General features: G+C 43.7%; 44 protein-coding genes (1 of these 44 running past the window's edge). 17 read left to right on the forward strand and 27 right to left on the reverse strand.

The features are described 5' to 3' along the window. On the forward strand, nucleotides 1-196 hold a 196-nt coding region (locus tag B3R91_RS13200; RefSeq protein WP_286798112.1), incomplete at its 5' end, for a transposase. Between the two features lie 150 nt (nucleotides 197-346). On the opposite strand, the gene B3R91_RS13205 is transcribed toward B3R91_RS13200, so the two are convergent. Beyond that, nucleotides 347-1,849 (reverse strand): coniferyl aldehyde dehydrogenase, encoded by a 1,503-nt coding sequence (locus B3R91_RS13205; RefSeq protein ID WP_193030609.1) that lies wholly within the window; start codon nucleotides 1,847-1,849, stop codon nucleotides 347-349. Nucleotides 1,850-2,241: 392 nt separating this feature from the next. On the opposite strand from B3R91_RS13205, the gene B3R91_RS13210 reads away from it, so the two are divergent. The 4 genes from B3R91_RS13210 to B3R91_RS13225 all read left to right on the forward strand — a co-directional run bounded on the left by B3R91_RS13210 (nucleotide 2,242) and on the right by B3R91_RS13225 (nucleotide 6,525). Continuing rightward, nucleotides 2,242-3,099, forward strand: coding sequence for a lipoyl protein ligase domain-containing protein (locus B3R91_RS13210; RefSeq protein ID WP_286798114.1), 858 nt, complete (start codon nucleotides 2,242-2,244; stop codon nucleotides 3,097-3,099). Between the two features lie 195 nt (nucleotides 3,100-3,294). Continuing rightward, complete coding sequence (locus B3R91_RS13215) at nucleotides 3,295-3,825, forward strand: inorganic diphosphatase (protein ID WP_286798116.1); 531 nt, start codon at nucleotides 3,295-3,297, stop codon at nucleotides 3,823-3,825. A 177-nt stretch (nucleotides 3,826-4,002) separates the two neighbouring features. Further along, the gene (locus B3R91_RS13220; protein ID WP_286798118.1) at nucleotides 4,003-4,467 is read left to right on the forward strand and encodes a hypothetical protein; all 465 of its coding nucleotides are present in this window, start codon (nucleotides 4,003-4,005) and stop codon (nucleotides 4,465-4,467) included. A gap of 330 nt (nucleotides 4,468-4,797) precedes the next feature. Further along, nucleotides 4,798-6,525, forward strand: coding sequence for a hypothetical protein (locus B3R91_RS13225; protein WP_198333423.1), 1,728 nt, complete (start codon nucleotides 4,798-4,800; stop codon nucleotides 6,523-6,525). Nucleotides 6,526-6,870: 345 nt separating this feature from the next. On the opposite strand, the gene B3R91_RS13230 is transcribed toward B3R91_RS13225, so the two are convergent. From B3R91_RS13230 to B3R91_RS13250, 5 genes are all read right to left on the reverse strand, one after another. Then, entirely contained in the window at nucleotides 6,871-7,758 is an 888-nt protein-coding gene (locus B3R91_RS13230; protein ID WP_286798121.1) for an SDR family NAD(P)-dependent oxidoreductase, read from the reverse strand. A gap of 164 nt (nucleotides 7,759-7,922) precedes the next feature. Next, complete coding sequence (dusB, locus tag B3R91_RS13235; RefSeq protein ID WP_191691848.1) at nucleotides 7,923-8,960, reverse strand: tRNA dihydrouridine synthase DusB; 1,038 nt, start codon at nucleotides 8,958-8,960, stop codon at nucleotides 7,923-7,925. Nucleotides 8,961-9,070: 110 nt separating this feature from the next. Continuing rightward, nucleotides 9,071-11,110 (reverse strand): BCCT family transporter, encoded by a 2,040-nt coding sequence (locus tag B3R91_RS13240; RefSeq protein WP_286798124.1) that lies wholly within the window; start codon nucleotides 11,108-11,110, stop codon nucleotides 9,071-9,073. A gap of 247 nt (nucleotides 11,111-11,357) precedes the next feature. Beyond that, the gene (locus B3R91_RS13245; protein ID WP_286798126.1) at nucleotides 11,358-13,403 is read right to left on the reverse strand and encodes a BCCT family transporter; all 2,046 of its coding nucleotides are present in this window, start codon (nucleotides 13,401-13,403) and stop codon (nucleotides 11,358-11,360) included. Between the two features lie 298 nt (nucleotides 13,404-13,701). Beyond that, nucleotides 13,702-14,139, reverse strand: a complete 438-nt coding sequence (locus B3R91_RS13250; protein WP_144297606.1) for an HIT family protein — start codon at nucleotides 14,137-14,139, stop codon at nucleotides 13,702-13,704. Nucleotides 14,140-14,386: 247 nt separating this feature from the next. Here B3R91_RS13250 and B3R91_RS13255 point away from each other — a divergent pair, with 247 nt between their 5' ends. The 3 genes from B3R91_RS13255 (at nucleotide 14,387) to B3R91_RS13265 (ending at nucleotide 18,720) form a co-directional block, all read left to right on the forward strand. Continuing rightward, nucleotides 14,387-15,163, forward strand: a complete 777-nt coding sequence (locus B3R91_RS13255) for a hypothetical protein (RefSeq protein WP_286798129.1) — start codon at nucleotides 14,387-14,389, stop codon at nucleotides 15,161-15,163. Between the two features lie 179 nt (nucleotides 15,164-15,342). Then, nucleotides 15,343-17,253 carry a dihydroxy-acid dehydratase gene (ilvD, locus tag B3R91_RS13260; protein WP_286798131.1) on the forward strand — a complete coding sequence of 637 codons (1,911 nt, stop codon included), beginning with the start codon at nucleotides 15,343-15,345 and terminating at the stop codon, nucleotides 17,251-17,253. Nucleotides 17,254-17,466: 213 nt separating this feature from the next. Further along, on the forward strand, nucleotides 17,467-18,720 hold the full coding sequence (locus B3R91_RS13265) for a cation:proton antiporter (protein ID WP_144297603.1): 1,254 nt from the start codon (nucleotides 17,467-17,469) through the stop codon (nucleotides 18,718-18,720). A gap of 132 nt (nucleotides 18,721-18,852) precedes the next feature. Here B3R91_RS13265 and B3R91_RS13270 read toward each other — a convergent pair whose 3' ends face one another. The 4 genes from B3R91_RS13270 to B3R91_RS13285 all read right to left on the reverse strand — a co-directional run bounded on the left by B3R91_RS13270 (nucleotide 18,853) and on the right by B3R91_RS13285 (nucleotide 23,665). Next, complete coding sequence (locus tag B3R91_RS13270) at nucleotides 18,853-20,271, reverse strand: serine hydrolase domain-containing protein (RefSeq protein WP_286798134.1); 1,419 nt, start codon at nucleotides 20,269-20,271, stop codon at nucleotides 18,853-18,855. Nucleotides 20,272-20,439: 168 nt separating this feature from the next. Beyond that, complete coding sequence (locus B3R91_RS13275) at nucleotides 20,440-20,967, reverse strand: beta-lactamase hydrolase domain-containing protein (protein WP_286798136.1); 528 nt, start codon at nucleotides 20,965-20,967, stop codon at nucleotides 20,440-20,442. A 48-nt stretch (nucleotides 20,968-21,015) separates the two neighbouring features. After that, entirely contained in the window at nucleotides 21,016-21,930 is a 915-nt protein-coding gene (locus tag B3R91_RS13280) for a MaoC family dehydratase (RefSeq protein ID WP_286798138.1), read from the reverse strand. A gap of 334 nt (nucleotides 21,931-22,264) precedes the next feature. Then, nucleotides 22,265-23,665, reverse strand: a complete 1,401-nt coding sequence (locus B3R91_RS13285) for a 3-oxoacyl-ACP reductase (protein ID WP_286798139.1) — start codon at nucleotides 23,663-23,665, stop codon at nucleotides 22,265-22,267. A 473-nt stretch (nucleotides 23,666-24,138) separates the two neighbouring features. On the opposite strand from B3R91_RS13285, the gene B3R91_RS13290 reads away from it, so the two are divergent. Then, nucleotides 24,139-25,848 (forward strand): acetyl-CoA C-acetyltransferase, encoded by a 1,710-nt coding sequence (locus B3R91_RS13290; RefSeq protein ID WP_349681549.1) that lies wholly within the window; start codon nucleotides 24,139-24,141, stop codon nucleotides 25,846-25,848. Nucleotides 25,849-26,075: 227 nt separating this feature from the next. Next, nucleotides 26,076-27,089 (forward strand): polyphosphate kinase 2, encoded by a 1,014-nt coding sequence (ppk2, locus tag B3R91_RS13295; RefSeq protein ID WP_286798141.1) that lies wholly within the window; start codon nucleotides 26,076-26,078, stop codon nucleotides 27,087-27,089. 272 nt (nucleotides 27,090-27,361) lie between these two features. Here ppk2 and B3R91_RS13300 read toward each other — a convergent pair whose 3' ends face one another. From B3R91_RS13300 to rsmG, 10 genes are all read right to left on the reverse strand, one after another. After that, nucleotides 27,362-27,709, reverse strand: coding sequence for a PilZ domain-containing protein (locus tag B3R91_RS13300; protein WP_286798143.1), 348 nt, complete (start codon nucleotides 27,707-27,709; stop codon nucleotides 27,362-27,364). A gap of 42 nt (nucleotides 27,710-27,751) precedes the next feature. Beyond that, nucleotides 27,752-28,870, reverse strand: coding sequence for a DNA polymerase III subunit delta' (locus tag B3R91_RS13305; RefSeq protein ID WP_286798144.1), 1,119 nt, complete (start codon nucleotides 28,868-28,870; stop codon nucleotides 27,752-27,754). A gap of 132 nt (nucleotides 28,871-29,002) precedes the next feature. After that, the gene (gene kdsB, locus B3R91_RS13310) at nucleotides 29,003-29,845 is read right to left on the reverse strand and encodes a 3-deoxy-manno-octulosonate cytidylyltransferase (RefSeq protein WP_286798145.1); all 843 of its coding nucleotides are present in this window, start codon (nucleotides 29,843-29,845) and stop codon (nucleotides 29,003-29,005) included. A 21-nt stretch (nucleotides 29,846-29,866) separates the two neighbouring features. Continuing rightward, a complete protein-coding gene (gene lpxK / locus B3R91_RS13315) occupies nucleotides 29,867-30,985 on the reverse strand; it encodes a tetraacyldisaccharide 4'-kinase (protein ID WP_286798146.1) in 1,119 nt (372 codons plus the stop codon). Nucleotides 30,986-31,074: 89 nt separating this feature from the next. After that, nucleotides 31,075-32,862: a lipid A export permease/ATP-binding protein MsbA gene (gene msbA, locus B3R91_RS13320; protein ID WP_286798148.1), complete on the reverse strand. Its 1,788-nt coding sequence runs from the start codon at nucleotides 32,860-32,862 to the stop codon at nucleotides 31,075-31,077. Between the two features lie 143 nt (nucleotides 32,863-33,005). Beyond that, nucleotides 33,006-33,449: an ExbD/TolR family protein gene (locus tag B3R91_RS13325; protein ID WP_286798149.1), complete on the reverse strand. Its 444-nt coding sequence runs from the start codon at nucleotides 33,447-33,449 to the stop codon at nucleotides 33,006-33,008. Nucleotides 33,450-33,507: 58 nt separating this feature from the next. Next, nucleotides 33,508-34,239 (reverse strand): MotA/TolQ/ExbB proton channel family protein, encoded by a 732-nt coding sequence (locus B3R91_RS13330; protein ID WP_286798150.1) that lies wholly within the window; start codon nucleotides 34,237-34,239, stop codon nucleotides 33,508-33,510. A gap of 80 nt (nucleotides 34,240-34,319) precedes the next feature. Further along, nucleotides 34,320-35,441: a ParB/RepB/Spo0J family partition protein gene (locus B3R91_RS13335; RefSeq protein ID WP_286798151.1), complete on the reverse strand. Its 1,122-nt coding sequence runs from the start codon at nucleotides 35,439-35,441 to the stop codon at nucleotides 34,320-34,322. A gap of 103 nt (nucleotides 35,442-35,544) precedes the next feature. After that, the gene (locus B3R91_RS13340) at nucleotides 35,545-36,330 is read right to left on the reverse strand and encodes a ParA family protein (RefSeq protein WP_286798152.1); all 786 of its coding nucleotides are present in this window, start codon (nucleotides 36,328-36,330) and stop codon (nucleotides 35,545-35,547) included. Nucleotides 36,331-36,510: 180 nt separating this feature from the next. Beyond that, nucleotides 36,511-37,227 carry a 16S rRNA (guanine(527)-N(7))-methyltransferase RsmG gene (gene rsmG / locus B3R91_RS13345; RefSeq protein WP_286798153.1) on the reverse strand — a complete coding sequence of 239 codons (717 nt, stop codon included), beginning with the start codon at nucleotides 37,225-37,227 and terminating at the stop codon, nucleotides 36,511-36,513. A 372-nt stretch (nucleotides 37,228-37,599) separates the two neighbouring features. Between rsmG and B3R91_RS13350 the strand changes: the two genes are divergently transcribed. From B3R91_RS13350 to B3R91_RS13360, 3 genes are all read left to right on the forward strand, one after another. Then, on the forward strand, nucleotides 37,600-40,431 hold the full coding sequence (locus B3R91_RS13350; protein ID WP_286798154.1) for an ATP-binding protein: 2,832 nt from the start codon (nucleotides 37,600-37,602) through the stop codon (nucleotides 40,429-40,431). A 118-nt stretch (nucleotides 40,432-40,549) separates the two neighbouring features. Further along, on the forward strand, nucleotides 40,550-41,716 hold the full coding sequence (locus tag B3R91_RS13355) for a helix-turn-helix transcriptional regulator (RefSeq protein ID WP_286798155.1): 1,167 nt from the start codon (nucleotides 40,550-40,552) through the stop codon (nucleotides 41,714-41,716). Between the two features lie 135 nt (nucleotides 41,717-41,851). Next, nucleotides 41,852-42,517 carry a TerD family protein gene (locus tag B3R91_RS13360; RefSeq protein WP_286798156.1) on the forward strand — a complete coding sequence of 222 codons (666 nt, stop codon included), beginning with the start codon at nucleotides 41,852-41,854 and terminating at the stop codon, nucleotides 42,515-42,517. A 130-nt stretch (nucleotides 42,518-42,647) separates the two neighbouring features. Here the strand turns inward: B3R91_RS13360 and B3R91_RS13365 are convergent, their stop codons facing one another. Then, a complete protein-coding gene (locus B3R91_RS13365) occupies nucleotides 42,648-43,628 on the reverse strand; it encodes an ion transporter (RefSeq protein ID WP_286798158.1) in 981 nt (326 codons plus the stop codon). Nucleotides 43,629-44,301: 673 nt separating this feature from the next. On the opposite strand from B3R91_RS13365, the gene B3R91_RS13370 reads away from it, so the two are divergent. After that, nucleotides 44,302-44,955: an OmpW/AlkL family protein gene (locus tag B3R91_RS13370; RefSeq protein ID WP_286798159.1), complete on the forward strand. Its 654-nt coding sequence runs from the start codon at nucleotides 44,302-44,304 to the stop codon at nucleotides 44,953-44,955. A gap of 155 nt (nucleotides 44,956-45,110) precedes the next feature. Here the strand turns inward: B3R91_RS13370 and B3R91_RS13375 are convergent, their stop codons facing one another. After that, entirely contained in the window at nucleotides 45,111-46,880 is a 1,770-nt protein-coding gene (locus B3R91_RS13375; RefSeq protein WP_286798160.1) for a 2-oxo acid dehydrogenase subunit E2, read from the reverse strand. 39 nt (nucleotides 46,881-46,919) lie between these two features. Further along, nucleotides 46,920-49,733, reverse strand: a complete 2,814-nt coding sequence (gene aceE, locus B3R91_RS13380; RefSeq protein ID WP_191692513.1) for a pyruvate dehydrogenase (acetyl-transferring), homodimeric type — start codon at nucleotides 49,731-49,733, stop codon at nucleotides 46,920-46,922. Between the two features lie 796 nt (nucleotides 49,734-50,529). Here aceE and B3R91_RS13385 point away from each other — a divergent pair. Together B3R91_RS13385 and B3R91_RS13390 are read left to right on the forward strand one after the other, a co-directional pair. Then, on the forward strand, nucleotides 50,530-50,901 hold the full coding sequence (locus B3R91_RS13385; RefSeq protein WP_223808581.1) for a hypothetical protein: 372 nt from the start codon (nucleotides 50,530-50,532) through the stop codon (nucleotides 50,899-50,901). A 41-nt stretch (nucleotides 50,902-50,942) separates the two neighbouring features. Further along, nucleotides 50,943-51,737, forward strand: a complete 795-nt coding sequence (locus B3R91_RS13390; protein WP_286798162.1) for a hypothetical protein — start codon at nucleotides 50,943-50,945, stop codon at nucleotides 51,735-51,737. A gap of 111 nt (nucleotides 51,738-51,848) precedes the next feature. On the opposite strand, the gene B3R91_RS13395 is transcribed toward B3R91_RS13390, so the two are convergent. The 4 genes from B3R91_RS13395 to glpK form a co-directional block, all read right to left on the reverse strand. Further along, nucleotides 51,849-52,541: a TetR/AcrR family transcriptional regulator gene (locus B3R91_RS13395; RefSeq protein WP_286798184.1), complete on the reverse strand. Its 693-nt coding sequence runs from the start codon at nucleotides 52,539-52,541 to the stop codon at nucleotides 51,849-51,851. Nucleotides 52,542-52,754: 213 nt separating this feature from the next. Further along, a complete protein-coding gene (locus B3R91_RS13400; RefSeq protein WP_286798164.1) occupies nucleotides 52,755-53,783 on the reverse strand; it encodes an endonuclease/exonuclease/phosphatase family protein in 1,029 nt (342 codons plus the stop codon). A gap of 427 nt (nucleotides 53,784-54,210) precedes the next feature. Continuing rightward, nucleotides 54,211-54,681 (reverse strand): hypothetical protein, encoded by a 471-nt coding sequence (locus B3R91_RS13405; protein ID WP_286798185.1) that lies wholly within the window; start codon nucleotides 54,679-54,681, stop codon nucleotides 54,211-54,213. A gap of 539 nt (nucleotides 54,682-55,220) precedes the next feature. Continuing rightward, entirely contained in the window at nucleotides 55,221-56,813 is a 1,593-nt protein-coding gene (gene glpK, locus B3R91_RS13410) for a glycerol kinase GlpK (RefSeq protein ID WP_286798165.1), read from the reverse strand. A gap of 324 nt (nucleotides 56,814-57,137) precedes the next feature. Between glpK and B3R91_RS13415 the strand changes: the two genes are divergently transcribed. After that, nucleotides 57,138-57,671, forward strand: partial view of a TolC family protein gene (locus tag B3R91_RS13415; RefSeq protein ID WP_286798166.1) — the 5' portion only. It continues 1,218 nt past the right edge of the window; 534 of the gene's 1,752 nt are visible here — the first part of the coding sequence; it begins with the start codon at nucleotides 57,138-57,140; its stop codon lies off the right edge, out of view.

The raw sequence follows: 57,671 nt of genomic DNA on the forward strand, positions 1-57,671 counted from the left end.
ACTACTCAATCATCGCTCTTTGGTTGAAACGGTGTTTGGAGAGCTTAAAAACTTGTGCCAAATCGAACACTCACGCCATCGTAGTGTCACGGGTTTTATTACAAACTTGCTGTCAGGTTTGATTGCTTATTGCTGGTTTCCCTATAAACCCACCATCAAAAACATGCCTCAGCAGAGGCAGGTAGCAACATTGTAAATAGTATGAATGAGTTACAATGTGGCTTATCCCGAACTGGGGTTACTTATTTTGAATGTTCTGAAGGTAATGGATTAACTTTTAGATAAAAAATAGCACCTACCTGAGTAGATGCTATTTTTTATAACGCTACTTATTTAGAGCGTATTGTTATTTTAAAAACAGTGCCATGGCTTTTTTAAATACACCACCATACGGCGGCAATAAAATATTAAGACCATTGAGCTTCGATTGTATGAATACCGGCTTCATATGACTAAGACGCTCAAAACCCGCTTTGCCGTGATAAGCGCCCGTACCTGAGTGCCCAACCCCGCCGAACGGCAAGTCATGCTGCGCCACATGCATAATGACTTCATTGATACACAGACCGCCTGACACCGTATTGTTACGCACCTGATCTATCTCGCTGCTGTTGTCACCAAAGACATAAAGTGCCAACGGGCGTGGACGCTCATTGATAAAATCAATAGCATCATCGAGAGTGTCATAGTGCATCAAGGGCAAAATCGGCGCAAAAATCTCGTTTTGCATCAGCTCACTATCAGGCGCAGGCTCTTTGACAATCACTGGCGGCATCAGGCGGCTGTCGTGATCAGCATCTGCATCCGTCAACTGATGGATATGGTCATCTTCTAGATCATCGAGATAGCCTTTGACGCGTTTAAACTGCTCGCCGTTGATGATGTGCGAGTAATCAGGATTGTCTGCAATATTGGGATAATGCTTTTCCATCCACTCTTTTGCCAGACGGGTAAACTCCTCATGATATTGACGTTGAACCAATACATAATCAGGCGCAATACAGGTTTGACCCGCATTAAGCGTTTTACCCATCATCACGCGATTAACAGCGTTTTCTAAATTAGCACCTTCTAAAACGACAACCGGCGACTTACCACCCAGCTCAAGGGTGACTGGCGTTAAGTTCGGTGCCGCCGCCGCCATGACTTTTTTGCCGACCGCAGTCGAGCCGGTATACAATAAATGGTCAAAAGGCAGTTTACTAAAGGCTTCGGCAATCTCAACTTCGCCAATCACCACAGAAACCATATCCGGTGAAAAATAACGCGAAATAGTCTCAGCAAAGGTTTGAGCAAATTGCGGTGCCGCCTCGCTCATCTTAATCATAATGCGATTGCCCGCTACCAGCGCATCAATCATCGGTCCGACTGCTAAAAATAGCGGGTAATTCCAAGGCACCATAATACCGACCACGCCAAGCGGCTGCGGCTGAATCTCATTATGAGCTGGCATATAAAGCGCTGAAATCGATACCCGCTGCGGCTTCATCCATTTTTTACCATTCTTTTTTGCATGGCTAATACCGGTAAAGCTTGGAAATAGCTCAGCAAACTGTGTTTCGGACTCACTGCGATAGCCAAAATCGGCACTAATCGCTTTGGCAAGTAGCGCTTGGTTGTCGCTTAGCATCACCTCTAAATTATCGAGTTGATTTTCACGCGTGGTCCAATCATTGATAGGCTGCGTGCGGCTCAGCTTTTGTAAGCGCGCAAATTGCGCTTGCATATCAGCGACCGTTTTAATGATACTAAGAGACTCATCTGCATTATGAGCATGATTTGGTTTTTGAGTTTGATTGGTTGGCGTAGGCTCATTTTGAGAGGGTGTATTTTGATTACTATCAGTCATTTGTCTTCCTTGTTATGAGCGTTAGAGTCAGTACGCTATTATCGATTTAGGACTCTGAATCTATGGTCGTTAAAATAAGCAGTCTCTAAAGTACGAAAAGCGCCTGAGATTCCATTCAATGCTGCTAAACAGTATTTTATTCAATGCCGTTTAATGTAGCGCATTGTCCAATCAATGAACAGCACCTTTGATTGACTACTGGGTTTGTATGAAATACGTGTCAGGCAAGGGTTATATTGCCGCAATTTAACCGTATTTTTAACGCAGCTCGGACAATTAATTCATACATTAAACAGCAAAATTTAGATTTGGGCACAAAAGCTAAAACTGCTACACTAAATATCAATAAGAAGCCCCTTTTTTAATAACAAAACCATAAGACAATCACTCTCATGCAAAATACCGCGCAACCACTCAATGATATGCTGGTCAGCAAATCACTCTCAGCTGCTGATTACGTCCCTACCCTTGATGCTATGCTATCGCGTACGTTAGCACGTATCGCGCTCAAAAAAGAGCAAGGTCTACGCACGCCTGACGAGCTTTGGATTGTCGATCACAATGATGTCTATACGCTTGGACAAGCCGGTAAAGAAGAGCATATCTTGCAACGTACCAATACGCCGATTATCAAGACCGACCGCGGAGGTCAGGTGACATGGCACGGGCATGGACAGTTGGTTATCTATTGGTTGTTTGATCTGGACAGTCTGGGCTGGAGTGTGCGCAACATGGTATCGCACGCCGAGCAAGCGATTGAAGATGTGGTCAATGACTGCCTAAAAAGCCACGCGTCTAATAGCAGTCTTATCAGCGCCCATGCCCGCCGCGATGCGCCCGGGGTTTATTTATATAGCCATCTGAATACTGCCAGCAATGACAAGGCTCAACCAGTCACTGAGCTTCCGATTGATGACGCCATTATGCTGGGTAAAATCGCTTCACTTGGCTTTAAAATCAAGCATGGTTTTAGTTATCATGGGGTCGCGATTAATTTAGATTGTGATTTATCGGCCTTTAATGCCATTAACCCTTGCGGCTATGCGGGCATGCAAATGTTACGACTGGCTGACTTTGCCGCCATGGATAAGCAAGCGCAGGATAAACAACTGGCAGCGCAGGCAGCAGAGCAATCTATGCCAGCAATGACCAACTGTTTAAGCTATGAACAAGTGACGCAAAAACTTATCTCTAATATTGCCAAGCGTCATGCTGGACATATCCAATTACGTGCCCTCGCTCCTAAATAGTTTTTAATTACTGTTTTTGCATAATCCTTTTTTGCATAATATCGTGCACGCTTAGACTTAAGCATTGTGAGAAAATTTGAGTCAAACTTGTTATAATCGCAGGCGCACAAATTGGGCGCAGCAAAAACCTTAGCGCGCCAACATCTAACCCTTTATCATTGAAGCATTCACAACAAAAGCACCTTGGAGCAATTTATGGCAGATTTTAATAAAATTTTGGACGCAGGCGACGTCGATGGTGGCATCATTAATGTGGTCGTAGAAATCCCAACTGGTAGCAGCCATAAAATTGAGTGGAACCGCGAATTGGGGGTATTTGAGCTTGACCGTGTTGACCCACAGATTTTCGCCAAACCTTGTAACTACGGTTTTATCCCGCAAACCCTTGATGAAGATGGCGATGAGTTAGATGCGCTTATCATCACAGAACAGCCTTTGCCTACTGGCATTTTCTTAAAAGCGAAAGTTATCGGCGTGATGAAATTCGTTGATGATGGCGAAGTCGATGACAAAATCGTCGTCGTACCTGCTGACGACCGTGATACAGGCAATGCTTACAACAGCCTAGAAGACTTACCAAAGCAGCTGATCAACCAATTACAATTCCATTTTAGCCACTATAAAGACCTTAAAAAAGCCGGTACAACGGTGGTCGAATCTTGGGGTGACGTTGCAGAAGCTAAAGAAGTCATCAAAGAGTCTATCCAACGCTGGAAAGACCTATAAATTATCCTAGATAATTTAAACAAGCGTTTATGGCAATTTTTTATTAAAATTCGCTAAGCGCTATGAAAATACCGCAGACATGATAATGGTTGCGGTATTTTTTTGCTTGAATTTTGCGGGGATAAAATGGTTATAATACCCTCACCTACCTAGTATCTCACCCAAATAAGGACTGTCATGTTCGACTCTGATTCAGGCTCAACGCCCGCCAATAAAAAACTGCCAAAAGCTGTGATGATGATGGTCGAAAAAGGCAATTTGGTGCAGGCAATTAAAACCTTGTCCGCTGATGAAAATATCAGTATGGATGCCGCTAAATCTCGCATAGATGCTTACGAGCTTGCGCTAAAGAACAAGCAGCAGCAAACTCTCACGACTATCGCCAATAAACAAGGTATCCCAAGCCAAGCTTTTAGCTTTGATAGAGAACAAGTGCAAGAAGAGCCTGAGCAATTGATTAGAAGTAAAGTCAAAAGCACGCCCTCTGAGCAAGGCTTCCAAAGTCTACAAGACGGCGTTGACAGCCAGCTTAATGATTTGGGCTATAAAAAACCGCTCATCCCTTATTGGGCAAAGCGGCTATTGGTCATTGCTATCGTTATGGCAGGATTGTTTTGGATAATGTGGCGAATTTTTGGCTAGTCTATTATAAGCGGTTCCATTATAGCAGTCTGTTTTAAGTGGTCTGTTAATAGGTTTTAAGGGTGAAATTGCTGGTTCCGCTAGGGTATACGATATAGAACTAGGCTATAGATAGCTTGGTCTATATTTTTATTTTTTCCAGCTTGCGTGTTGTTATCATATTAACTTAAGTTTGCTTTTCCGTTACTAGTTTACAACTGTACCTTTGTTTTGAGTGCACTATTATACTTTGCATTTTTTGGAATATTGTCGCAATTCATCCTATTAAAGCTTTTTAGTTAACCTGTTTTTGACTTTTATAAGATGAATTTTATTAGGGGTGGAGTATTCGTGAATATAAGTGATCTTTCTGAGTATCAACTTTATAAATTGAAATCAATAGACCCTAGTCTAACTCCTAATTGGCGAGAGGTTATTTATAGCATCCTCCCTGACTTAGATAGCGAGAGCCAAAACAGCCTGTATTTAAAGATATTAAAACCTCGAGGTATTTCTCTTGATGCCAACGGTAGATTGAAACATCGTCGCCCTGCCACTCTACAAGAGACTGTAGGAGATATTCAAAGTACTCATAACGGTTTATTATCTGTAGCAGATGATATGTTCAAAATCATTAATTCACGTTCTCAGTACTATGATGCTGTACAGCTTGCTGATGAAATTGAAGCGATTTTTGGTTATTTAGATAATTTAAATACAAGAGGATTACTCTACGAACAAAAAAATCGTAATAGAATAAAAATAGCTTTCTTATATGATCTAGCATATTGGATAGATACCGTTGAACTCAAAATCTCTCCTGGTCTTCGTAAACTTGACTCCGATATGGTCAAAGCATATTTAAAAGAGGTTTTTATTAAGCAGAAAGTACAAGACCAAGACTTTCGAAAGTGGGATTCATCAGACACAGATTTCCAGAAATTTACTTATATACCTGCTTTCATTAGAGATGAAGGTGAAGGTAGGAATTTTTTTGTCGTAGAAGGTTTGAAATATTGGTTTGTGATTGGAAGTACAGATGAGGTGGGTAAAAATCCCTACTCTTTTCGACGATTCCTTCACGAAGATAGTAGTGGTAATGGAGTTAATGAATATATTTATCTGACCCATATTGTTATCAAAAAATATAATATGAGTGATTTAAAATACCTATCTGATTGCTCACTATGGATGAGTCGATTTTATACCCTTGACCTAGGAGCACCTGATACGCTTCTAGACTTTATCAATGAAATTCGTAGCCTAGAAAAGAGTTATTTAAAACCCTTACTAAAAGAACGGTTAGAGCAAGTGGGGGGCACTACAGAAGTCATTATAAAAGAGCGTATGATCACTTATGAAAAACAAGCTTCTGTGTTAATACTTCAGAAACTACCTAGAATTCAAAATATCCTTAATAGTAGAGAGGATCAAGACTACCTCATTTACCATTTAGATAAATTAATTCAAGAAATGATAGAAAGTATGCATGATTTCAGATTACAGCCTTTAGTCATGCATTCTCCTAGTAGCGATATTCTACTAGCTAAATTAATGGCTTTAAGAGTTCTACTCAAGAAATCGCATGACTTTATTTTTTCTCAAGAGTTAAGTATCGAAGAGCGTTCAGAAGCTATGGGAGACCCACTTCACAAACTCCAACAAGAACTACAGGATGCCAAAGAGTTTATAAAAGAAGCTGAACAGCTAGAAAGTGAGCTTGATAATTACTATGAAATTAAAGAGAAAGGAAGCTTTTGGAAAAAAGTTGCGTTAGGGAGAAAACCTAGATATACACTAGAGGAAATCAATAAAGAAAAGCTGAATCTTAAGAAAGAGGTTTTTATATCAATCGTCCGCATGGCCAAGAATCAAAAAAGAGGCATGGTATATATTGAATTTGAATGTGATGAAATTATAAACAAAGAGTACAGACATTATGCCCTAGCAGATGGAGAACTAGGCGTCACTCGTCTGCCGAGAGTACTTCGTCTACCTGAAGACAAGCGTAAATTCGATATTGACTATATAGCGCAAACAGTAAACCAAAATATTTTCGAAGCTAATCAACTATGGTAAACAATAGTATGTAAGAGCCTCTAGTAGCCTTTTCTGAGACCATCTCATAGTGTAACTGCTTATTCTCCTGTTAGTGGATTATAAGCAGTTACACAGAGTTTGGGAAAGTCTCTTCTGTACACCATGAAGTACATTGTGACTATTCCAGTGTTTTAAGACGTTGATACCATTAGCCTGAAGCCAAAGATTCGAGTCCTCACTAGGGAACCATTGTTGCTCCCATAACGGGCGTTATGGTAAATAAACCTCGCCGCCTACCAATTCATATAAATTACGAATAACTTCAAGACATTAAAAAAGAGATACCGTAGCATCTCTTTTTTTAAATTCATCAGACATGTTATCTTAGTGATGCTCACCCGGTAAAATTCTAGCAAAGGCACGCTGAGCAAGGTTTGGTTTTTTATTGCTAGTCAATCCAGCACGGGTGCTTGGGAAAATACGGTAACCCATCGATTGAATACCAACGTTAATGGCTGGTGCTAATGAATAAGTCGCCGACGCAAATTTGCCCATGTTACTGGCAATACTGTTTGGTTTATGGACAATCGCTTTGGCGACCATCATCGCCGCTTCATCAGGCATCAGCGCAGGCATGTAGCGGTATAACTTAGTAGGCTCAATCATCGGTGTACGAACTAGGGGCATAAATATATTAGTGATTGTAATATTGTCACCTTTGACTTCGGCAGCTAGGCAACGGCTAAAAGCATCAAGTGCTGATTTTGATGCAACATAAGCGGCAAATCGCGGACTGTTCGCCAATACGCCAATCGATGAGATGTTAACGATTTGTCCAGTTTGGCGTTCGATCATGGTCGGCAAAAATCCAAGCACTATTTTAACGGCGCCAAAGTAATTGATATCCATGGTACGCTCAAAATCATGGAAACGATCTATAGACTCGTGCACCGAGCGACGAATTGAGCGACCCGCGTTATTGACCAAGACGTCTACATGACCGAAATCTGCCAAAATTTGCGCGCTAACTTTTTCTATATCATCCATATTGGTCAGATCACAAGGGTAATAAGTAGCCTTACCACCAAACTCCTCGATACTGTCTTTAACAGCCTTTAATTTGTCTTCGGTACGCGCCAACAAGATAACATGCGCGCCGCATTCACTGAGCAGATAGGCTGTACGCTCGCCGATACCGCTGGATGCTCCTGTGATAATCACGTTTTTGTCTTTAACCGCTTTTCTGATTGCTTTTTTTGAAGGGTTAGCCATAAAAAATCCTTTTAAAATTAGACTTTCGTTAATATTTGTCTAAATCATAGCAAAGAAATATAGAATAAAGGGAATAAATCAGCAATAAAAACATTTTAACTCGTCGGATACTTTTATTTACTGAATTGTTGAACAATTTATGCTCGGCAGTTGACTTTCACTACCTATTGATGAGTATGTAAAAAGTCTTCGACCACGCGAAACTGTCCAGCGGTGCTCTCCTCGCCATACATAGCTTGGCGAAAGGCGTTGGAATTGGGAATGCCGGTGGTATACCACGCAATATGCTTGCGAGCAATACGGCAACCTGAGTATTCGCCATAAAACCCATATAGCTCCTGTAAATGCGCTAGGACAATCTCTTTTATCTCGCTGACACTTGGCGCGTCAAGGCGTGCGCCAGTCCGCAAGAAATGTTCGATATCGCGAAATATCCACGGCTGCCCTTGCGCGGCGCGTCCAATCATTACCGCATCACATCCTGTCAGCTCATAGACACGCTGCGCTTTTTGGGCACTATCAATATCGCCATTAGCAATCACAGGAATATTAATGCTTTCTTTGACTTCGCGAATCAGCTCATAACGCGCTTCCCCAGTATACATATCCTCACGCGTTCGACCATGAATGGCAATCGCAGCAATACCCGCCTGCTCTGCTCGCTTGGCCACGCGCAAAATATTTTCGCGGCCATTTTCAAACCCCAAACGCGTTTTTAAAGTCACAGGCGCATCAACGGCTCCTACCGCCGCATCCAGTAAGCGCGCGACCAAATCTTCGTCTTGTAAGAGCGCAGATCCTGCCAACTTACGGCACACTTTTTTGGCAGGACAGCCCATGTTGATATCAATAATCTGCGCGCCATTATCAATCTGATAGCGCGCCGCTTCTGCCAGTTTATCCGGTTCTGCGCCGGCAATTTGTGCCGAAATCGGTGCAATCTCATTATCAAAATTGGCACGATAGAGCGATTTTTTGCGCGCATAAAGCGCGGTATCAGCGATAATCATTTCACTCACCGCGTGACCCGCGCCAAAGGATTTGCACAGTCTACGAAACGGATTGTCGGTCACGCCAGCCATCGGGGCGACCATCAGACGGTTTTCAATCGTCAAGCCACCAATGACCAATGGTTGTAATAAGGGATGATCATTATTAGCTTCTGCTGATGCTTGATCGGACTCTATATTATTTATAAGCATAAAAAACGGCTTGATTCGTAGTGTAAACAAGCCGTTATTCTAAGGGTTCGTGCGCATATTGCAAGTTATTCAACAAATCATTTATTCAGCGCTCGTTAGTGGCAAGACGATTATTTATCAAATACACTGCCCTGCTCCAAGGTAATATCATCATCGTGAGCTTGCATTCGCCACGGTAAGATATCGGGCGAAACATTGATGAAGTGTAAATATTTTTCGAATTGATCAATGATATCGTTAATCACCGATTCTGGTTGATAACCATACAAATCATAAGTTTGACCGCCGCGGCGTAGATACACTTCCGCGCGATAATGATGTTCTTGTGGCAGTTTACTCGCCATCTCTTCCGTATAATAATCTGGCACTTCATGCTCTGATAAACGCACTTCGTACCAAAACTCGACGTTATCGCCGCCCCTGAGCTCAAATACCACGCGGTCATTGACTTCATCAAAATTCACCTCAGGCAACCAACCCGTTTCGGCAAACTTTTCGGCAACCTCATGCATCGACGATAAAACCGTTCCTTTAATATAACCCAAAACTTTATCGCGCGTTGGTTGCTGGGTCATATAGTCAATGCGGTCACGCCAAGCATCTAGTTTCAACAGATGTGGCGGCAGGTGATTGTCACTGGCCAGGCTTTGATTGCGATGACCTTCGATACGCAGCGCTCGCCACATGCCAAACATCGCAATCAAAATAATAATCGTAAAGGGCAAGGCGCTAACAATTGCCGCTGTTTGCAGCGCTTGCAGGCCACCTGCTAAGAGCAGCGCAGAGGCAACAACGCCAAGTATCAATACCCAAAACGTACGCTGCCATGCCGGCGTATCGCTACGACCGCCCGCTGCGAGCGAGTCAATCACCAATGAACCTGAATCGGATGAGGTGATAAAAAAGGTAATGATAAGTACTACAGCAAGTGCTGACACCACTTGGGTAAACGGTAGATTTTCGAGTAGCTTAAATAAAGCAATCGCTTGGTTATTTTGCACTTCAGTAATCAGCGATTCATAGCCTTGAATCATAATCATATTTAGTGCTGTATCACCAAACACCGCAAACCAAAAGAAAGTAAAGATGGTAGGTACTAGCATCACGCCAACGATAAACTCGCGAATGGTACGACCACGACTAATTTTGGCAATAAAAATACCGACGAAAGGCGACCAAGAAATCGTCCACGCAAAAATAAATAGCGTCCAACTGGTAATCCAATCGCCTTGCTGATACGCCTGCAGACTAAAGGTACGCTCGACAATATTACCTAGATAACTACCCGTGTTTTCCATAAAGGCGTTGAGAATAAATATCGTCGGCCCTACCGCAAATACAAACAGCATCAGCGCCGTTGCCAGTATCATGTTTAAGATAGATAAGCGTTTGACTCCTTTATCCATACCTGCAAGCACTGATATCAAGGCCAACCCCGTAATCAAGACAATGGCGATTACTTGCACGGTTGTATTGACTGGAATGCTTGGTAATAGGTAATGGAGTCCCGTATTTATTTGCGACACTGAAATGCCAAGACTGGTGGCCAAACCAAATAAAGTACCTAAAATGGCGAACACATCAACCGCATGACCAATAGGTCCATGTATTTTTTCACCGATGATGGGATACAGCGTCGAGCGCATGGATAGTGGCAAACCGTGACGAAAAGCAAAATACGCTAGCGTCAAGGCCACGACGCCATTAATTGCCCAAATATGGAAACCCCAATGGAAGTAAGCAATCTGCATGGCTTCTTTTGCCGCAGCTATAGTTTGTGGCTCTGATAGCGGCGGCGAGGCAAAATGCGTCACTGGCTCCGCTACCCCATAAAATAGCAAAGCAATCCCGTACCCTGCCGAAAACAACATCGCAAACCATTCAATAAAATTGTACTGTGCCTCACCATGGTCAGGCCCTAGTTTGATACTGCCATAAGGCGAAAATGCGAGCACTACCACAAACATCAAAAACAGCGCGGTTGCTAGCATATAAAACCAGCCGAATGTCTCGGTGGTAAACTCTAGTACTTGGACAAACAAACCACTCGCCAGCTGTGGGTTGACCGATGTCCCCACTACCAGCAATAACATGACAATGGCCGTCGGTATAAATACTGGCATCAAAATAGTAGAGCGAGGTTTACTCATAAAAAATTCTCAAAAAATCTTAAATTTGGGTATGCGTCTAATATTGTTATATAACGCCCAGTTATTCAAATAAATTTTAAATCACTGAGCCAATAGTTACATTACCTAATAATGATAAAAAATATTGCTTTATTCATTAACATTGCTTTTTTATTAATATTGCTTTGTCTATTAATATTGAAAAACATCGCTATTTAACGAAAAAAGACAGCTGCTTAGCTGCCTTTTTTATCACACGAATACACATTTACTTATCAAACACACTGCCTTGCTCCAGCGTGATGTCATCATCATGTTGCTGCATACGCCATGGCAAGATATTTGGCGAAACATTGACAAAGTGTAGATACTTTTCAAATTGATCGATAATATCATTAATCACCGATTCAGACTGATAGCCATATAAATCATAGGTCTGACCACCGCGGCGCAGATAGACTTCGGCACGGTGATGATGCTCTTGTGGTAATTCATTGGCCATGTCTTCGGTATAATAATCAGGCACCTCGTGCTCTGACAAGCGCACTTCGTACCAGAATTCCACATTATCCCCGCGTCTTAGTTCTAGTACGGCGCGATTATTAATCTCATCATAATTGACCTCAGGTAACCAGCCGGTTTCGGCAAATTTCTCTGCCACCTCTTGCATCGACGATAGCACTGTACCTTTAATATAACCCAGCACTTTATCGCGCGTTGGCTGATTGGTCATATAATCAATACGGTCACGCCAAGCGTCTAGTTTCAATAAATGTGGCGGTAAATGATTGTCGTTGGCCAAACTCTCGTTACGATGGCCTTCGATACGCAGCGCTCGCCACATACCAAAGGTCGAGATCAAAATAATCACTGCAAACGGCAAGGCACTGACGATAGCGGCAGTTTGTAATGCACTCAAACCACCTGCGATAAGTAGCACCGCCGCGACAGCACCCTCAGTGACAACCCAAAACGTACGCTGCCACCAAGGCGTATCGCTACGTCCACCCGCCGCGAGCGAGTCAATCACCAATGAGCCTGAATCTGACGAAGTCACAAAAAAGGTGATAATCAATAGCACGGTCAATGACGAGACAATCTGAGTAAATGGTAGTTGCTCTAAAAGCTTAAATAACGCAATGGCTTGGTTGTTTTGTACCTCGCTAATCAGTGCCTCATAACCATCGACCATAATCATGTGTAGCGCAGTATCACCGAATACCGAGAACCAGAAAAAGGTAAACAACGTTGGCACCAGCATTACACCAAGAACAAACTCACGAATGGTACGTCCACGACTAATCTTGGCGATAAATAGCCCAACAAAAGGCGCCCAAGCAATGGTCCATGCAAAAATAAACAGCGTCCAGCTACCGATCCAATCGCTCGATTGATAGGCTTGTAAACTAAAGGTACGCTCGACAATATTGCCTAGATAGCTGCCCGTGTTTTCCATAAAGGCATTTAGAATAAATACTGAAGGCCCAACAATAAACACAAATAGCATCAAAGCAGTGGCGAGCACCATATTTAAGATAGATAGGCGCTTTACCCCTTTGTCCATACCTGCTAGTACAGAAACGAGTGCCGCCGCCGTCACCAAGGCAATGATAATCACTTGCACCGTGGTACTGACTGGCACCGTATTTGGCAACAGATAATTTAAACCTGCATTAATTTGCGCGACTGACAATCCCAAACTGGTGGCGATACCGAACATAGTACCGACGATCGCAAACACATCGACGGTATGCCCAATGGGGCCATGGATTTTGTCACCGATTAGTGGATAGAGCGTTGAGCGCACGGACAATGGCAGACCATGCCGAAACGAGAAGTACGCTAGTGACAAGCCAACCACACCATAAATCGCCCAAATATGAAAACCCCAGTGGAAATAAGCAATTTGCATCGCCTCTTTTGCCGCCGCAATAGTCTGCGGCGTAGAGAGTGGTGGACTGGCAAAATGTAATACTGGCTCGGCGACACCATAAAACAACAAGGCAATGCCATACCCAGCTGAAAATAGCATGGCAAACCATTCAAGGAACTTATACTCAGCCTCGGCATGGTCAGGGCCCAACTTAATACTGCCATACGGTGAAAATGCTAAGGCGATAATAAACATCAAGAATATGGCAACTGCCAACATATAAAACCAGCCGAACGTATCGGTGGTAAATGCCAATACCTTACTAAACAACTCACCAGCTGCCTCAGGATTAATGGCTGTACCAATCACCAATAACAACATAATGGTGGCGGCGGGCACAAAGACGGGTAACAAAATAGTGGAGCGAGGTAATTTACTCATAAAAAGTGATGTCCTCAAAAAATAACAATCAATAAGAAAGCTAAATACAACAAGAAAAGGTAGCACTGCCTACTTTATGAATTTGTACGAATAAAGGCAGTAGATGGTTCGGCTCTTATCAAACCGCTTATAAAGCAAATATAATTTTTATCACACTCTCTGCAAAAACCCTAGGCAAGTGCCGAACTCGTAACACTATTTTAACGTTTGTTACATGACTATTACTCAGCAATAAAAAAGGCAACTTGTTAGCTGCCTTTTTTTTAATGGTTGTATTATTAATAGTTAATTTAAGATATTAAGCATCAATAGCCTCGGCTAACTGCTTGGCCATTTCCGCAAGCTCACCTTGATCTGCTTGCGTGACCGCATGGCGGCCTAGCTCGTGGATGCTAGATGGAATCAGATGGACATGATAATGAAAGACGGTTTGCCCTGCTTGCGCGCCATTTAACTGCATTTGAATAATACCCTCACGCTCGAATACTTGGCGCTGCGCTTGTATGACTTTTTTGGACGTCATTAACACCGCTGCGGCGTATTCTGGCTCAAGATCGGCCAAATCAACGGCTTTTTGCTTAGGAATCACCAGTACATGACCCTTTGCTTGCGGCATGATATCCATAAAGGCCAGGGTTTTGTCATCCTCGAACACTTTATGATAAGGAATATCACCGTTTAACATTTTGGCAAAGATATTATTATCATCATATTTGGTTTGATTATCTTGACTCATTTTTATTCCTTAATTGGTGGTCATTAATTATTTATCATTACGTGGTTATCAGTACTAAAGGGTAAATAGCTTAGCAAATATAGTGGACGAAATTTGGATTGAGTACAAGTGGCTGATACATTCACTAGCCACTTTCAATTTTACTGAGTTTTGCTACCAACAATTCTATAAGTGATACGATTAATTTATTGGCGAGCCGTGCGCTTTAAATGTTATATTAATCCTCTATTTTAATCACCTCAGGTTTATGGATTTGACTGCCTTGCCAACCCAATTACCCCAATCATCAAACACTACTGACGCTCATAGCGACCACGCTTATGACACTATGAGAAATCATACTGCGGTTAATGAAACGCTTGAAGATAGCGCACCGTCAACCTTGTCAAGCATTGAGCCAAACGCCATTATTTTAGCTGAAGCATTGACTGATAAAACGATCAGTTGGCGCATCCATAATTGTAAAATCAGCAAAAAAATCATGACGCAGGGTATGCCACTGCCCTTTTTGTATCATTACGACAGTTTAGATGACAGCATTAAACAGACTTATCCATTAACACCTGCTCTACTTGCCCAGTTTAATACCCCCATGACAGCTAACGAGGCGGCGAAACTTATCGGTATTGATAAGGCGCTGATCACCAGCCCTTGGCATGTCAAAGTGATTGGCTCATTGGTGGTGTTTAGCGAAGCGCTGCAATTGGCCGTACGCCTGCATTGGACCAATACTGGTAAAGACACCCAGCAAATTTATACTAAAGACGAAGCCGATGCGCTTACTGCTGCTTTTAAAGAGTGGCAGTTTTTTGGTCGTATTGATGTGCTTTATAAAAATACTAAGCAAACACTTATCAGTATTGATGAGCAAGCCGAAAACGATAAACAGCTACTGACTATTGCTGCCAGTCCTGACTATCAATTCTTGCCAGCGCCTCACGCCTTAGTCGTCATCGCCAAACTTGAAACCGATAAAGCCGATTTGCCTTGGTTTGAGAGCGCTATTTTAGAGCGCCTCGTTTAAATATTGACCCTCAAGTCTTTATGATTATTGGTTAATGATTTTCAGTTATCCATATCTAATGGTATGGTAACGCCTTAGTATTATTCACTAGTACTCACATGGCATAAAAAGCACACTATCCGTATGACAGCGGATGCTGCAGACGTTTATAAATCTCGCTTATTTGTAAGGAATATCACATGGATTATCGCTCGAAAACTTCTACTGGCGGTCGTAATATGGCAGGTGCTCGTGCCCTATGGCGTGCGACGGGTATGACGGATGGCGACTTTGGCAAACCAATTATCGCCATTGCCAACTCCTTTACCCAGTTTGTCCCCGGTCACGTGCATCTAAAAGACTTGGGGCAACTGGTGGCGCGTGAGATTGAAAAAGCGGGCGGCGTGGCAAAAGAGTTTAATACCATTGCGGTCGATGACGGTATTGCCATGGGTCATAGTGGCATGTTGTATTCATTACCAAGCCGTGATTTGATTGCGGACTCGGTTGAGTATATGGTCAACGCCCACTGCGCCGACGCCCTAGTCTGTATTTCTAACTGCGATAAAATCACCCCTGGTATGCTGATGGCAGCCATGCGCCTCAATATCCCTGTTGTTTTCGTCTCTGGCGGCCCGATGGAAGCGGGCAAGGTCATCGCTAGTACTGTCGCTCATAGCCATAATAATGATGGCGGTAGCGACGTCCATACCACTGACAGTAAAGGCAATGCCATTCGTAAGCTTGATTTGGTCGATGCCATGATGGACGCCGCCGACGATAATATCAGCGATGAAGATGTCTTAGCGATTGAAAGCTCGGCTTGCCCAACTTGTGGCTCATGCTCTGGAATGTTTACCGCCAACTCAATGAACTGCTTGACCGAAGCATTAGGCTTATCATTGCCGGGTAATGGCTCGCTATTGGCCACGCATTCGTTACGCCGCGAGTTGTTTTTAGAAGCGGGTCGCACGATTGTATCATTGGCCAAGCGCCGTTATGAGCAAGATGATGATTCGGTATTACCGCGCTCTATCGCTACCAAAGCCGCTTTTGAAAATGCGATGAGCTTAGATATTGCGATGGGTGGCTCGACCAATACTATCTTGCATCTACTTGCCGCCGCCAATGAAGCGGAAGTTGATTTTAAAATGCATGATATTGACCGTCTAAGTCGTAGTGTCCCTTGTCTATCGAAAGTCGCTCCCGCCTCACAAAAATATCATATGGAAGATGTCCACCGTGCTGGTGGTGTGATGGCGTTACTTGCCGAGCTTGACCGTGCCAGTTTACTGACTACCGATATCCCAACCATTCATAGCGCAAGCATGAGAGATGCTATCGATAAATGGGATATCATGAATCCTGATAATACTGAGGCACGTGCGCGCTATATTGCCGCTCCTGGTGGCGTCCGTACCACGCAGGCCTTCTCGCAATCAAAAGAGTGGCCAAACCTTGACGTCAATCGTGAGTCGGGCTGTATTCGTAGTGCTCAGCATGCCTATTCAACCGATGGCGGCTTAGCAGTACTATACGGCAATATTGCTGAGCGCGGCTGCGTGGTTAAAACCGCAGGCGTCGATGAAAGCATCTTAGTCTTCACAGGGCGCGCGCGTATCTTTGAATCACAAGACGCTGCCGTAGCCGCCGTGCTTGATGACCAAATTGTCGCCGGCGATGTGGTCATCATTCGCTATGAAGGGCCAAAAGGTGGGCCTGGTATGCAAGAAATGCTGTATCCAACGACTTACCTAAAGTCTAAAGGCTTGGGCAAAGAGTGTGCGCTGTTAACTGACGGTCGTTTCTCTGGTGGTACTTCAGGCTTATCCATTGGTCATGCCAGCCCAGAAGCAGCTGAATGCGGCGCGATTGGTTTAGTACAAGAAGGTGATACCATTCACATTGATATCCCGAACCGTACCATCAATATGCAAGTCAGCGATGCCGAGCTTGCTGCGCGCCGCGAAGAGATGGAAGCGCGTGGACGTAACGCATGGAAGCCTGTAAGCCGTGAGCGTCACGTCTCGCCTGCGCTGCGTGCTTATGCAGCTATGACTACCAGTGCCGATACCGGTGCCGTCCGTGATGTGAGCCAAGTTGAGCGTTAAATAAACCTGTAAACGCAATGATTTATCACTAACCTTATAGAATTACCCAAAGCCTGCACCATGCAGGCTTTTTTTTCACCAAAAAACAACGCTACCGCCGTTCTGATAACGTTTTTTTGCGGTATTAAAAGGGTTTTACCGTCATTATTAATAGCAATTAAACCTCTTGTAACTTTATCTTTTTAAAACCAAAAAATAGCGTGCACCAAACTTATGATTGAAAACTATAATTTATTCTTATTGGTCTGCGGTATTGCCTTTTTATTCGGGGCACTGTTTCCTATTCTTTTTAAACGTACGCCCATCTCGCTGCCCATGCTGCAAGTAAGCTTTGGTTTACTCATGGGCTATTGGTGGACCAGTTTATCTTTTTTAAATCCGATGGATAACGGTTTAATTATCGAAAAACTGACCGAAATCGTGGTATTGGTTTCGCTGGTTGGTGCAGGTATCAAGATAGATACTGAGCTGTCGTGGCACTTATGGCGCCCGACTGTGCGCTTACTACTTATCACCATGCCGATTGGTATTTTTGTAATGGCAGCATTGGGCTATTATGCTTTTGGTTTGACATTAGGCGCGGCCATCTTGCTCGGTGCCGTACTGGCTCCGACCGACCCTGTGCTCGCCTCTAGCATCCAAGTCGGACCGCCCAATACTGGCGGCGAGGATACACCGCGCTTTACCTTGACCTCAGAGGCAGGGTTAAATGATGGCTTAGCGTTCCCGTTTGTCTATCTGGCGATTAAGGTCGCGGAAGCTTATAGCGGCGGGCAGCAGTTCACAGGTGAAATGCTGTGGCAATGGTTTACGACTGATGTGCTGTGGAAAATTGGCGCAGGTTTGGTGGTCGGGATTGTGGTTGGTAAATTACTAGCAAAATTGGTCTTTTCAAAATACAGCCACAATACCACCATCTCTCAAGGCTATGTCGTCATAGCTCTCACCTTGCTGGCCTATGGTTTGGCAGAATATGTGCACAGCTATGGGTTTATTGCAGTATTTGTCGCCGCCTTTGCTTTTCGGCGCTCGGAGCGTGAACACAGTTATCACCAAAAGCTGCACGATTTTGCTGAGCAGTCAGAAGGCTTACTGATGTCCTTAGTTCTTGTGGTTTTTGGCATGTTTTTAGGTCAAGGACTGCAAGCTGGCGTTGAGCTGACATGGCGCGTCTATATCGTCAGCTTTACCTTTTTATTATTGATTCGACCGATTGGCGGATTGATTGCTCTATCAGGATTAAAGCTGCCCTATACTGAAAAGTATGCCATTTCTGCGCTCGGTATACGCGGTATTGGCACCTTATATTATCTGTCTTACGCCCTCAATCAAGGCTTCTTTGATGAAGTAGACGCTGTTAAACTTTGGATAGTCTGCTCAATTGTCATTTTGGCGTCTATCTTTATCCATGGTTTGATTTCCCCAAGGTTGCTTAAGCTCACGCCTAATAAGCCCCGCCATGGATAGCCATAGATAATTTCGGAGCCTACCTCAATACTTTTGCTAGTTATAGTGTTACTACTTATTCTTTAAACATCTATACTTCTGTTTTTTATACTGGCAACAAGAATATTGAGGTAAGTTCAAGAGTCACGTCTACTAGATTCCAGCGTCAATCAAATCTAATACCGCTTCCGTCAGCGCAAACTGGCGGACATCATTGAGCATTGTTACATCAAAATTATGGATAAAGGTAAACGACAATTGCCGCGCAGGATCACACCACGCAACCGAACCGTTATAACCCATGTGCCCAAAACCTTGCGCGCTCATATTAGAAGCTTCACTTTGACAAATGCTAAACCTGCGATGATAGCCCAAGCGCCAGTTCATTTTCGCCGGCATTACCGCGTCCATGCCAGTGGTTTGCGGGGTTGAAAGCTGCTTAAATGTTGCGTCGTCAATTAATGTCTGCCCCTGCCATGTACCGCCATTGGCTAGCATGGCATAAATAGTTGCTAATGCTTGCGCTGATGCCACGCCGTTGGCAGCGGGAATGATGGCTTGTAGCGTCCGTTTATCGTAATAATCGATAGGTTGTTTATTAGCCAACACAAGAGCCGATTTATAGTTTTTTAGATTAAGCTGGCTGTTATTGAAGTATAAACGGTTAATTTTTGCTGTATCCAAATTAGGCAGCTCATCTGCCATTGCGCTTTCATTTTCGCTTGCTTGATTGGTTAGCGCTCTTTTTTGCCAACAAGTATAGCTTGGTAGGCTTGAATAAATACGCAAAGTATTTTCAGAATCCGCTCTTAACACGGGTTTGCTGCGGCGAGGTCGCGCTTGCGACAGCTCCTGATTGCTTATTTGCTGGGCTGCGTATTCGTCTGTTTGGAAATATTTAACCAAATGAGCCACTTCATCTACTTTATCGTCTGGCACCCCAAAATAACAGCTGTCTGCAATTCCTAGCGGCTCAGTCAAATAGTGACGCAATGCGTTAGCTAATGACATATGGGTAACGGCTTCTATCACGCCGCCCAGTACCCAGCCATAAACCAAGGCGCTATAAGCGCTCTCATATAAGGCGCTGTCTTCAGGCGCCGTTACTGGCATAGCAGCAACCTTTTCTAGCATGAGCTGCCAATCGAGCACTGTGTCGTTATCGACATCGATACTTTGAATCGAGAATAAATTGCCCTGATGCGACATGACGCTACGCAAAGTAATCTGCCCTTTTCCTTGCGCGGCAAAAGCAGGCCAATAATCCGCAATCGCTCGGTCATAATCAAGCATATGCTCGGAGACCAACACATGCACCAATGTCGCCAACACCCCTTTCCCTGTTGAAAAATTCAGCGATAGGGTATCGGGGCTCCATGATAAATCTGCGCGCGCTAGCCCGACACTGGCTTGAGCAATACATTGCCCCGCTTGATAAACAACTAAAGCCCCGCCCGCTGGTGCGTCATCAAGCTGTAAATCTGTTAGCAATTGTTGTAATTTTTGTTGAATAATAGGATTAGTAGACGTATTGACATTTTGATTATTAGCTTTCTCATTATTATTTTTCATTCTTCACTCGCTTTATTTATAAAAACATTTTTTATAGTCAAAAAATTCATTAGCTAATTAATCACGAAATTTGCTCATAAAAAAGGCAACCTATTGGTCGCCTTTTTGTTGTATATCGCTCATATGTAGCGTGTACAGTTTGCCATACATGGTTAGTATGCCATGAGTCTAGCGTGGAACCAATAAACGATTATGAACCTCTTCTTCTAGCTTCGTCAAACCATGACTGCGCCCGCGCTCCATTGCCGTATCCATTTTGCGTCCACGTAACCAGCCCGCACGCAATGCTACCGCTGCACCAGCGCGATTACCAGAACCACAGTGCAAGACGGTTTTTTTGCCATGGTACTGACGCAAGATGTTATCAAACGCCAATATATTTAACTGTTTTAAATCGTTAGCCCCGCTGATAGGCAGCTGCTCGTAATACATACCAGCGCGCTCTACCGCCGCGCGCTCATCGAAATTTAGCTCATCATCTGGCTGCAAGTTAAGCACCAACTCAACGCCAGCCGCCGCTAAAGTAGCGACCTTTTCGTCGTCGAGGGCGCCGCACACGATGGTGTTGTCATCAGGGCGAAAATACGGCTCAAACATATTTTCCAAATCGATACCGTTATCTTTAGCAGTAGCTTCATCTATGGTAGCTGAGTTATCGGGCGCAGCTACGCTTGTTGCATTGTCATGTAAAGTCATAATGAATAATTGGTTAATAAAATATAAAGGTTAAAAATATGGCGCAATCTATTGATTTTCGCTTTGCAGTTTAATCACACCAGCAAGATGCGGCTTGTCATTTTTAGCGCTAAACAAGCCAAATTCGCAAGTATCGGTTGGGCTCTTTAACTGCGCTATCGGCTCAGCGATCAGCTCTACTTCAGCTGGCAAAAAGATAGGCAGCTTAAATGATACATTGACCGTGCAAGCATCTGGTAGCTCATCCACCAGCGCTAGACATTTAGCTTTTGACCACATGCCGTGGGCGATGGCTTTTGGAAAACCAAATGCGCGTGCCGATAATGGATGGAGATGGATGAGGTTAAAATCCCCTGAAACAAACGCATAACGACGGCCGATATCTTCTGGTACTTCAAAGATACTGTGCACGCCTTCTTCATTCACCAAAGGCTTAACGGTCACTGGACGCGGCGTGCTTTTTTTATCTTTGCTACCTGATTTTTTTCCACGTGACAAATAAGTAGAAGTGCCTTCCCAAATTACCTCGTCGTCTGACTTAACGGTGGTGACAAAATCAAACTGCTGGCCTTGCGCATGGTCGCGTAGATTATCAAACTTCACCGCCATCGCTACCGTTTCACGCTCACCGATAGGACGATACTGCGTCACGCTATTATCCACATGCACCAAACCTAGCATAGCAAAGGGAAATGGCTCTTTGACCATCATATTCATTTGTAACGTCTGTGATAAAACAGAAAAATAGGTAATCGGTATTTTGCCATTGTCGGCGAAACCACAAATCTTACGATAATCGTCAAGATTATTTTGGTCGATGTGTAAATTGTCTACATAATAGGTCGCTTGTGGTAACTGATCGCGGCTTACCTTGTCGTTATTACCGATAGGTAATAGACTCTTGACGATATTGGCGTAGGTGGTATGCGCTTTTGGCAACGCATCATAATGTTTGTCTGACATAATAAATCCTAAATGGGGTTGAGCTAACTGAGGCTGGAGCAAATTATCTGGCTACTTGTAAACAGTGAAGCATTCGTTTGTCGGCTTATTTGTTTACTGGTTGGTTTACTGGTTCATTTACTGGCACATGCTTTTATTCATACCTGTTTTTATCATAAAAAAGCCACCCTCGGGCAGCTTTATTACAATTTATCAGCAATTTTTCGTAAGCATATGTGAGGTCAATTTAACAATCTTGTCCATTTTACCTACTTAATACAGGCTTGCTCGATATCTTTTAGTCATTTATCGAGCAGTATTCTGCCTCTATTTTACTGGCTATGCATCCAACAAGCTATGCACCCAACAAGCTTTGACCACAAACACGTACGATATTGCCATTTAGACCACCAGAAGCTGGCGACGCAAGCCATGCAATGGTTTCAGCCACATCGATTGGTAAACCGCCTTGGCTCATTGAGTTCATACGGCGACCGGCTTCACGAATGGCAAACGGAATGGCTTCTGTCATTTGCGTTTCGATAAACCCTGGCGCTACAGCGTTGATAGTCATGCCTTTAGAACCGTCGTCTAATTGCTTAGCAGTCGCATTTACCAAACCGATGACGCCCGCTTTAGAAGTAGCATAGTTACTTTGACCTAGATTACCAGCGATACCTGAGATAGATGAAACGCAGACGATACGTGCATGGTCTTTTAGTACATCATTATCTAGCAAGTAGCGGTTTAGCTTGGCAATACTGCCCAAGTTGATGTTGATAACCATGTCCCACTTTTTCTCATCCATTTTTGCCAGTGTCTTGTCACGGGTCACGCCAGCATTATGAATAACGGCATCTAAACCGCCACGCTTTTGCGCCGCTTCTGCGATTTCTTTGCCCGCATCTTCACTGGTGATATCGACGGTTAATACTGAACCACTGATTTCGCTGGCGACTTTTTGTAAGTCCGCTTGCTGCTGCGGTACATCAAGACAGATAACATGAGCGCCTTCGCGTGCCAACACACGAGCGATGGCTTCACCGATACCGCGACTTGCGCCAGTGACCAGCATAGTTTTACCGCCTAAAGGCTGCGTCCAATCGACATCAACGTTGGCGCCATTGGTCACACGTACCACTTGTCCTGACACATAAGCTGAGCGCGCTGAGGCAAAGAAGCGTAACGTTGAGTCTAGGTTCTTTTCAGCGCCTTCTGCCACGTAGATAAGCTGGGCGGTGATACCGCGCTTAAACTCTTTACCAACAGATTTCACAAAACCTTCAAGCGAGCGCTGTGCCAATGCCGCTTCAATATCGCTCAAATCTTCTGGTGGACGACCGATAACGATAACACGACCTGATTTTTCGACGCGGCGCGCTACTGCATGAAAGAACTCATACACTTGTTTGAGCTCATCAGCATTACTGATATTGCTGGCATCAAACAATAAAACTTTAAACTTGTCATCGCCGCCGGTATTGGCTTTGGCTTTCACGCCTGCATCAGCCAGTGCGTCTTTTACCGCATCACGGCTATTAACAAATACATCAGCATGCAAATCTGACAAAATACGGGCAACTGATTCGCTGATGGCAGTATTGTCGCCATCAGCACGGCCAACCAATACACTACCACGTACTGACGGCTGTCCACTATCAAAACGATCCAACTCGACTGGCATCGGCAAGCCTAGATTTTTTGCCACTTTTCGGCCAATAGAAGACTGCACAAAATCACCATAACGGTCTGACATAATATAATCCTATAATTGATGAAAAAAATTATTAATATGAGTAAACAGGTTAAAAACTGCTGTAACTATACACTTCCATGCAAAACAAGTCCAAAAGCTGCGCCTGTCTATCATAATCTGTAGACAAGCCAGTATACAAGATAGCAACTTTTTCTCGCCTTAAAAACACCCCACTTATGTTAAAATATAACGTATAAGTTATGGCAAATGCATTTATAGATAACAATATATTATCAAAAGCGCCGTTATGCAATGTTATTCGTCAATACTAACCAGTATAATCAGTAGCGTTTGATAATTAGCATTGAAGGCATGAGCTTAAAATTAGCGTCACATCGTTTGCTAAAGAGATACAGTAAGCGCGTAAAAAGCGCCTTATGCTAACCTTCTCTGCCGTGTACTATGTTTTTCTCTTTTATTTTTATTTTGTTTTTCCCTTTTATCTTCTACCCATATTTTTTAAGGATAATATTATGAGTACTAAAAACAATCACCCTGATAGCCCTGTTGTTGAAACGACCGTCGTAAAAGCCGGTGATAGCCAAAATACCGAAACAGCGACTGACGCAGCAACTGAAGACGCCAAGCAGCCAAACGTTTTTGACACAATGGCAAACTCAAAAACCGCTGAGCCAAAAAAAGCGGACGATAAAAAGTCTGATACAAAAGCAGCGGATACGAAAACAGACAGCTCTAATAAAGATAATTCTAAGAAAGACGAGTCTAAAAAAGATGAGTCTAAAAAGGAGAGCACCGCTGAAAAAAGCTCAAAAGACAGCAAAACTACTAACGCTACTAAAGATGATAGTGCGACTAAAGATGCCAATAAAAAGACTGACACAGCTAGTAAAAAAACAACCGCTACAACCGCTAAAGAATCGAGTAAAGCTGGCCTGAGCTCGGGTCAACATCGCGTCGCTATCCTAGGCGGCAACCGTATTCCGTTTGCGCGCTCAAACGGTGCTTACTCTGATGACAGCAATACTGACATGCTAACCGCCGCGTTAGATGGCTTGGTCGAGCGTTTTAACTTACAAGATGAAAAAGTCGGTGAAGTCGTTGCTGGTGCGGTGATGAAATTGAGCCGTGATATCAACTTGACGCGTGAAGCGACACTAAGCACCGCCTTAAACCCACATACGCCAACGTATGATATCTCACAAGCTTGCGGTACTGGCTTACAAGCAACCTTTGCTTCTGCCAATAAAATCGCCCTTGGTATTATTGATTCGGCGATTACTGGCGGTGTGGATACCACCTCTGACGCCCCTATCGCTGTTGGTGATGGCTTACGTAAAGTGCTAATCAAATTGGGCGCGGCTAAAGACAACAAACAACGTCTAAAAGCGCTAATGGGTTTAAATCCTAAAGATTTGATCGACTCACCACAAAATGGCGAGCCGCGTACGGGTTTATCCATGGGTGACCATCAAGCGATTACCACCCTTGAGTGGAACATCAGCCGTGAAGATCAGGATGAGCTTGCCTTTAACAGCCATAAAAATCTAGCACGCGCGTATGACGAAGGTTTTTTTGACGACCTAATCACGCCATACAAAGGTTTGACGCGCGATAACAACTTGCGCCCAGATACGACGTTAGACAAGCTTGCTAAACTCAAACCCGTGTTTGGTAAAAAGAACGCCAACCCAACCATGACAGCCGCTAACTCGACGCCGCTAACCGATGGCGCCTCTTGTGTGCTATTGGCCAATGACGAATGGGCAAAAGAGCGTGGTCTTAAACCACTAGCATACATCGTTCATCAAGAAACAGCTGCTGTTGATTTTATCGGTAAATCTGGCGATAAAGAAGGTTTACTCATGGCGCCAGCTTATGCGGTACCGCGTATGCTTGAGCGCGCTGGTTTAACGCTGCAAGATTTTGACTTCTATGAAATCCATGAAGCGTTTGCCTCACAAGTGTTATCAACGCTAGCAGCTTGGGAGGATGAGAAGTTCTGTCAAGAGCGTTTGGGTCTTGATGCGCCACTAGGCTCTATCGATCGTAGCAAGCTAAACGTCAATGGCTCATCACTTGCCGCAGGTCATCCATTTGCCGCAACCGGTGGTCGTATCCTAGCCACTGCTGCCAAATTGTTAGACCAAAAAGGTTCAGGTCGCGCGCTTATCTCAATCTGCGCCGCTGGCGGTCAAGGCGTAACCTGTATTCTAGAGAAATAATTTATTAGTTAAGTTAATTAGCCAATAAATAGCATTCAATGTTAATGCTCCCTTTAATCTGATGATTAGAGGGAGTTTTTTGTTTTGGTTGAAAAAAACATTAAAAAGACTGCAACAAGTAAACACGGTGTACTCATAGCGTTATTGTAAATATGCTAGAGTAATAAACCACATATAGCGCTATCATAATGAATAATAACCATAAAAATATTGCTTAGGAGCTTATTATGAGCAAAGATTCCTCATCGATCGACCGACAAACCTTAAATGCCTCAAAGCGGCAAGCGCGGTCAGCACTCGAACAAGACAGCTTTATTACTCGTATGGATAAAGAAGTGTTTGGCGATGAGCTACGACGCAAAATGCATCAAGATTTGATCGACAGCTATGACGAAGAGCTGGAAAATGAGATAGACGATTACGTGCGCGACTTTCGTTTTGATGGCCGCGCGATGAGTGAGCAAGAAAAGCTCGATCGGCGTACTTATTTTGAAGAATTACTGCGACTACAACGAGAGCTTATCAAACTACAAGATTGGGTGGTCGAATACGGCGAGCGCATTGTGGTGATATTTGAAGGGCGTGATTCTGCGGGTAAAGGTGGTGCTATCAAGCGTATTACCCAGCGCTTAAACCCGCGTGTTTGCCGCGTTGCTGCGCTACCCGCACCAACCGAACGCGAACAGTCGCAGTGGTATTTCCAGCGTTATGTAGCGCACTTGCCCGCCGCTGGCGAGATTGTCTTGTTTGATCGCAGCTGGTACAACCGTGTGGGCGTTGAACGCGTCATGGGGTTTTGTACCGATGCCCAGTACGAAGAGTTTTTCCAATCAGTACCTGAATTTGAGCGTATGCTGGTACGCTCAGGTATTCGCTTGGTCAAATACTGGTTTTCGATTACCGATGACGAGCAGCATTCACGCTTTATGAGCCGGATTCATGACCCACTTAAGCAGTGGAAGCTGTCAGCGATGGACTTACAATCACGTCGGCGCTGGGAGGATTATACCAAAGCCAAAGAGACCATGTTTGAGCGCACCCATATCCCTGAAGCGCCGTGGTGGGTGGTCGAAGGCAATAATAAAAAACGCGCACGGCTAAACTGTATCGCTCATTTACTTGAGCAAATCCCCTATAAAGAAGTACCGCGCGATGAGATTGAGTTGCCCGAACGCAAGCGCGATGATGAGTATTACCGCGAGCCAATTCCCGATGATATGTACGTGCCACCGCGCTATTAGCCAAATGTATGCCTGTATAATCAAAATATTCTAAAAACGCGACGGTATTGCTGATATTAATTTTTTGTAGCCTCTGTCTGCGCAGGCACAGCAAGCAAGAAAAACTGATATCAGCAGTGCGTGATGTATCGTTATTACTTTTCACTCACTATATCATTCAATAAAATACGGCGCATAAAAAAGCAGCCTTATCAATATAGAAGGCTGCTTTTTTCATTTTTTCGCTAAATGTATTATGCTAATAGCAAATACATTTCAAGCTCTGCAAAATACTACATCGTATAAGTCGACTGCAAGCTATCAAGCTTACCGGCCAATAAGCGCTCGATCTCGTTTTTGATTCTTAACCCAGCGACATCAGTGCCTATTTGTACCGCAAAACCTGCTGGGCGGCCGCTTTGACTTTTTGAATTGATCCAAACCACTTTACCATTCATCGGTAAGCGTTCGCTAGAATTGGGCAGAGTGACGGCAATAAACACTTCATCGCCCAGTTTTTGGGTTTTATCGGACGGCACAAATAACGCGCCATTGGTCACAAAGGATAAATAGCTTGCGTATAACGTTTCCATATCTTCAATATGGCAGGTTAAAATCCCGCCACGTCCTGGCATTGCCATAGTCCGCTTCCTTTATAAGTGAGGTTTATTTTTTAATCTGATTTATAAATAAGCCAATTCCTGCATCAGCTTATCATAAGCGAATTTTTCTTGCACATTTTGTTGTAGAGCGGCTTTTATTTCTTGCAGACCATTTATAAAGACCTCTAACGCGCGCTCAGTAGGTTGATGACTGTGTAAGGACACTGGTAAATTAATGTCCTTTTGCAGCGCATCAAGACCCAAGCATACGCGGCGTATATCAACGAGCATTAGCTCCGACAATTGAATAAACTCGCTTATACTAAGCTGGGTCTGCCAATAGTCGCTTGCCGCTATGCTACTACGCTTGCCGCTACGCAGCGCTTGCCACGTTGTCAGCCATAGTGCGCGCTTGCTATACCATGGTGCTTGCGCAAGGGCGACCGCGGCTAAAGGTGCGCCATTTGCCAACTGTATCAGCTGCTCAATGGCCGCTGTGCCGACCGCCTCACGATTGACCATACTACCTAAAGCATGAGTCACATAGTCAACTGCAACGGCAGGTTCAATGGTCTGTAGTGCCAACTGCTGAACACGGCTTTTTATGGTTGGCAGTAACTGCGCTGGAGTATCACTGATGAGGAATAAATGTACTTGGGCTTGCGGCTCTTCCAAGGTTTTGAGCAACGCATTTGCAGCTGCAACCGTCATTTGCTCTGCATAATCTAGCACACAAATCCGCATACCCTGCCCGCCTTGATAAATAAACGGCTGCAGAGCACGGATATCATCGACTTTTATTTTTAACGCGGCATTACTAACAGCTTTGGCAGATTTTTTGTCTTTTGCGGTGCTAGTTGCTGCTTCTTTAGCATGAGCATTATTGGCACTGACTGGCATACTAATCATTGGCAAGACTTGTAAACTTGGATGCGTCCCTGATCTAAGCCATTGACAGCTCTCACAAGCCCCGCAAGCGCCGAGCGGATGGCTATCGCGCTCACGGCATAATAACCATGCCACCAAACGCCAGACAAAAGCACGCTTACCCATACCTTGCATGCCTGCCGCTAAGAGCGCGTGCGGCAAAGATTGCTGCGGCATTAATACCCGCTTAGTCAGCTGTGACCACAACTCATTTTGCCACGGTAATAGCGGTGCAAAATATATATTATCCGTCAAAGGCAATGCGCTGGTCATTTCAGTTACCTCATTCACGATCATCGCTCAATACCTTAAATACACTTACAACCTTTGAGTAACAAACAATCCTACTCTATTTAATAAAATACTTTATAAACATTTACTTAGGCTATTATTAATTTGTGTAAATTAGCAGTTTTGAAAATCAACTAAGCTCATGGCATTGAGGCGGTCTAAGTCTTCTTGGGTATCGACGCCGGCTGGTAGATGACAGCTTGCAGTGGCAATAGCAATATGACCACCATTTTCTAAAACTCGTAATTGCTCTAGGCTTTCTAATATCTCGAGCGGCGTTTGCGGCCAATGCACAAACTGCTGTAACAAGCTAACGCGGTAGGCGTATAGCCCCAAATGACGACAAGCGTTTTTTGGTGGTTGCTGCTGTATATTTTTATCTTTTGCCAAAACCACATCACGGTCGCACGGAATCGGTGCACGGCTAAAATATAATGCACGCTGTAAATTGCTGGACGTCTGACTGACAACTTTTACGACCGATGGGCGCATAAAAGTTTCGTAGTCTTCGATAGGCTCACATAAAGTCGCCATCACGCTGTCGCTATCTTGCACTAGCAGGGCTTTGACTTGCTGTAACAATAACGGCGGTACCAAAGGCTCGTCACCCTGCATATTGACCACGATATCATGCTCAGCCCAGCCTTTGATAGCGGCAACTTCCGCCAAACGGTCGGTCCCTGACGCATGCTCATTACTGGTCATCACCACATCAAAACCTGCCTCTGTGCAAACTTTAGCAATCGCCTCATCATCAGTCGCAATACACATATCGTCAGCAAAATCAGCCAACTGTGCTTTTTCAGCCACCCACAGTATCATTGGTTTGCCATGAATCTTTAATAATGGCTTACCGGGTAAGCGCGTACTTTTGAAGCGCGCAGGAATAACAATATGAGTTTTGGCTGGCGCAGCTTCAATTGGCATTGTTTCAGCTGATATTAAGTCTGACGACATGGTTTATTCCTATAAAATCATTTACGCTTTTGTGCTTTTAGATAAATTAATATTTAAAGCTTTTAATTGCTGCTGTAAGCTGACATAGCAACCGTCTGATAACACCGCAGTCACTGGCAATACCCATAAGCGATGAACGAGTTCTTGATATTCATCGTTAAGTGGTTGGCGGCTAGACATATTTATTAGTAACGCTCTGATTTTGACCGCGTCTTTACTGGTGACAATGATCGGCAGCTCGCTATATTGTAAAAGCTCAGTCAAGCTAAAATCATAATGATCGGGATAAGCGTGCCCAATGACATCAAAACCGAGCGCCATTAAGGTATCAAAAAAACGCTGCGGATAACCGATACCGCTTACCGCATGTACCCGACCATTTGGTATAGGCGGCATAAGTGTTTTTGCTGCGACACTTAAACCATCTATCTCAACAGCAGAAGGCCATAAAGGCTGCAATTCATCGGCTTGTAGATGCATGGTTAAACGAGTAGATTGAGCTTGCTTGTTATTCGTCGCTATCATCTCTGCCTTTTCATGGTAGACTACATTAGCGCCTTGTAAGCGCGACATAGGCTCACGTAAAAAACCGGTTGGTAGCAATTGCTGATTACCAAAACCACGCGACGCATCGACCACAATCCATTCGATATCACGTTGCAGCGCATAATGCTGCAAGCCATCATCAGCAATAATCAGTTGTAAGTCGGGATGAGCGTGCAATAAGGTGGTAATAGCCTGCTTACGATTGGGGCAAACGGCCATTGCCGCGCCTGTCATATTGACGATTAAACACGGCTCATCCCCTACGATGCTTGGTAAGCTATCGGCACGCACCAAAGTTGGCATCTGATTACTATCACCACCATAGCCGCGGCTGATAACGCCTACTTTTATGCCTTGCTTTTGCAGATGAGTAACCAAGGCAATAATCAACGGTGTCTTACCGCTGCCGCCTACCGTGATATTACCAATCACCATCAGCGGAATAGGCGCACGATAACTGGCAAACAAACCTATCTTATAAGCCTGACGGCGCACCATCGTAATGAATCCATATAACCAGCTGACAGGCAGTAGCAGCCAGAGCCAAGCAGCCTGACGTTGCCAGGCACGCGTCATTGTGGTTTCAATACTCATGATGATGTGTTATTTATCCTAGTTATGCAGCCATCTTTATATTACAAAGTACCATCACGGCTTGCAGTGGCTTTACTCAGACAGTAGCTTTATTCAAAATCACGCGCGTACATTTGCGCATAATGGCCATGTAGTTGCATTAGCTCTTCATGGGTGCCTAGTTCAACAATCTGACCACTATCTAACACTGCAATACGATCAGCCGATTCAATGGTGGTCAAACGGTGGGCAATCACCAGTGTCGTCCTATCTTTCATGACGTTATCGAGTGCTTTTTGAATATAGTATTCTGACTCGTTATCTAAGGCACTGGTGGCTTCATCTAAAATCAAAATTGGTGCATCTTTCAATAACGCACGCGCAATCGAGATACGCTGACGTTGACCACCTGACAGCTGCAAGCCTTCAGCGCCAATCTCACTTTGATAGCCATTTGGCATTTTCATAATAAAATCATGGGCAAAAGCGTCTTTTGCAGCGCGCTCGACCTCAGCTTGGCTCTTATCCGCTAGGCTGCCATAGGCAATATTATTAAACACCGTGGTATTAAACAGTACCACTTGTTGATTGACCATCGCAATCTGCGCGCGCAAGCTTTCAAGCTTGATGTCGTCAATTGGCATACCGTCAAGGGTGATTTGCCCCGAGGACGTATTTAAAGTACGCGTGAGTAAGTTAACGAGTGAAGACTTACCAGCGCCGCTACGGCCGACCAGTGCTATCGTCTCGCCTGCACGCACATCCAAAGTAAAATCACGCAGCGCCACCGTTGAATCAGGATAAACCAAACTGACATTATCGAACTGAATGTCACCTGCTAAAGTCGGGCTAAGTATGCCTGTGTCTTGTTCTTCTGGCTCATCCAATAAAGTAAAGATTGACTCACCGGCGGCAAGCCCTTTTTGCAATTTTTGGTTGATATCAGTGAGCGAGCGCACCGGCTTACTTAATAATCCTGCGGCAGCAATATAGGAAATAAACTCACCCGCCGAGATATTATCTATCACCGCAGGGCGCAGCGCGAGCCATACAACGACCGCCATCGCCATCGCCATCAATAACTGCACCGCTGGGGTATTAATGCTATTGGTCACAACGACCTTCATGCCTTGGCGCAGATTTTTCTTCGAGGTTATATCAAAACGCTTGGCTTCATACGCTTGTCCGCCATAGTTTTTCACTACCTGATAGCCGCCGATGACCTCATTGGTGATATGGCTGACACTACCCATGGTTTCTTGAATACCTTTAGACAGCTTTAGATAACGCTTTGAAGCCACCCGTATCAGCCATAAAATCGGTGGTAGCACCACAAATAAAATCAAGGTTAAACGCCAGTTGCTATAAAGCAAGAAACCTATCAAAGCCACCACGGTCAAACCATCGCGCAACAAGGTTTTCATTGAATCGGTGCTGGCAGCAGTCACTTGTTCAACATCAAAAATAAGCTTGGATGAAATCGTCCCTGCTGGATTTGCCAGATAGAATGAGCTTGGCAAACGCAAAAGCTTATTGAACACTTGAACGCGTAACTCATAAACAAGATTGCGCGACACCAATGCTGTATAGTAATTACCCAAAAAACTGCCCACGCCGCGGACAAAAAACAGCGCCACGATAATAAATGGAAATAAGTCCTGTTTGCTTTGGTCGTTTTGATTGATGGCATCAGTGATATATTGCAATAACTTGGCAATCCAAATCTCTGTCGCCGCATTAATCGCAAAACCTATTATAACCAAAATTAACGCCCACCAATAAGGTTTAAGGTAGCTTAACAGACGTAATAAAGTCCTATGCCTGGGCGTATTTGATGGCGCTGCTGACAACTTTTTAGCAGAATTTTTTTTAGAGTCAGGTTGATAAGCTTGGCTCATAAAAGCCTCAATTTAGGTATAAAAGGAAATGACACAAATGCAGCAGTGGCAAGTGAACATAGAATACAGCAGTAAAAACACCAAGGATCATGATAGTGTCGTTTGATGTTTTTACTGTAGCAATATATCAAACGCCCTAAAATTTACTGCGGCGCAGATGTTGGTAAAGGCTGCCCAAGTGGCACAACCGTACTGATATTGAGATTTAAAAAACCTAGTTTACCAGCGATATCCATGACCCGTACCACCGATTGATGGGTGGCATTTGCATCAGCAGCAATGACAAATAGCATATCACGATTGCTTCCCGCTTCTTGCTGGAGCATGTTAGTCAGCTCGGCCTCATCGCTACTCGCAAGGGTGATGCCATTAACAAGATAACTGCCATCTTCTTGCACGGCCACTTCAATACTGTTTTTTTCTTCTGTTAATGCCACCCCTTCCGCTTCAGGAAGAATAATATTTAAGCGGCTAAAGTGATTAAACGAAGTAGCAAGCAGTAAAAATACGATTAAAAATAATAAACAATCAATCATCGGCGTCAGATTGATTTCAAGTGGCTCAACGGTCGGTTTTCTAAAACGCATATCGCTCTCTTTAATGGGCTGCAATGTACAGATACAACAAATAAGTGACATCACACAATTAAGTTGCTGTAGCGGCTGTCTCTAAATCTGAGGTATCAAGTGAAAGCTCATAACCTTTAGTTTTAGTTGTTTCTGCACCATTAGCAGGTAGAGACATGGTAGAGGCATGCGTATTGTCTAGCAATTGATAATCATACAATTCTTGAATCATCAGTCCCGCTTGTGTTTCAAACTGCGCATTGATATCGATAATACGGCGCTGAAAATAACGATAAGCAACCAGAGCTGGGATAGCCACAATCATACCAGCCGCCGTGGTAATCAATGCTTGTGACACGCCAGCAGCTAGCATCGTTGGGTCTTGCATCGCGCCATCAGTAATCGCCAAAAACGACGAGATAATACCCAACACCGTACCTAGCAAACCAAGCAATGGCGCAATCGCCCCAATAGTACCGAGCATATTGATATTTTTCTCTAACTGATGCACTTGCACACTGGCGCGGTTTTGCATGTGCATTGTCATCGAGTCTAGGCCGTATTGGCGGTACAGCAGGCCAGTCGCCAGAATATCACCTAAAGGGGTTTTTTCTTTGACATTCATCAGCTGCGTACGGCCAATATCACCGTTCTCACGTAGGCGGGTTATCAGCTGTTCGCGCAATCTATTGGGTACAATTTTATTAAACTGCAACGTATGGCTACGCTCGATAATAATTACTAACGCCAATATTGAGCACACCACGATAGGTGTCATCAGCCAGCCACCTGCTTTTACCAGCTCCCACATACGCACTCTCTTCTATGTTTTTGTTAATTATTAAAAGACGGTTTTACATTTGAATAACCAGTTCAGGGGTATAAAAAGCCCTAAGCCTGCGCTTCTATATACTTAATCAAAGCCGCTAGCTGATCATGATTGTGGAAGAATATCTCAACACTACCCTGCCCATCTTTTTTATGTTTAAGCTTTACTTCTGCGCCTAACATATCAGTTAAGCGCTGGGTTAAGCGCTCAACATCGCGAGACTGTACTTGCTCGGTACGATTAGCTTTTGGTGCTGGCTGCAAGATTGACTTAACCAATTTCTCAGCCTCGCGCACCGTCATGCCGGCATCGATGATTTTTTGCGCAATAATAGGCTGCTGTTCTGATGATAGCGCCAACAGGGTACGCGCATGGCCCATATCTAAAGCGCTAGTTGCTAAATGGTCTTTAACTGTATCGTGCAGCTGATTCAAGCGCAAAAGATTCGATACCGTGGTACGCGCTTTACCAACGACTTCGGCAATCATCGCATGGCTCATACCAAACTCGGTATGAAAACGCTGCAGGGCAGCCGCCTGCTCAATCACCGATAAATCTTCGCGCTGAATATTTTCAATCAAGGCTAATGCTATGGCCAATTCATCGGATAATGCACGTTCAATCGCTGGTATAACCGATTTACCCGCCATTTTTGCTGCACGCCAGCGGCGCTCACCAGCGATAATCTCATGCGTCACCAAGGCTTCGCTTTTATCTTCATTGGCCAGTAATGGACGAATAACAATCGGCTGCATAACGCCATGCTGCTCAATAGAAGAAGCCAATTCTGCCAGCGCCGTTTCGCTCATATCACGGCGCGGCTGATACTTACCTGCTTGCAGACGTGTCACATCGATTTGCACCAAGCTGATTTGGTCTTCAGAAGCGCTATTTTCTGTGACGTTCGCGCGAGCTTTATTAGCAGGGGCTTTTTTCATCGTCCGCGCTTTACGATTATTATTGTCAGTGGTTTGTTCAGACACTGGCAAGACAGAAGGCTTGTTAACAGCCGCAGCTGTGCTATCTTCTTGCTCAATAGGTTGTGGTATTTTGGTTGACTCAGTATGCTCACGCACTACCGTGTCATCTTGTAAGGCAGAGGCGGCAATTTGCTTTTCTTTTTTGATTGACCCTAATAAGGCATCTAAGCCTCGATTGGCAGCCAACCCTCTTTTCTTTGCCATGATTACCTATCCTCTAACACTAAAATAAAAAGCCAAATATTGCTAAATACCGGCTTACTGATAAATATAATTTGCTGTTCTTTTAGTAACTTACAACATGAACTTATAACGATGTACTCTGCTTTATCACTTCAGCCGCCAGTTTTTGATAGGCGCGCGCACCTTTTGACCATCTCTCATAAGCAATAACTGGCAAGCCATGTGCGGGTGCTTCAGCCAAACGAATATTTCTTGGAATATGAGTCTTATACATAATATCACCAAAGTGCGCCTCTAACTCAGCAGAGACATCACGCGCCAAGGTATTGCGCGCATCAAATAAGGTTCTGACCACACCACGAATATAGAGTTTAGGGTTGAGCTCAGTAAGACGCTCAATCGTCTGCGACAAATCCGCCAAACCTTCTAGGGCATAATATTCACACTGCATGGGAATAATAACGCTATCGGTTGCTACCAACGCATTAATCGTCAGCAAGTTTAAGCTTGGTGCACAGTCGATAATCACATAATCGTAAGCAGATTTATTGGTCGCGATTTGATCCTTGGCCAACTGCACCATTGCCGTTTTAAAAAGCTCATGACTATTGGTTTTGCTCATTAAAGTAATATCCATCCCCGCCAAATCACGATTGGCGCCGATGACATCAAACCCAGCTGGACTACTCACAATTGCCTCAGATAGCGCAACGCCATCGAGCAGTACATCAGCGATGGTCAAGTCCAAGGCGTTCTTATCGACACCCGTGCCACTGGTTGCATTGCCCTGTGGGTCTAAGTCAATCAGTAGTACATGCTTGCGCTTGGCCGCTAAGCTGGCGGTCAAATTGACTGCCGTCGTGGTTTTACCCACGCCGCCTTTTTGATTCGCAATCGCTATGATTTCCATACACTCACTCAATTTAATTAGAATCTGTTACTGATTTTTACTACAGTATTTTTGCCGCTCATGCTTATTATATTACTTAAATACCTGACGCTTACCTATAAGTCTATTTAGACACCAGCGTACACGCCATCTATGATCATAGAACAATTGTTGTCTTGCATAGCGTAACGTGCTCATAGCTTAGACATTTTTATAAGATAATTCAATTAAATGACGACTATCTTGTAAACGCGGTACTTTTAATGCAATCGTTCTTATCTGCCAAGCGTCACTTAGCGCTTGCAACTCTTCATCGCTTGGGGCTTTGCCTTTCATCGCGCATAAATAGCCATTTTCTGCCAAGCGCGGCTGAGCCACTTCGACAAAATCAATCAGACTGGCAAAGGCTCTTGAGGTTACCACCTCGTAGCTGGCTTCATGCGCCTCAATACGCGAGGCGATTGGGTGCATGTTACTCAAACCAAGCTCGCTACTGATTTGCTTAATAAAACGAATTTTTTTCTGATTGCTATCGAGGGCGGTACATTGGCGCTCAGGCTGACAGATAGCAATAATCACCGCTGGCAAGCCCGCCCCCGTACCAATATCAAGCAGCGACCCTGACGGTAAATGCGTTATAATAGCCAAGCAATCGATAATATGTTTGATAAGGGCCTCGACTGGATCGGTAATCGCGGTCAGATTATACGCGTTATTCCATAATAAAAGCTGGTCTAAATACAATAATAGCGTGCGCTGTTGCTGCGCGCTTAATGCAAGACCCAGCTCATCTATTGATTGCGCCAAGATATTTGCAAGTGTTGGCAATTGCGCGCCAAGCTTTACAAAACCTGTCGGGTCAATATGACTGTTACCCGTGTTAGCAGATGATGAAGAGGTTTTAGTAGAATCTGACATACGGGTTATCCAGTTTTGACATGTGAACCGTCTATTTTATCATGCAGGCTGCCCATTGAATAGTTGCAGATTGCGCCAATGTACGCCATCTTATACTATCTACGCCTATGTCGAGGGCTTATCTTCTTCAATAACCAGCAAGTTATGGTAGCAAAACCTCCATTGTTGCAGCCTAATAAGCCAAAACTTTCACTTTACTATGATACAAAACTGCGCTGAATGTCTTGTCTAAAACGCGCCGATATCTTGTAAGATGTTCTTATTTACTATAATAAATGTAAGCATGATTAAAAATACATTCCTAAACTTAAAGCGCAAACAGTAAAAAATCAATAACCATTCCACCCTTTTAAAACGACCTACTATATAACTATGACCGAACCGCAAAACACCCCTATAAATCAAGACTCAAAAGACAGCAAATCTATGGCAACACCTGTTAAAAATTCAGCAGTAACAAAAGCTTCTAAGCCAGACAATACAAAGCCGACAGCAATAAAGGCGAACGAGACTGATGAGCAAGAGCGCACCTTAGATACGCCTAGTACGCCTCATCCAGTATTTATCGAGGTTAATGAACGCTGCCTTATTAGTGCTGAGCAGCTTAAGCGTTATACCAATCCTGATGAGCTACCGACCGATACCCGCACTGCCCCTGATCTAGATGTCGGCTTTGGGCAACAGCGCGCCCTGAAAGCCTTGCAGACGGCGCTAGACATTCATGCCAGCGGCTATCACGTCTTTGCCGCGGGCGAAAATGGTTTAGGCAAACGCACAGTGATCAGTCGCTTACTACAACGCATTGCCGCTGATGCACCGACGCCTGATGATTGGGTTTATGTGCACAATTTTACTGACCCGCGTACACCGCAAGCACTGCGCCTACCTGCCGGGCAAGGGCAGATATTGCAACAGCAGGTCAACCAATTATGGCAGCAAGCAAAAAAACGACTTAGCCAACGTTTTCGTAGCGACCAGTATCAAAGCAAAATCGAAGCGATTAAAAATGACACCCATCAAAAAGAAAGTCAGGCTTACGATGACCTTAATACCGAAGGTAAACAGTACGATTTGGCACTGACGTTTCGCGCATTTGATAATAAAGCGGTATTTGTCCATCCTAGCAAGTTATCTACCGAAGAAAACAATCAGAGCATTGACCATTTAAAAATTTCTAGTAGCCAAAAAAATCAAATAACAGTAGAAAAGACTGCGCACTCTACTAAAAATAATCTTGATGATGATAATGCTAACAGCGAGTATGGCAACGCATACGGCAAAAGCGAATATGAAGCTGAGCTGAATAATTTTGCCCAAAAAAACCATATGCAAAAGCGCTTAAGCCAGCTAACCATTGCGCTAGAGCAATTAGAAGACGAAGCCAATGATGCCATTGAAGCACTGCATCGCAATATTGCACGCCGTGCGCTACAACCTTTATTTGCGCCTATTTATGAGCAATTTGCTGCTCATCCCTTGGTCGTCGAGTATCTAAAAACCGTATTTGCCGATATGGTCACTCATGTCGAGCGCATCGTTAACGGTGATGATGAGGAGTTTGTGACGGCCGTTCTTGCCACAACGCCGAGCCGCTATGCGGTCAACGTCATTGTCAGTCATACGCCAGATAGTGGCGCCCCGGTCATCTTTGAAGACTTACCGACGCATTTAAACCTATTGGGTCATGTCGAGCAAATCACCCAATTGGGCACAGTGACCACCGATGTTAGTATGATTCGAGCAGGCGCCCTGCACCGTGCCAATGGCGGTTATCTGTTGTTAGAAGCCAGTCATCTGCTTGAGCATCCTTACGCCTGGCAAGGCCTTAAACGCGCCCTGCAATCTCGCAAAATCAGACTATCTAGCCTTGAGCAGATGCTAACCTTGACAGGCAGTTTGTCGCTTGCACCCGCACCGATTGACCTTGATATTAAGGTGATTTTGCTTGGCGAAGCGGATTTATATTACGAATTACTCGAGCTTGAGCCGGAGTTTGATGCGGTATTTAAAGTACGTGCCGATTTTCATGATGATGTGACACGTAGCCCTGAACATGAATTGGCATTGGTGGCAAAAATGGCAGACATCATTGATTATGCCAACCTTTATCCGTTTGATAGTAGCGCCCAAGCTGCCTTACTTGAGCATTTAAGCTTACAAGCCGAAGACCAAGACCGCTTGAGTTTGCATAGTGATTTATTGATCAAGCTGTTGCATGAATCCAACCGCCATGCGCGTTTGAGCGGTAAAAATATCGTTAGCGCCATTCACGTAGCCCACGCTATTGACGATATGGATGAGCGCTCAGGATACTTGCGCGATCTATATTGGGATGAGCTAAAAAATGGCCAACAGCTGATTCAGACCCAAGGTGATGCGGTCGGACAAGTCAATGCACTCACCGTCGTCAGTTACGCGGATAGCGAATTTGGTATGCCTGCGCGTCTGACTGCCGTTATTCAACCAAATATTGGCGCTGGCGAAATCCTCGATATCGAGCGCGATGTCGATTTGGGCGGCAGCCTACACGCCAAAGGTATGTTGATTATGACCAGCTATTTGCGCGCCTTATTTAGTCAGCATCATGCGCTCAACTTTAGCGCCTCACTCGCTTTTGAGCAAAGTTACGCTCATATCGATGGTGATAGTGCAACGGTCAGCGAAGGCTGCGCGCTGCTTTCCGCTTTAGCAAACGTCCCGATCAATCAATCTTTTGCGATTACCGGCTCGATGAATCAGTTAGGCGAAGTCCAAGCGGTTGGCGGTATCAATTCTAAAATCGCGGGTTTCTTTGACGCTTGCCGCGAGCAAGAGCTGACGGGACAACAAGGCGTGGTTATTCCGATGGCCAACGTCAAACAATTAATGCTGCGTGACGACATCATTGCCGCCGTCAAAGCCGGCCAGTTTCATATTTATGGCGTGCAGACGCTTAGTGAAGCCTTGACCTTAATGACGGGTCTGCCTGTCGACACCATGAATAAAAAAGGTCGCTACCGTAAAGACACTCTATTTGGTAAAGTGTTAAGTCGGTTGATGCTTTGGGATGAAAATCAAAACGCTGATGACGAAGTCGATGATAAAAAATCGAAGAAAAAGGATAAAAAGAAGCGTAAGGCCAAACGTCAAAAAAAACAAGATAAGCAAAAAAAGGCCAAGAAAGAACCAGATGACTGCTGCGCAAATACAGCAGAGCAACTTTAGACGCTGATATGCTTTTCTGCGATGATGAGTTTTTTGCGCTTTGCTGTTTTAATAAGCTGTATTCATAAATAATACCCTTATAAAAATTAAACTCGTGACTGAATAAAGGTTATCTTTAATGACTGTACATTCTACTGATGCCAATGCTCCTCAATCGCAATCAGCTGTTGATGAGTCAGCAACTGCCCTAGTGCTAGGAGACGTGCCTAAAAAAGTTACTGAGCAAAATGACGAGGTTGTGACAGATAATAAAGCGTCTGAGGAAGCAGCAGATAATCGTCATGGCGCCGCGACAACCGCGCGGCAATGGCAAGTGTTGTCGCAGTTGCAGCGCAATCGTTGGGTAGGTACCACCCATGTCTACGAGCAGCTTAAATTGGCAGGTTTTGATATCAGTTTACGCACCGTGCAACGCGATTTAAATGCCCTTGCCAAACGCTTTCCTATCGAAAAAAACAATGCCAATCCACAAGGCTGGCGTTGGAAAGATGATGCGCCGCTACAAAGTCTGCCGCATATGAATTTATCGCAAGCGGTTGCCTTTAATATGGTCGAAGCCAATCTAAGCCAGCTGCTGCCGCCGGTTATTTTAGATGAGCTTTTTCCTTGGTTTGATTTGGCACGCCGGCAACTTAGAAACAGCAAAGTCACCCATTCATGGATTGATAGGGTACGTATCGAGCCTGCCTCGCAGCCTTTGATTGCGCCGCATATTGATTTGGAAAGTAAAGACAATATTTATCATGCGTTGTTTTATCAACTACAAATAAAAGCCAGTTATACTCGCAGCGATAAATCACAAGCCAGCGAATACATTCTAAATCCCATTGCTATCATTCAGCGTGGGGTGATTATTTACTTATTGGCGACGCGTACCGATGACCCAGACGTGATTATTCGTACCTTTGCCCTCCACCGCTTTGCAAGCGTTGAGATACTAGAAAGCGCGGCTCAAACCCCTGATAATTTCCACCTCGATAACTATTTAGATGCAGGTGGCATGGGCTTTAGCCATCCTCTATTTAGCCAGCTACCCGATCGTGGCAAACATACCGCAGTTGAGCTACAATTTACCAAACAAGCAGGGAAAAGCTTAACGGAAAGCAAGCTGAGTGACGACCAGACCGTGACCATCAATAGTGATGAAACCCTAACCATACGCGCAACCGTCAACTTAACCTCACAGCTGGTTTGGTGGCTACGTGGCTTTGGCAGTGGTCTATTAGACGCCAAACCCGCCCTCCTATATCAAGCGGTTTTAGACAAACCCATCAATCATGCATAGCGGCAATAAAAAGACGATGAATGATTATTTATGATAATTATTAACGATGATAAAAATTTAACCGCTGTAGCCAATAAGCCAACGTTTATCTTAATTAAAAACCTAATACAAAATTAAAAACCCAAAAGGAATATTATGTCAGCCACTACCCCATCACCGTTACTTTCAGACAGTTTAAGAGCGCTGGGTTTAGACACGGGGACATTATTTTTTGCGCTCAATTATGAATTTACTAAGATTGAGCAAAAAGGCTTATTTAAAAACCTAAAAAAACGCTTTAAGAAAAATGAAGGCGCGATTGATATTGATTTGGCCTGCGTACTATATAACGACAACTGCACCATCAGCGATATCGTTTGGTTTAAACAGCTACGGGATAAGGCAGAATCCGTCAAACATCAAGGCGATAGTCTCAACGGTAAGGACCGCGGTGAACAAGCGATGTATCTTGCGCCCCTTGACCAAGAGCAAATCAGAATTTATTTGGATAAAGTACCTGCGCACATTACCCACATTGCCTTAATCGCTAACTCTTACCACAACCTACCGTTTAGCAGAGTCAAAAAAGGTGAGATTCATTTAAGCGATGATGAAGGCAATCGCGTTTTTGAGATTAATTTAAAGCAGCTACCACGTGACTGTGTAACGCTTTGGGCGGCACACTTGCAGCGAGAAGTGGATGATTGGCATTTGACCCTGCAAAATCTACCGCTACCTGCAAAAGATTTAGCAACCGCCGCGCAAGAAGTGGCGCATGAATTGGCACGCGCTCTACCGATTACGCCAACTATGTATAACTGATGCATAACCAGTATTAGATTGGTTTTTAGCTACCAATTAAAAAACCTATCAATTAAAAAAGGACAAAACGCTGTTGAGATTTCACGTTTTACCCTTTCCATTTTCATCCAAAAAATTTTAAATACTTACTTTATTCTAACGGCTCACCGCAATGCGGACAAAAATTCTTTTGCCGCACTTCCTCTTCTCGGCGCTCAAGCTCTTTTTCGCGCAGTACTTGCAGCACGATTTCTTGTGCTTGCTCCTTATCCAGTCCAAGCTCGCGGCGAATCTTTTCAATCATCATCTGATTTTGTACCAAATCAAAATCACTATCGACCAGTTGTTCGCGAAAATCTTGCTCAAGCTCTTCTCGGCGCTGACTGAGCTCATTTGCCAAACCCGTCGCCAAAATACCCGCTGGCAAGGCCGCAAGACCGACACCCAGTATGGTGATAAGTGCACCTAATATCTTACCAGCATTGGTGATAGGCGTGACATCTCCGTAACCAACCGTCGTCAGTGTGACCACCGCCCACCACATAGCTTTGGGTATCGACTCAAACTCCTCGGGCTGGGCGTGGTTTTCGACCAAATAAATACCACTCGACGCCGTCACAATCATAATAATTAGGATAAAAATGACCGCTTGAAACGAGCCTTTTTCTTTACTAATAACCACCAATAAAATACGCAATGAGGCAAAATAGCGGGTAAGTTTAAGAATCCGAAATAGGCGCAAAATACGTAAGAAGCGCAAATCGATACTGACAAAGAAATTCAAAAATGCGGGGGCAATGGCAACGATATCAATCAACGCCGACGGACTTTTTAGCCAATCCCAGCGCTGACGCCACGTCGTATTATCAGGTTTGGCTTCAGCGACACTCCATAGCCTCAGTAAATACTCAATAGAAAAGATCACGATAGAGAAGTTTTCAAACCACGTAAAATACGCTTGATACGGGTAATACCAGTTGTCAACCGACTCAGCGATAACCGCCGTGACGTTCGCCATAATCAAAAAAATGAGAAAGTAATCGACATAACGACTAAAGAGCGTGTCATGCTCATCGTTTTGCAAAATGTTATAGACGAAAAGACGCAAGCGCCGAATAGATTGGAATAGCATGCCGTCCCTATGTGGTGTAATACCGGTTTTATGTTATAAAAATCAGGTGGGAGATATCAAAAAAAAGGCAGTTGCGCTTGCAGAATCAATGAGGGTTTTTTAAACAATTTATCGCAATTTTTGCTTCAGACGTTATGATTATACAAAAATTATGTAATAAATGTAGGTCGCGATTACTAATAGCAGCGCCGTGACAAAAAATATCAAACGTAAAAAACGCTCATCCGCTCGTAATTGATTGCTTAAGTTTTGGGCTGGTAATAAAAACAAGCCACATTTAGGACAACAGGCATCTATTTGGTTTAAAAGCTTAATTGAGCGGGCATTTTCGCAGCGCAGCGGAGAGTTACTACAATAACCGAGCATAATATCCAATCTATCCTTCTATCCATGTCATTGTTTAATATTAATGTTTAAAAACGCAGATGTAGCATAAGACAAGCATTTAAAAATGGAAAGAGTAATTTAACCCATAAAATCCGTCACGACTGTAACATAAAATACAATTAAGCCAACTTCCTGTTTAAAACCTTACTCCTCGTGAGGTTTTTGTACTATAATAGAGAAATAATGTTACGAGTTATATCCTGACTCTAACGTTATCTAATGGTCACTGATGCCATCCCTCATTAGAAACTGACCAATAACATCTATTATGTTGAGGAACTTAACGATGAAACTACAATCCCTAGTTTTAGCTGCTGCAACTGCCCTTACTATGACCACTGCTTTTGCGGTACCTGCCGGTACTTGGTCTATCGCTGCTGGCGCACATTATGTTGACCCTAAAAGCGATAACGGCACTCTAACAAACACTGATCTTGGTTTAGTTGCTAATGTCGATGTTGATGGTGATGTACGTCCAACCATCAGTGGTGAATACTTCATCGCTAACAACGTTGGTGTAGAGCTACTAGCAGCCATCCCATTTCATCATGATTTCACTCTAAATGATGCTACTGGTAAAGAATTGCTTACAGGTAAAACTCAGCATTTACCACCTACTCTTTCTCTACAATACCACTTCGATGGCTATAACCTACCTATGAATGTAAAGCCATTCGTTGGTGTTGGTGTGAACTACACCACTTTCTTCAAAGAAAAGATCTCTAACGGCGCTGATTTAGATCTTGACGATAGCGTTGGTGTTGCTGGTCATATCGGTCTAGATATTCCATTTGCGCCGACTGAGTCTTTCCGTATCGATGCGCGTTATATGGACATCAAAACCGATGCTAGCTTAAATATCGACGGAACTAAGTATGAACTTGGTGAAGTAGATATCAGCCCTTGGGTATATGGCGTTGCTTTCGTAAAACAGTTCTAATATAGTCCATTGCTATAACATAAGTAAAAGAAGCCAGCTTAATAGCTGGCTTCTTTGTGTCTGCAAATATTTTTATTCATAAATAAGAGATATAAAAAAGACCGTCCGAAGACAGTCCTTTTAACAATATATCTAATTGTAATGAATAAGCAAGCCTAGAGCAAAATGCGGCGTGGATCTGCCAATAAGCTTGCGATATAACGGGTAAATACCGCAGCATCGGCGCCATTAATAACCCGATGATCGTAAGATAAAGATAACGGCAACATCAGACGCGGCTCGAAAGATTGCTTACTAGCATTCCAACGCGGCTGCATACTGGCTTCTGATACCCCTAATATTCCTACTTGCGGCCAATTTACCAGTGGCATAAATGTGGTACCACCTAAGTTACCTTGACTAGAAATCGTAAAGCTCGCGCCTTGTAATTCTTTAGCCGTAAGTTTCTTATCACGCGCTTTAACCGCAAGCTCGCCTATTTCAATGGCGATTTGCTTTAAGCCTTTATCTTGCACATTTTTGATAACAGGTACAATCAGGCCATCATCCGTCGCGACCGCAATGCCCATATTGACGCTTTTACGTAAGATAATTTGGGAATTATCGTCACTCAAATGACTATTAAAGCGTGGATGCTGGGTTAATGCATAAGCAGTTGCTTTAACCACAAAAGCCAAAATAGTGAAGCCGATACCTTCCGCTTTCATAGCGCCTTTGAGCTCACCACGTAACTTTTCAGTGTCTGTGATGTCAGACAAGTCAAATTGCGTTACTTGCGGCAGCAAAGTATTGTAATTGAGCTGCGGTATCGAGACTTTTTGTAGGCGGCTTAAATCTTGTACTTCGCTCTCGCCCCATATCTCAGTATTACTCATATCAGGTAAGCTTGGCAGGCTTGAGCTTGCCATATTACCACTCGCAGGCGCAGTTTTTTGCTTGCTCAAGCTGTCTTTTACATGGGCAAACAAATCTTCTTTTAAGATACGATCGTTAAGGGCTGAACCCGTCACTTGAGTAATATCAACGCCTAGCTGACGCGCAAGCTTACGCACAGCAGGACCAGCATAAATATCGACCATTTTTTCGTTGACTTGCGATTCGGTTAGCTTATCATTTGCAGTGCTAGTATTAGTCGTAGATTTAGCGGCTTGTTTAGGCTCACCAGTCGTTTGCTTGTTGGCTTTTTGGTCTAAATCAGCGCTCTTATCTTCTGCTTCAGCTGGCTTGGACGCTTGCGTCTCAGAAGTATCAGCCTTAGATTCACTAGCATTATTCCTGGCGCTCTCTGAACCTTCACCAATAATCACGATAAAGTCTTGACCATTGGCGACCATATCGCCCGCTTGCACCAATATTTTTTCAACCTTGCCTGCTTCTGGTGCTGGCACTTCGACCGACGCTTTATCAGATTCAATAAGTAGAATTGATTGATCCGCCGTGACCATATCACCGACACTGACCATAATCTCAGACACTTGCGCTTCATCAACACCTAGATCAGGCAAGGCGTGTGTGGTTGCTTTTCCTGCTTGCTCGCTTGCTTGGTTTGCTGGTTGAGAAATATTTTCCTCAGCTGGATTAGTATCTGCTTGCTGATTATCCTGCGCTTCACTTTGTTTGTCGGCAGCAGCGTCTGTTTTGTTTTGTGTATCAGCGTTAGTGCTTTGGCTGTCACTGTCGTTTTCATTGTTAGCATCAGTATCGCTTTCAAGCTCAATGAGCACCATGCCTTCGCTGACTTGATCGCCGACTGCTACGCTTATTTTAGTCACTTTACCGGCAGCCGAGCTTGGTACTTCTACTGAGGCTTTATCAGATTCTAATAAGATAATATTGTCATCTTTTGCAATAACGTCGCCAACTTCGACCATAATCTCACTGACTTCGGCGCTATCAACACCCAAATCGGGGGCTTTAATGTCCATCCGTAATTCTCCTTATATTATAGTTGCCTTGTCTTTGGGCTATTCTTTGACGTCGTCATCATTGAGTAAGGCGGCATCGGCTGGATCTTCTGCGCGGCCTTCGCTGCTTATTTCGTCATCATCTTCACTGACAAACTCTGGCACAGGGTTCGGATGTACATTGTCAGGGCCTGGGGCATCTGGGAAATGATCATAATGAGGCTGTTGTTGCCATGCAGGCGGTTGATCCGCTTCGATACCAAAGCTTGAAATCGCATCTTTTACCAGACGCATCTCAACCTCACCTTCATCAGCTAAGCGCTTAAGTGTCGCAACCACAATGTGCGCGGCATCGACATGGAAGAAGCTACGTAATTGCTCACGAGTGTCCGAGCGACCATAGCCATCAGTACCTAAAGTCGTATAAGGGCGATTGTCAGGTAACCATGCGCGGATTTGTTCTGGATAATTGCGCATATAATCGGTCGCTGCGACGACGATACCTTCGTGCGGGGCAAGCTGTTCGGTCACCCATGGCACCACTTCTTCATCCATTGGATGCAGGCGGTTATAATCATCACAAGCCATACCATCGCGGGTCAGCTCGTTAAAGCTGGTTACGCTCCAGACGTTAGATGAGATATTAAACTCATCTTGTAGTATTTTCGCCGCTTTTTGCACTTCACGTAAAATAACGCCTGAACCTAATAGCTGAACTTGGCTTGAACCATTGTCTTCTAGCAAATACATACCACGCTTGATGCCTTCTTCGACACCTTCTGGCATGGCAGGTTGTTCATAGTTTTCATTCATCAAAGTTAAGTAATAATAAACGCGCTCGCCCTCACCATACATGCGGCGTAGACCATCATGCATAATCACTGCCAGCTCATAACCGAAACAAGGATCATAAGTCACGCAGTTCGGTACGACGTTGAATAAAATTTGTGAATGACCGTCTTGATGCTGCAACCCTTCGCCGTTTAGCGTGGTACGACCAGCCGTTGCGCCAAGTAAGAAACCTTGTGCCTGACAGTCACCTGCTGCCCATGCCAAGTCGCCAACACGCTGAAAGCCAAACATAGAGTAATAAATATACAGTGGAATCATCGGCAAGGCGTTGACAGAATAACTGGTTGCCAGAGCAATCCATGTACTCATTGCGCCCGCTTCGTTAATCCCTTCTTCTAACATATGACCATCGATGGCTTCTTTATAGCCCATCAAAGCTTCACTATCCTCTGGCGTATATTTCTGTCCAGAAGCTGAATAAATGCCCAATTGGCGGAACATACCTTCTAGACCAAAGGTGCGTGCTTCATCAGGAACAATGGGCACAACGCGATCTTGGATGTCTTTATTTTTTAGCATCGCTGCTAGCAAGCGCACAAACACCATGGTAGTCGATTGCTCTTTACCATTACTGCCTTTTAGCACGCGATCAAAAATCGACAACTCTGGAATATTGAGCGGGATATGACCACTACGGCGATTGGGCAGATGACCACCTAAGGCTTCGCGGCGTCCTTTTAGGTATTTCATCTCCAGCGAGTCTTCTTTTGGACGATAGAACGGTAGCGTCTCTAACTCTTCATCGGTAAACGGCAAATCAAAGCGATCACGGAAGTACATCAAGGCTTCATGATCAAGTTTTTTGATTTGATGCGTCTTATTGACCGCTTGCGCTTGGTTAGACAAACCATAACCTTTAACCGTTTTTACTAAGACCACGGTCGGTTGGCCTTTGGTTTTCATCGCTTCACTAAAAGCCGCATAGACCTTCATCGGATCATGACCGCCACGGTTTAAGCGTGAAATATCATGGTCAGACAGCTCGTTTGCCATCTCCTCTAGTTCTGGGTATTTACCGAAGAATTCTTTACGGGTAAATTCAGGCGTACGCGCTTCATATAGCTGATATTCACCGTCGACCGCTTCTTCCATGCGATATTTAAGCACGCCGGTGGTATCCTTATCTAACAAGGTATCCCACTGACCACCCCAAATCACCTTAATCACGCGCCAGCCTGCACCGCGGAATACCGACTCAAGCTCTTGAATAATCTTGCCGTTACCACGCACAGGACCATCGAGACGCTGTAAGTTACAGTTGACGACCCAAATTAAATTGTCCAACTTCTCACGACCAGCAAGCGAAATGGCACCCAAGCTTTCTGGCTCATCGGTTTCGCCATCACCTAAGAAGGTCCAAATCTTGCGATCTTCTTTTTCTAGCAAGCCGCGGTTTTCCATATAGCGATGCACGTGCGCATGATAAATGGACATAATTGGGCCCAAACCCATCGACACGGTTGGGAACTGCCAATAATCTGGCATCAAATATGGATGCGGATAGCTTGACAGACCCTTGCCGCCCACTTCACGGCGAAAATTATCTAATTGCTCTTCATCTAAACGACCTTCTAAATAAGAGCGCGCATAAATACCGGGCGCTGAGTGACCTTGATAATAAATCATGTCACCGCCGAAGTGATCGCTTGCCGCCCGGAAGAAATGGTTAAATCCTGTCTCATAAAGGGTCGCACTTGAAGCAAAAGTTGCTAAGTGACCGCCTAAATCATCATCGTTTTTATTGGCACGCATAACCATTGCCAATGCGTTGTAGCGAATCAAAGCTCGAATTTTACGCTCAATTGTCAAGTCACCTGGGTACATTGGCTCATCTTCAACCGCGATGGTATTGATATAAGCGGTATCGAGACGGTTAAATGGCAGTCCTTCTTGTACCGCCATGTTGTATAACGCTTTTAATAAAAACTGCGCTCGATCCTTATCGGCATGTTTGATAACCGACTCAAAGGCTTCCAGCCATTCTTGGGTTTCGGTGCTATCAGCATCCTTATAATAGTTCATCTTTATTAATCCTTTTTATCAGTCAGTCCTGCATGATGGCAGGGTGTTATTAAATCAGAGTATGTACGTATCTTAATGAGCAATCGATTGAATTGGTGCGTTACCTATAACGTCCTTTCTGCATATAAGCATGACATTATTATTCAGGGTTATAACAGAGACTTCTAAATAAATCGTATCACTGTAGAGTAGCATTAGGCGCGAGTAAACACCGTTGCAAAATTAAACGGTAGCCACTATGCAATTCTCACTATCAAATGATAATGACACTCTATTATAGGTACTTATTGTGGATTTGTTTATAGCTATGGAGAAATGCCAATATGACAAGTATTTTTGAAATAAATAGTGGATATTTTTTTGCGATACTTCAGAATATTGTTTAGTCGTTTTATTTTACGGAGCCATTACTTAAATTTAGCATTTTGATGTGTTTGGTCATACTAAAACTGCCTTTCGTCCGTTTTTAGAGCTGCTATAAGAGAATTGGTAAAAAATATTTATAATCTAGTAGAGAGCTATAAAAACAAAAGCGTACATATTTATAACTGCACAGATTAGCAAATATTCACCACCCCTATAATTAAATAGCATCTTCCTTATAATTACCTCATAATCTCTAAATAATGAAGGTGATATCTCATTTAACATTGATACAGTCAGCAAGTAGATAGCGATATGAGAATTGAGGAAGAAATATACTATGAATTGCCTTAGATTTTTAAAGGTTATTTTGTCAACAGTTTTATTATTTATGCTTTCATTAACTCTGGGATATGCTAATAATGGAGTAAAAATGGAACTGACAACTAATAAAGTAGTGAGTGATAAGCAAGGCAAAGTAGTTTATATACCTGTCAGAACTGCTCCAGTAGGCACTATTATCCAGTATAAAGTCATTTATACTAATACTTTAGCCAAAGATATCAATGACTTAATTATTACTCTACCAATTCCTTCAAGTATGACATTTACTGGTGAAGCACATCCTGCTAGCGCTCAAGCTAGTACCGATGGAAAAAACTTTGCTGATATACCCTTAGTGCGTCAAGTAGCTGGAAAAATGACTAATACGCCGCTTTCTGAATATCGCTATATCCGTTGGAATATCAAACTTTTACCTGCAAGAAAATCTGCCAATGTATCTTTAAATACCACGGTAAATTAGTTTTCTCGAAATACTTATTACCTTACTATAAGGTTGTTCTTATGCCTCGCACTAGCATTCAAGCCACTGGCTATAAAAAACCTTTATATACTGTCTTATCAGCTGCGTTACTATTGTCAGCGGTTTCTTGTGTATCAACTACAAGTCTTACGCCAAAAGAGAATACATTAAAGACAGCAGATTACTGTCGCAGCAGCAACGATACTAAAACTCTAGCACCTTCTAAATCACAAAGCGTACAGCAGCGTGCTATGGATTGCATGCTGAACGAATTACAAACTTATCAACAAAAAAACATGAGCGCGCGGCAACAATACTTTGCTTACAAAGCCCAAGCTTGGCTAAACTATGCAAATCATAAAGACAGTATGAATAGTCGCTCAGACGTTGGTATGGAAGCTGCCCAAACGGCAGAAAATATCTTGCAAGCATTAAAAAATGATAAAGTTGAAGAGCTTGCACTTATTGAAGACATTCCGTCTACTTCTGCGCTCATGCGACCTGATTTATGGGCAACGTTAAGCGCTCTTAAAGATAGCGGCGGTATCAATAGTGCGCCACGCGAAATCGCCTTTAGCGAAGTCTCATTAATATGGGCAGCTACCGACCAATGTGAGCGCGGCGCAAAATCATCGAACAGTCACTTTCGGATGGCAGACCGCTGGCTTGAACAAGCGCGCGAGGCTTTTGTAAATACCCATGATTCAAAAGCGAACGTCGCTTTAGAAGCGCTTATCGTGCGTTATTATGAAAAATACGCTCCTTTAGATTCAAGCGATGATACCTGCAATGGTCAAATATTACCGACAATCAATAAAAATCAAGCACCTTATTAAAAGACTAAACGATTAATACAATCTCATAAAATTGCACAAAAAAAGCCGACATCATGTCGGCTTTTTTATATTCGTCATTTGGCTCAAAACTCTTGTCTAACTCAATAAAAATTAACGGTTTTTACGCGGTAATTTTTCTGGCAGATAGCAACGCAGATAAGCGATAGACGCCGTATTGGCTTCTTGCAAATACTTCTCAGTAATGCTTTGATGACGGCGATAAGAAACCGTAAAGATGGCATTGATGATGCTGAAGGTAATCAATAATACATCTTGAATATCTTCGAATTTTGGCATCTCATAACGCTCTGATAAGCGTTTATAGACCAATTGCACCACTTGATTGTCCATATGCTCACCATAACTATCCCCTTCAAAATCAGGCGTATTGGTGTCATAAATCAATTTGGCTTTAGTTTGATCCTCATCAAATATTTGTACACAGCGCTCAATCAACGCGGTCAAGTACGCTTGCCATCTGTCATAATCAACCGTTTCAACCGTTGTCAGCACTTCTAAAATATCGATGGCATTTAAAAAACGCAGTGCTAAAAATATCGCTTCGATATTAGGGAAGAAATGATAAGCAGAAGCTCTTGGAATACCCGCTTCTTCGCAGACAGCTGCCAAAGTGATGTCGTTAATTGCTTGAGTTTCACTCAATTTTTTCGCGCCCATCAATAGTTTTTGACGGCGTGCGCGACCTTGTTGACTGGTAAATTTGAATTTATTTGGCACTAGCTTTTTCGCCAGCTCAGAATCTACCAGTACATCTTCAATCTTGTCGTCTTTATTTTCAATCATCATAAATCTCTTAAGGTTACGCCCTAACTTTATATAGTCTTCATCAGATAGTATTTGTCCTAAATCGAAGGACTATTTTCTATCAACCGGCAATTTGGGCCAATAGCACCGCTACTATACTAAAATGAAGCAGCATGATAAACGCTTGTAAACTATCAAGCAAGGGACATGAATAGGTTAAAAAATAACTCACTAATTACTAAGTAAACAGGGTTAATTGTGAAGTTTAATTTTCGCTCTTATAATACCATGATCGATGACTCTATCGGCATAATCCCACTTTAAATGATCATTAAAATAGTCAACTCGTTCAACCTGACCAAGCGAAAACTTACTATCAGGTAAAAACTCTTCTGAAACAAACAGCTGGTCAATTACTTCAGGCATACCTTGATAAATATGCGTATAAGCAACATCTTTCATCCAACCATAACGTGCTTGGATACGAGCGGCGTCAAATAACGCGACATCGCGCATACTTTTATCATAATTGACTTCGCCTGTCTCGCTCATCAGTTGGGTGGTCACGCTACCGGTGACATCGTTCATATCACCTAATAAAATCAGTGGCTCACGCGTATGATGCAGGCGCTGAATAATGGACATACGAATAGAAGCGGCCTCTGCGGCGCGCATACACAAACTACGCAGCTTGGCACGAACGCGAATATTTGGATCGTCCATATCCTCTAGCAACTGACCGTTTTCATCGCGTAGGAAAAAAGCCCGTTTGCTTTTTAAATGCGCGGTGACAATCGTAATCGGTTGTCCAAAGGCATTGACTCGTAATACAAGCGGCGGACGATTAAAGCGCTGATAAAGACCGATATCAGGAATATCAATGACCGCTTTTGGTTCTACCTGTTCTAACAAAGTGTTTTCTAACTGCTCAAAACGCGTAATAATTCCGACAGCTGGCGTATATTGCGCGCCTTTGCCTTGGGTATAAGGACTGGCCTTATCATTACTTGCCAGCGGAATAACCACATGCTCAGGTTTGAATCCTAACCCTACTGCCAGTGCTTCAAGCGCCTGACTGTCCCATACTTCTTGTACGGCTATAATATCAGCATGGGCCTTTGCCAGTAAGTCGGTAATGCCGTGCAGCTTATGCTGGTATTCGTTGTCGCTATAAGCCGGCGCGTTTTCATAATAAATTCGATTAGGGTTAGCAAAATTAAGTAAATTGGCCGTTGCTATATAAAATTGCTTAGGGCTATTGTCTTCAGCGTTATTAACCATGAATTACCTATTATTATTACTATTATTTTTATTTTTATTTTTATTTTTAATAATTGTCTTTTTTACGAGTAACTGTTTTTGATGATTGTCTTTGTTTAATAATGGCTATTTTCTAAAATAACCTTTTACCACTCTATATTCATACATAATAATATACATTAAAAAAGCCTCCAAAGACATCTTTGGAAGCTTTAAAATAACATAAAACTGATTATATTTATGAGTTAGCAGAGCCAGTTCTACAATCAAACTAACTCTAGTAATGAAGGAGTAAGTTTTCTTATCCTTTGCTTACTTATATTAAACACCTCATTAGTTAAACTTAACTTATATGTTTAGCAAAAAGCAGTTCAACAAAACGTAACTTATCCTTCATTTTTTAAGGCTAACCTGACTTATAGCCAGTATCTATGAACTCATCGCTTTATTACGATACACGGTTCCATGCGTCACGTGAGGCACGGCGTGCTTCATTCCACTCTAGGCGCGACTCACCTTTCACTTCATGCCATGAGCGCTCTAAGTCTGATTCATGGTCTTCAAAACGAGCACCAGCTGGATAACGAGCACGATTTGCATAACCTACTGCATACGCTGGGTGTAAATCGCGGTCAAAGTCGTGACCTTCACGGTAATAATCGGCATTGGCATGTTCTGCGCGCCAGTAAGCTTCTTCACGAGTAGGATCAATCGCTTCTGCTGCTGCGTGACCTGCGCCGCCACCAACGATAGCACCAATAGCTCCGCCAATTAAAGTACCTAATGGGCCTGCCATCGTACCGATTGCCGCGCCTGCTGCTGCACCGCCAACACCACCAATACCAGTACCAATTGGATGTGAACCTGGCTCACCTGTAATTGGATCGGCGTTTAAATCTTCTCTGCTTTCCTTCGTCATATGCTTAACGGCAGTACGGTCAATAGCATCATGGTCATTGATGATATTGTCGTTTTCATGACCGACAACTCTATTGCCATTAATATCACGGTCAGTGCCTGCTAAGCGGCGATCGTTATCATCGATAATACGCTCTCTGTCGCCCACTTCAACATAATCATCATTCACTACGCGGTTATTAGGGTCGGTAATACGTCCATCGTTATTCATAATATTATCCTTAAATTATTTGTTATATATTAGATTTATTGTTCACTCATTTATAAAGCGTTAAATTTAACAAACTATGCAATATTAGAATTAACCAATAAAAATAATTGCTAAAAATTACCTCTTATAAATCAGCAGTATTGCTTGATTCATCTAAAGTATAGGAACTTATGGATAATGACCGATACACAGATTATGTAAACTATGTCCAAATTACGATTGCCTTGCGTTACAGCCTGTATCTTTATCACTATTTTGTAGGGCAGCAGAGTATTTTGAGTAATTTATAAGCGTCTATTCACTAATGCCTTAATTTTTCATTTAAATATTTATAAGACTTTTAGCGCTCTATCAATCGCTTGTTGCCACTTATCAAGATGCTGTTCACGCCTATCTGCAGACATCTCAGGCTCAAAGATGCGATCAATCTGCCACGAGGCTTGTATCGTAGTCTCATCGTATAGACCGGTTTTTAATCCCGCTAATAAAGCTGCACCTTTAGCGGTAATCTCTGTGTCTTTAGGGCGTAGCACCGGTACGCCTAACAAGTCGGCTTGAAACTGCATGAGCAAGTCGTTATTCGCCGCACCACCATCTACTCTTAATTCAGTCAAAGGGTGCGGGCTGTCTTTTTGCATGGCAATCAGCACATCGTAAGTTTGATAAGCAATGGCCTCGAGAGCCGCGCGTGCAATATGGGCTTTGGTTGTGCCGCGGCTCATACCAGTAATACTGGCATTGATATCTGAGCGCCAATATGGCGCCGCAAGCCCTGTAAATGCTGGCAGTAATACCACCTCCTCACTACTATCTACCTGCCGCGCTAAATGCTCAACCTCACTGCTTTGTTGAATCATGCCAAGATTGTCACGCAACCACTGCACGATAGCGCCCGCCATAAAAACACTGCCCTCTAAGGCATAAGTGACTTCTCTTTTGGGCGGCTGTAGCAAGCGTCTGCCAGACTGCACAATTTGATCAAAGGATAGATTGTCTGGGCGGGTTGGCGTTGATTTGCGTTGCCAAGCAATGGTCGTCAGTAACTTATGCTCGCTCAGTTTCGGCTCTTTACCAATATTCATCAGCATAAAACAGCCGGTGCCATAGGTATTTTTTGCCATGCCTGCATTGAGGCAACCTTGCCCAAACAGCGCCGCTTGCTGGTCACCTAATACCGCCTGAATGGGAATTTGTTTAGCGAACAGTCCTTTTTTGGTTTTACCAAAATCGCCATCAGACGGTAGTACCTTGGGCAATATGTTCATCGGTATCCCAAAGCAGGTACATAGCTCCTCCGACCATGCCAGCTTATGGATATCATATAATAAAGTACGACAGGCATTGGTCACATCGATGACGTGTTCGCCGCCGGTTAATTTATAGATAAGCCAGCTGTCTATGGTACCGACAGCAATCTCCCCTTTATTGGCGCGTACTCTTAATTTAGGATCATTTTCTAACAACCACGCGATTTTACTGGCGCTAAAATATGGGTCTAAGCGTAAGCCTGTGATACGTTGTATCTCGCTTGCCATATCAACATGCTTATCATCAGTCTTACCGCTCGTGCTTTCTGCAGCAAGCGTTTTGCAATAACTGGCGGTACGGCGATCTTGCCAAATAATGGCAGGCGCTAAAGGTTTGCCCGTTTGCTTATCCCACATCACGATAGACTCACGCTGATTGGTAATTGCAATACTGGTAACATCGGTCGCAAGCAACCCGGCCTGATTAATCACATCATGGGCACAGCTAATCTGTGTCTGCCAAATCTGCTGCGCATCTTGCTCGACAAAACCTGCTTGCGGCGTCTTTAAGGTTGTCGGCTGCTGGGCCATTTTAATCGGGCGGGCATGGTCGTCATACAATATTGCGCGGCTCGACGTCGTACCTTGATCTAGCGCTAAAATATATCCTGCCATTACTCGCATCCTATTTTATATAATGTTATTTTTTATCGGCTAATTTTTATCTGGTTTTATCACTGATTTATAAACCAATTCATAAATAATGCCATTATCTATCTTGAAGCTAGACACTTAACATAAAACTGGTGTCCATTCAACGCAAAATAAGCGAATAGTGAGCATTGACCCGTCACCATTGTGCCACTACAGTGTACGCTTTGTTATGAATAACCAATTTTTGCTTTCTATTAATGGTCTATAATATTGCCCTGTTTGACTACCTACTAGAAATTTTGCGCTTTAAACACTTTGCATTCTAATTAATGGCTTATGTGACTTATGAAATTTGCTTTATCGACTCTGTCTACTGCTGTGATGACGGTTACGCTCATGGGCTTAGCCGCGTCTCACTCCGCAAACGCCAATGATGATATTAACACGCCCCAAAATGAAGTAGCGCCCGTTGTCGTGACGCAAATTGTTGACGCGGATACGCCAAGCAGCATGCAAGACAGTAGTGGTATTAAAAACAGTGTTCAAGAAAACGGCACTCAAATAACTCACACTCAAACTGATAAAAACCTTGCGCAAAAAAGCATCATAAAAAATAAAGCCGCGCCGATAGAAACACAGCCAGTTAAAGCTGAGTCAAATGGTCATTTAACCACCCTTATCGATCCTATTACCCATAAAAGCATTGAAAATAGCTATCCTTTAGAAGTATCGAGTCTGCTTAGTCTTGAGCAAGCGCAAAATATTTTATTGCAAGTTTCACCAAAAATCGCCGCCAATCAAGCCGCGATTGCTGCCAGTGAATATGAAACCGATGCCTTAAAAACCATCGACCACCCGTTAGTATTTGCGCGCGCCTCC

The sequence above is a fragment of the Psychrobacter sp. UBA6291 genome (assembly GCF_002439405.1).
Taxonomy (GTDB): Bacteria; Pseudomonadota; Gammaproteobacteria; order Pseudomonadales; family Moraxellaceae; genus Psychrobacter; species Psychrobacter faecalis.

What these genes read in the sequence shown, in the direction of transcription:
- B3R91_RS13205 (WP_193030609.1), bottom strand. Translation starts at nt 1,849, where the DNA reads ATGACTGATAGTAATCAAAATACACCCTCTCAAAATGAGCCTACGCCA.
- B3R91_RS13210 (WP_286798114.1), top strand. Translation starts at nt 2,242, where the DNA reads ATGCAAAATACCGCGCAACCACTCAATGATATGCTGGTCAGCAAATCA.
- B3R91_RS13215 (WP_286798116.1), top strand. Translation starts at nt 3,295, where the DNA reads ATGGCAGATTTTAATAAAATTTTGGACGCAGGCGACGTCGATGGTGGC.
- B3R91_RS13220 (WP_286798118.1), top strand. Translation starts at nt 4,003, where the DNA reads ATGTTCGACTCTGATTCAGGCTCAACGCCCGCCAATAAAAAACTGCCA.
- B3R91_RS13230 (WP_286798121.1), bottom strand. Translation starts at nt 7,758, where the DNA reads ATGGCTAACCCTTCAAAAAAAGCAATCAGAAAAGCGGTTAAAGACAAA.
- dusB (WP_191691848.1), bottom strand. Translation starts at nt 8,960, where the DNA reads ATGCTTATAAATAATATAGAGTCCGATCAAGCATCAGCAGAAGCTAAT.
- B3R91_RS13240 (WP_286798124.1), bottom strand. Translation starts at nt 11,110, where the DNA reads ATGAGTAAACCTCGCTCTACTATTTTGATGCCAGTATTTATACCGACG.
- B3R91_RS13245 (WP_286798126.1), bottom strand. Translation starts at nt 13,403, where the DNA reads ATGAGTAAATTACCTCGCTCCACTATTTTGTTACCCGTCTTTGTGCCC.
- B3R91_RS13250 (WP_144297606.1), bottom strand. Translation starts at nt 14,139, where the DNA reads ATGAGTCAAGATAATCAAACCAAATATGATGATAATAATATCTTTGCC.
- B3R91_RS13255 (WP_286798129.1), top strand. Translation starts at nt 14,387, where the DNA reads ATGGATTTGACTGCCTTGCCAACCCAATTACCCCAATCATCAAACACT.
- ilvD (WP_286798131.1), top strand. Translation starts at nt 15,343, where the DNA reads ATGGATTATCGCTCGAAAACTTCTACTGGCGGTCGTAATATGGCAGGT.
- B3R91_RS13265 (WP_144297603.1), top strand. Translation starts at nt 17,467, where the DNA reads ATGATTGAAAACTATAATTTATTCTTATTGGTCTGCGGTATTGCCTTT.
- B3R91_RS13270 (WP_286798134.1), bottom strand. Translation starts at nt 20,271, where the DNA reads ATGAAAAATAATAATGAGAAAGCTAATAATCAAAATGTCAATACGTCT.
- B3R91_RS13275 (WP_286798136.1), bottom strand. Translation starts at nt 20,967, where the DNA reads ATGACTTTACATGACAATGCAACAAGCGTAGCTGCGCCCGATAACTCA.
- B3R91_RS13280 (WP_286798138.1), bottom strand. Translation starts at nt 21,930, where the DNA reads ATGTCAGACAAACATTATGATGCGTTGCCAAAAGCGCATACCACCTAC.
- B3R91_RS13285 (WP_286798139.1), bottom strand. Translation starts at nt 23,665, where the DNA reads ATGTCAGACCGTTATGGTGATTTTGTGCAGTCTTCTATTGGCCGAAAA.
- B3R91_RS13290 (WP_349681549.1), top strand. Translation starts at nt 24,139, where the DNA reads ATGAGTACTAAAAACAATCACCCTGATAGCCCTGTTGTTGAAACGACC.
- ppk2 (WP_286798141.1), top strand. Translation starts at nt 26,076, where the DNA reads ATGAGCAAAGATTCCTCATCGATCGACCGACAAACCTTAAATGCCTCA.
- B3R91_RS13300 (WP_286798143.1), bottom strand. Translation starts at nt 27,709, where the DNA reads ATGGCAATGCCAGGACGTGGCGGGATTTTAACCTGCCATATTGAAGAT.
- B3R91_RS13305 (WP_286798144.1), bottom strand. Translation starts at nt 28,870, where the DNA reads ATGACCAGCGCATTGCCTTTGACGGATAATATATATTTTGCACCGCTA.
- kdsB (WP_286798145.1), bottom strand. Translation starts at nt 29,845, where the DNA reads ATGTCGTCAGACTTAATATCAGCTGAAACAATGCCAATTGAAGCTGCG.
- lpxK (WP_286798146.1), bottom strand. Translation starts at nt 30,985, where the DNA reads ATGAGTATTGAAACCACAATGACGCGTGCCTGGCAACGTCAGGCTGCT.
- msbA (WP_286798148.1), bottom strand. Translation starts at nt 32,862, where the DNA reads ATGAGCCAAGCTTATCAACCTGACTCTAAAAAAAATTCTGCTAAAAAG.
- B3R91_RS13325 (WP_286798149.1), bottom strand. Translation starts at nt 33,449, where the DNA reads ATGCGTTTTAGAAAACCGACCGTTGAGCCACTTGAAATCAATCTGACG.
- B3R91_RS13330 (WP_286798150.1), bottom strand. Translation starts at nt 34,239, where the DNA reads ATGTGGGAGCTGGTAAAAGCAGGTGGCTGGCTGATGACACCTATCGTG.
- B3R91_RS13335 (WP_286798151.1), bottom strand. Translation starts at nt 35,441, where the DNA reads ATGGCAAAGAAAAGAGGGTTGGCTGCCAATCGAGGCTTAGATGCCTTA.
- B3R91_RS13340 (WP_286798152.1), bottom strand. Translation starts at nt 36,330, where the DNA reads ATGGAAATCATAGCGATTGCGAATCAAAAAGGCGGCGTGGGTAAAACC.
- rsmG (WP_286798153.1), bottom strand. Translation starts at nt 37,227, where the DNA reads ATGTCAGATTCTACTAAAACCTCTTCATCATCTGCTAACACGGGTAAC.
- B3R91_RS13350 (WP_286798154.1), top strand. Translation starts at nt 37,600, where the DNA reads ATGACCGAACCGCAAAACACCCCTATAAATCAAGACTCAAAAGACAGC.
- B3R91_RS13355 (WP_286798155.1), top strand. Translation starts at nt 40,550, where the DNA reads ATGACTGTACATTCTACTGATGCCAATGCTCCTCAATCGCAATCAGCT.
- B3R91_RS13360 (WP_286798156.1), top strand. Translation starts at nt 41,852, where the DNA reads ATGTCAGCCACTACCCCATCACCGTTACTTTCAGACAGTTTAAGAGCG.
- B3R91_RS13365 (WP_286798158.1), bottom strand. Translation starts at nt 43,628, where the DNA reads ATGCTATTCCAATCTATTCGGCGCTTGCGTCTTTTCGTCTATAACATT.
- B3R91_RS13370 (WP_286798159.1), top strand. Translation starts at nt 44,302, where the DNA reads ATGAAACTACAATCCCTAGTTTTAGCTGCTGCAACTGCCCTTACTATG.
- B3R91_RS13375 (WP_286798160.1), bottom strand. Translation starts at nt 46,880, where the DNA reads ATGGACATTAAAGCCCCCGATTTGGGTGTTGATAGCGCCGAAGTCAGT.
- aceE (WP_191692513.1), bottom strand. Translation starts at nt 49,733, where the DNA reads ATGAACTATTATAAGGATGCTGATAGCACCGAAACCCAAGAATGGCTG.
- B3R91_RS13385 (WP_223808581.1), top strand. Translation starts at nt 50,530, where the DNA reads ATGGAACTGACAACTAATAAAGTAGTGAGTGATAAGCAAGGCAAAGTA.
- B3R91_RS13390 (WP_286798162.1), top strand. Translation starts at nt 50,943, where the DNA reads ATGCCTCGCACTAGCATTCAAGCCACTGGCTATAAAAAACCTTTATAT.
- B3R91_RS13395 (WP_286798184.1), bottom strand. Translation starts at nt 52,541, where the DNA reads ATGATTGAAAATAAAGACGACAAGATTGAAGATGTACTGGTAGATTCT.
- B3R91_RS13400 (WP_286798164.1), bottom strand. Translation starts at nt 53,783, where the DNA reads ATGGTTAATAACGCTGAAGACAATAGCCCTAAGCAATTTTATATAGCA.
- B3R91_RS13405 (WP_286798185.1), bottom strand. Translation starts at nt 54,681, where the DNA reads ATGACGAAGGAAAGCAGAGAAGATTTAAACGCCGATCCAATTACAGGT.
- glpK (WP_286798165.1), bottom strand. Translation starts at nt 56,813, where the DNA reads ATGGCAGGATATATTTTAGCGCTAGATCAAGGTACGACGTCGAGCCGC.